Annotated in this window: 44 protein-coding genes (1 of these 44 running past the window's edge); 23 read left to right on the top strand and 21 right to left on the bottom strand. The window is 55.0% G+C overall.

The genetic code is table 11. The annotated features are described in order from the left end of the window. On the bottom strand, nt 1–596 hold the 5' end (the start) of the coding sequence (locus tag VGM48_RS07950; protein WP_331577803.1) for a hemolysin family protein. It extends 715 nt beyond the left edge of the window; only the first 596 of its 1,311 coding nucleotides appear in the window; it begins with the start codon at nt 594–596; the stop codon falls past the left edge of the window. After that, nucleotides 589–1,221 carry a phosphatase PAP2 family protein gene (locus VGM48_RS07945; protein ID WP_331577801.1) on the bottom strand — a complete coding sequence of 211 codons (633 nt, stop codon included), beginning with the start codon at nt 1,219–1,221 and terminating at the stop codon, nt 589–591. Before VGM48_RS07945 ends, VGM48_RS07950 begins: the two co-directional genes overlap by 8 nt. 138 nt (nt 1,222–1,359) lie before the next feature. Here VGM48_RS07945 and VGM48_RS07940 point away from each other — a divergent pair, with 138 nt between their 5' ends. The 4 genes from VGM48_RS07940 (at nt 1,360) to VGM48_RS07925 (ending at nt 7,510) form a co-directional block, all read left to right on the top strand. Further along, complete coding sequence (locus tag VGM48_RS07940; RefSeq protein WP_331577800.1) at nt 1,360–3,318, top strand: LTA synthase family protein; 1,959 nt, start codon at nt 1,360–1,362, stop codon at nt 3,316–3,318. An 82-nt stretch (nt 3,319–3,400) separates the two neighbouring features. Continuing rightward, complete coding sequence (gene glmM, locus VGM48_RS07935; protein WP_331577799.1) at nt 3,401–4,786, top strand: phosphoglucosamine mutase; 1,386 nt, start codon at nt 3,401–3,403, stop codon at nt 4,784–4,786. An 80-nt stretch (nt 4,787–4,866) separates the two neighbouring features. Continuing rightward, nucleotides 4,867–5,994: a cysteine desulfurase family protein gene (locus tag VGM48_RS07930; protein WP_331577797.1), complete on the top strand. Its 1,128-nt coding sequence runs from the start codon at nt 4,867–4,869 to the stop codon at nt 5,992–5,994. A 10-nt stretch (nt 5,995–6,004) separates the two neighbouring features. Continuing rightward, a complete protein-coding gene (locus tag VGM48_RS07925) occupies nt 6,005–7,510 on the top strand; it encodes a gluconokinase (RefSeq protein WP_331577795.1) in 1,506 nt (501 codons plus the stop codon). 200 nt (nt 7,511–7,710) lie between these two features. Here the strand turns inward: VGM48_RS07925 and VGM48_RS07920 are convergent, their stop codons facing one another. The 4 genes from VGM48_RS07920 to VGM48_RS07905 form a co-directional block, all read right to left on the bottom strand. Further along, nucleotides 7,711–8,691, bottom strand: coding sequence for a helix-turn-helix transcriptional regulator (locus tag VGM48_RS07920; protein ID WP_331577793.1), 981 nt, complete (start codon nt 8,689–8,691; stop codon nt 7,711–7,713). Between the two features lie 236 nt (nt 8,692–8,927). Further along, on the bottom strand, nt 8,928–9,857 hold the full coding sequence (locus tag VGM48_RS07915; protein WP_331577791.1) for a helix-turn-helix transcriptional regulator: 930 nt from the start codon (nt 9,855–9,857) through the stop codon (nt 8,928–8,930). A 193-nt stretch (nt 9,858–10,050) separates the two neighbouring features. Next, entirely contained in the window at nt 10,051–12,669 is a 2,619-nt protein-coding gene (gene mutS / locus VGM48_RS07910; protein WP_331577789.1) for a DNA mismatch repair protein MutS, read from the bottom strand. An 85-nt stretch (nt 12,670–12,754) separates the two neighbouring features. Further along, on the bottom strand, nt 12,755–14,326 hold the full coding sequence (locus VGM48_RS07905) for a M28 family metallopeptidase (RefSeq protein WP_331577787.1): 1,572 nt from the start codon (nt 14,324–14,326) through the stop codon (nt 12,755–12,757). Nucleotides 14,327–14,361: 35 nt separating this feature from the next. On the opposite strand from VGM48_RS07905, the gene VGM48_RS07900 reads away from it, so the two are divergent. From VGM48_RS07900 to def, 6 genes are all read left to right on the top strand, one after another. Next, nucleotides 14,362–14,913, top strand: coding sequence for an RNA methyltransferase (locus VGM48_RS07900; protein WP_331577785.1), 552 nt, complete (start codon nt 14,362–14,364; stop codon nt 14,911–14,913). Nucleotides 14,914–14,922: 9 nt separating this feature from the next. Continuing rightward, nucleotides 14,923–15,912 (top strand): UbiA-like polyprenyltransferase, encoded by a 990-nt coding sequence (locus tag VGM48_RS07895; protein ID WP_331577783.1) that lies wholly within the window; start codon nt 14,923–14,925, stop codon nt 15,910–15,912. Between the two features lie 35 nt (nt 15,913–15,947). Further along, a complete protein-coding gene (locus tag VGM48_RS07890; RefSeq protein WP_331577781.1) occupies nt 15,948–16,142 on the top strand; it encodes a DUF6364 family protein in 195 nt (64 codons plus the stop codon). Next, nucleotides 16,132–16,581, top strand: a complete 450-nt coding sequence (locus VGM48_RS07885; RefSeq protein ID WP_331577779.1) for a PIN domain-containing protein — start codon at nt 16,132–16,134, stop codon at nt 16,579–16,581. The genes VGM48_RS07890 and VGM48_RS07885 overlap by 11 nt, the downstream gene beginning before the upstream one ends. A gap of 65 nt (nt 16,582–16,646) precedes the next feature. Next, complete coding sequence (gene ruvX / locus VGM48_RS07880; protein ID WP_331577777.1) at nt 16,647–17,063, top strand: Holliday junction resolvase RuvX; 417 nt, start codon at nt 16,647–16,649, stop codon at nt 17,061–17,063. 19 nt (nt 17,064–17,082) lie between these two features. Continuing rightward, nucleotides 17,083–17,661, top strand: coding sequence for a peptide deformylase (def, locus tag VGM48_RS07875; protein WP_331577775.1), 579 nt, complete (start codon nt 17,083–17,085; stop codon nt 17,659–17,661). 19 nt (nt 17,662–17,680) lie between these two features. Here def and VGM48_RS07870 read toward each other — a convergent pair whose 3' ends face one another. Then, nucleotides 17,681–18,754, bottom strand: a complete 1,074-nt coding sequence (locus VGM48_RS07870) for an RluA family pseudouridine synthase (RefSeq protein WP_331577773.1) — start codon at nt 18,752–18,754, stop codon at nt 17,681–17,683. A 59-nt stretch (nt 18,755–18,813) separates the two neighbouring features. On the opposite strand from VGM48_RS07870, the gene lipB reads away from it, so the two are divergent. Next, nucleotides 18,814–19,512, top strand: coding sequence for a lipoyl(octanoyl) transferase LipB (gene lipB, locus VGM48_RS07865; RefSeq protein WP_331577771.1), 699 nt, complete (start codon nt 18,814–18,816; stop codon nt 19,510–19,512). Nucleotides 19,513–19,536: 24 nt separating this feature from the next. On the opposite strand, the gene VGM48_RS07860 is transcribed toward lipB, so the two are convergent. Next, on the bottom strand, nt 19,537–20,454 hold the full coding sequence (locus VGM48_RS07860; protein WP_331577769.1) for a hypothetical protein: 918 nt from the start codon (nt 20,452–20,454) through the stop codon (nt 19,537–19,539). Between the two features lie 56 nt (nt 20,455–20,510). After that, nucleotides 20,511–21,383 carry a 1-aminocyclopropane-1-carboxylate deaminase gene (locus VGM48_RS07855; protein WP_331577767.1) on the bottom strand — a complete coding sequence of 291 codons (873 nt, stop codon included), beginning with the start codon at nt 21,381–21,383 and terminating at the stop codon, nt 20,511–20,513. A gap of 41 nt (nt 21,384–21,424) precedes the next feature. Between VGM48_RS07855 and VGM48_RS07850 the strand changes: the two genes are divergently transcribed. Beyond that, nucleotides 21,425–22,324: a sugar phosphate nucleotidyltransferase gene (locus VGM48_RS07850; protein ID WP_331577765.1), complete on the top strand. Its 900-nt coding sequence runs from the start codon at nt 21,425–21,427 to the stop codon at nt 22,322–22,324. Nucleotides 22,325–22,395: 71 nt separating this feature from the next. Here the strand turns inward: VGM48_RS07850 and VGM48_RS07845 are convergent, their stop codons facing one another. Next, nucleotides 22,396–23,499: a serine protease gene (locus VGM48_RS07845; RefSeq protein ID WP_331577763.1), complete on the bottom strand. Its 1,104-nt coding sequence runs from the start codon at nt 23,497–23,499 to the stop codon at nt 22,396–22,398. A gap of 13 nt (nt 23,500–23,512) precedes the next feature. After that, a complete protein-coding gene (locus VGM48_RS07840; protein WP_331577761.1) occupies nt 23,513–24,079 on the bottom strand; it encodes a sigma-70 family RNA polymerase sigma factor in 567 nt (188 codons plus the stop codon). Between the two features lie 211 nt (nt 24,080–24,290). Here VGM48_RS07840 and VGM48_RS07835 point away from each other — a divergent pair, with 211 nt between their 5' ends. Next, nucleotides 24,291–24,494: a hypothetical protein gene (locus VGM48_RS07835; protein WP_331577759.1), complete on the top strand. Its 204-nt coding sequence runs from the start codon at nt 24,291–24,293 to the stop codon at nt 24,492–24,494. 118 nt (nt 24,495–24,612) lie between these two features. On the opposite strand, the gene VGM48_RS07830 is transcribed toward VGM48_RS07835, so the two are convergent. The 4 genes from VGM48_RS07830 to VGM48_RS07815 all read right to left on the bottom strand — a co-directional run bounded on the left by VGM48_RS07830 (nt 24,613) and on the right by VGM48_RS07815 (nt 27,729). Beyond that, on the bottom strand, nt 24,613–25,872 hold the full coding sequence (locus VGM48_RS07830; RefSeq protein ID WP_331577757.1) for an MFS transporter: 1,260 nt from the start codon (nt 25,870–25,872) through the stop codon (nt 24,613–24,615). 30 nt (nt 25,873–25,902) lie between these two features. Then, entirely contained in the window at nt 25,903–26,568 is a 666-nt protein-coding gene (locus VGM48_RS07825; RefSeq protein WP_331577755.1) for a FadR/GntR family transcriptional regulator, read from the bottom strand. Between the two features lie 162 nt (nt 26,569–26,730). Continuing rightward, nucleotides 26,731–27,201 (bottom strand): hypothetical protein, encoded by a 471-nt coding sequence (locus VGM48_RS07820; protein ID WP_331577753.1) that lies wholly within the window; start codon nt 27,199–27,201, stop codon nt 26,731–26,733. Between the two features lie 72 nt (nt 27,202–27,273). Continuing rightward, on the bottom strand, nt 27,274–27,729 hold the full coding sequence (locus tag VGM48_RS07815) for a hypothetical protein (protein WP_331577752.1): 456 nt from the start codon (nt 27,727–27,729) through the stop codon (nt 27,274–27,276). Nucleotides 27,730–27,830: 101 nt separating this feature from the next. Between VGM48_RS07815 and VGM48_RS07810 the strand changes: the two genes are divergently transcribed. Next, entirely contained in the window at nt 27,831–28,820 is a 990-nt protein-coding gene (locus VGM48_RS07810; RefSeq protein ID WP_331577750.1) for a type I glyceraldehyde-3-phosphate dehydrogenase, read from the top strand. Beyond that, nucleotides 28,817–30,001, top strand: coding sequence for a DUF5009 domain-containing protein (locus tag VGM48_RS07805; protein ID WP_331577748.1), 1,185 nt, complete (start codon nt 28,817–28,819; stop codon nt 29,999–30,001). Before VGM48_RS07810 ends, VGM48_RS07805 begins: the two co-directional genes overlap by 4 nt. On the opposite strand, the gene VGM48_RS07800 is transcribed toward VGM48_RS07805, so the two are convergent. From VGM48_RS07800 to VGM48_RS07775, 6 genes are all read right to left on the bottom strand, one after another. Continuing rightward, nucleotides 29,998–32,166: a glycoside hydrolase family 3 N-terminal domain-containing protein gene (locus tag VGM48_RS07800; protein ID WP_331577746.1), complete on the bottom strand. Its 2,169-nt coding sequence runs from the start codon at nt 32,164–32,166 to the stop codon at nt 29,998–30,000. The genes VGM48_RS07805 and VGM48_RS07800 overlap by 4 nt on opposite strands. A 6-nt stretch (nt 32,167–32,172) precedes the next feature. Then, a complete protein-coding gene (locus VGM48_RS07795; RefSeq protein ID WP_331577744.1) occupies nt 32,173–34,050 on the bottom strand; it encodes a M1 family metallopeptidase in 1,878 nt (625 codons plus the stop codon). A 185-nt stretch (nt 34,051–34,235) separates the two neighbouring features. After that, the gene (locus VGM48_RS07790; protein WP_331577742.1) at nt 34,236–37,064 is read right to left on the bottom strand and encodes a glycosyl hydrolase 115 family protein; all 2,829 of its coding nucleotides are present in this window, start codon (nt 37,062–37,064) and stop codon (nt 34,236–34,238) included. Nucleotides 37,065–37,074: 10 nt separating this feature from the next. Next, nucleotides 37,075–37,839, bottom strand: a complete 765-nt coding sequence (locus VGM48_RS07785) for an SDR family oxidoreductase (RefSeq protein ID WP_331577740.1) — start codon at nt 37,837–37,839, stop codon at nt 37,075–37,077. Beyond that, the gene (locus VGM48_RS07780) at nt 37,817–39,982 is read right to left on the bottom strand and encodes an alpha-glucuronidase family glycosyl hydrolase (RefSeq protein WP_331577738.1); all 2,166 of its coding nucleotides are present in this window, start codon (nt 39,980–39,982) and stop codon (nt 37,817–37,819) included. Before VGM48_RS07780 ends, VGM48_RS07785 begins: the two co-directional genes overlap by 23 nt. Further along, nucleotides 39,982–41,019, bottom strand: coding sequence for a LacI family DNA-binding transcriptional regulator (locus VGM48_RS07775; protein WP_331577736.1), 1,038 nt, complete (start codon nt 41,017–41,019; stop codon nt 39,982–39,984). The genes VGM48_RS07780 and VGM48_RS07775 overlap by 1 nt, the downstream gene beginning before the upstream one ends. A gap of 341 nt (nt 41,020–41,360) precedes the next feature. Here VGM48_RS07775 and VGM48_RS07770 point away from each other — a divergent pair, with 341 nt between their 5' ends. From VGM48_RS07770 to VGM48_RS07735, 8 genes are all read left to right on the top strand, one after another. Then, nucleotides 41,361–44,465: a TonB-dependent receptor gene (locus VGM48_RS07770; protein WP_331577734.1), complete on the top strand. Its 3,105-nt coding sequence runs from the start codon at nt 41,361–41,363 to the stop codon at nt 44,463–44,465. 12 nt (nt 44,466–44,477) lie between these two features. Beyond that, nucleotides 44,478–46,445, top strand: a complete 1,968-nt coding sequence (locus VGM48_RS07765) for a RagB/SusD family nutrient uptake outer membrane protein (RefSeq protein ID WP_331577732.1) — start codon at nt 44,478–44,480, stop codon at nt 46,443–46,445. A gap of 162 nt (nt 46,446–46,607) precedes the next feature. Further along, on the top strand, nt 46,608–48,425 hold the full coding sequence (locus VGM48_RS07760) for a sialate O-acetylesterase (RefSeq protein ID WP_331577730.1): 1,818 nt from the start codon (nt 46,608–46,610) through the stop codon (nt 48,423–48,425). Nucleotides 48,426–48,516: 91 nt separating this feature from the next. Continuing rightward, nucleotides 48,517–50,013: a DUF5597 domain-containing protein gene (locus VGM48_RS07755; protein ID WP_331577728.1), complete on the top strand. Its 1,497-nt coding sequence runs from the start codon at nt 48,517–48,519 to the stop codon at nt 50,011–50,013. 12 nt (nt 50,014–50,025) lie between these two features. Further along, a complete protein-coding gene (locus VGM48_RS07750) occupies nt 50,026–52,413 on the top strand; it encodes an endo-1,4-beta-xylanase (protein ID WP_331577726.1) in 2,388 nt (795 codons plus the stop codon). Nucleotides 52,414–52,459: 46 nt separating this feature from the next. Continuing rightward, nucleotides 52,460–53,929 (top strand): sialate O-acetylesterase, encoded by a 1,470-nt coding sequence (locus tag VGM48_RS07745; RefSeq protein WP_331577724.1) that lies wholly within the window; start codon nt 52,460–52,462, stop codon nt 53,927–53,929. 103 nt (nt 53,930–54,032) lie between these two features. Then, nucleotides 54,033–55,205, top strand: coding sequence for a mannonate dehydratase (uxuA, locus tag VGM48_RS07740; RefSeq protein WP_331577722.1), 1,173 nt, complete (start codon nt 54,033–54,035; stop codon nt 55,203–55,205). A gap of 64 nt (nt 55,206–55,269) precedes the next feature. Next, a partial coding sequence (locus tag VGM48_RS07735) for an ABC transporter permease (protein WP_331577720.1) occupies nt 55,270–57,671 on the top strand: 2,402 nt, incomplete at its 3' end.

Here is a 57,671-nt window from a genome sequence, read left to right as displayed (position 1 = left end):
TCCTGTTCCGCTTCTTCGATGGCGCCCTGTTCGGTTCCTTCGTTGATGATGGCTTTTATCTCGTCTTCGGTGACGGCGCTGTCTTCGTTCGGATGGATCTGGAAGAATTTGAAGAAGAGGTTGCTGGTCTTGTTGAGCAGCCAGACGATGGGGTGGGTGATGAGGGACAGGGTGCGGACGGGTCTTGCCACGAGGCGGGCGATCTGTTCGGCCCGGAGCAGGCCGATGCGTTTGGGGATCAGTTCCCCGAAGCAGATGGACAGCAGGGTTACGCAGACCAGGATCACGCCGGTGGAGATATTGGCGGCATAGTGCCGGAGATAGGGGATCTTTTCCAGATATGGCTGCAGATCGGCGCTGAATTTCTCGCCGGAGTAGAAGCCGGTGAGGATGGCGATGAGCGTAATACCGATTTGCGCGGTGGGAAGGAACAGCTCGGGTTTTTCGGCCAGCCGCAGTGCGGAACGGGCTTTTTCGTCACCGTTATCGGCGAGGTTCTCGAGCCGGGTCTTTCGGGCCGAAACGAGGGCGATCTCCGCCATAACGAATAACCCGTTGAGGAAGATCAGAAGCAATAAAATGATCAGCTCAAGCATGAGATGAATTATGGGATGGTAAATGGAGAGTGCCCGCCTGGAGTTTGAATACGCGGCTTGTCCCCCAGCCGATGAGTGAGCCCACGATGGCGCCGCAGACTACATCCAGCGGATAATGGACACCGACATAGACCTGGGCGTAGGAAATGAGAAAGGCCCAGACGAATACCAGGCGCCACCAGGGGCTTGTATGTTTCAAGGTGTGATAGAGGAAGACGGCCATGGCAAAGTGGTTACAGGCATGGGAAGAGGTGAAGCTCGAACTGGCCGGGCAGTAATTGGCGATAAAATGGATGGTATCCGCCCAGGCGGGGTTGGCGCAGGGGCGAAGGCGAAAGACCAGGTGATTCTTGATGAGGCCGCTGCTGATCAGATCGCTGATGATGACGGTCATGATAAAGTAGGCGGACCAGAGCCAGCCTTTCTTGCGGAAATTCAGGGTGGCGAAGACAAAAAGAAAAAGATAGAATGGATACCATAATTCCTGCTCCCGCATAAAAAGGAACCCAAAATCCAGGAAGGGGGCTGACCAGGCCTGGTTTATACGGGAAAAGAGCCAGTAGTCGCCCTGTAAGATCGTATGCAAAAAAACCAGATGATGAGGGCCCGCGTCGAGTAACATCATGGTTTAATATAAATTCATCTAATTTTACGCCCGTTTCGATATAATTCAGGCATGATAAACAGATCGGCGACAAATTTACCAAATATTCCAAAAACGGTGCGTTTGGTTTTTTCAACGGGTATTATTTTTTTATTGATCATGAGCTTGTTACGACTGGGCTTATTTCTTGCTTTTAGCAGGCAGGGCCATTCGTTTGGGGCTGTGGTTTCTTCTTTTCTTCTTGGGGTACGTTTCGACCTCCGGTATGTGGGCATCCTGGAGCTGATCCTTTTGCTGTCGGGGTGTGTGGCGGGGCCGCGGCTTTTTGAGAGCAGGGCGGGCCGCCGGTGGGTGTTGGGGTTGATGGGGTTAGCGGCATTTCTGCTTGTCTTTTTCTATTCGGTGGACTTTGCACATTACAGCTATCTCTCGCAGCGGCTTAATGCCAGTGTTCTCAATTATCTGGCGGATGCCGGTATTTCCACGACGATGGTTTGGGAGACTTACCCCGTCTTTCGCATCCTGCTGCTGCTGGTGGCGGGCACCTGGGCGATCCGGCGGATCGTGCGGCTGCTATATGAGCGAACGGGCCGGCGGGAGGAATACCCGGTGAAGAACCGGCGGGAGAAGAGAGTTCGTATCGGCATCTATGTTGTGTCCTTTCTGCTGCTTGGGCTGGCGGTCTTTGGCCGCATCGGGCAGTATCCGCTTCGATGGAGTGACGCCTTTGGGCTTGGGAGCGACTATCAGGCCAATCTTTCGCTTAATCCCTTCCAGTCTTTTTTCAGCAGTCTCAGATACCGGCATAGCGCTTATGACTCCGCGAAGGTGAGAGCGGCGGTGCCGGCGCTTGCGTCCTATTATGGTTGGGACAGCGTGGCGCCCGCGGCGGTAAAGGGGGAACTGCCGGGCGGCCTGTTCGACCGGAAAGTGGACCCACGTGCGGGAGCCCTACACTCGAAGCCCAATGTGGTCCTGGTGATCTGCGAGTCTTTTAGCGCTTATAAAAGCTCGATGTGGGGAAATCCGTTGAACACGACGCCTTTTTTTAACGAGATGTGTCAAAAGGGAGTGTTCTTCGATCATTGTTTTACCCCCAGCTATGGGACGGCCAGGGGGATATGGGCCGTTATTACGGGTATCCCGGATGTGGCCGCGGCGACGACGACTTCCAGCAGGAACCCGTCAGCCGTCGATCAGCACAGCATCATCAACGATTTTGCAGGCTATGATAAATTTTATTTTTTGGGCGGCAGCACCAGCTGGGCGAATATTCGTGGATTGCTGACCGATAATATCGGCGGCCTTCATTTGTATGAGCAGCAGGATTACAGTGCGCCGAAAGTGGATGTCTGGGGGATCAGCGACAAGAATCTCTTTCTCGAAGCCAACAAGGTGTTACGGAAGGAGCGGGAGCCTTTTTTTGCGGTGATCCAGACGTCGGATAATCACCGGCCGTATACGATCCCGGCCGAGGACCGGCAAACCTTTCGGCCGGTGACGGTTACACCCGAGGAACTCCACCGCAACGGTTTTGAGAGCAACGAAGAAATGAATGCCTTCCGGTACACCGATTTTGGTTACCGCAGTTTTATCGAAGCGGCATCGAAGGAAGGCTATTTTGACAATACGATATTTCTTTTTGTCGGGGATCATGGGATCCCCGGGGATGCCAGTGCGCTGTTGCCCCGGGCGTGGACCGATCAGCGGCTGACGGCCGAGCATGTACCCTTGCTGATCTATGCACCAAAGCTCCTGGCGCCGCGCCGGATCGGCGGGGAGTGTTCGCAGGTGGATGTGTTGCCGACGCTGGCTGGGCTTTGCGGATTGGGATATCGCAATACTACGCTGGGAAGGGATATCCTCGATTCGGCGCGTTATCGCGGGAAGGAGCTGGCCTTTATCTACGATCCCGATCAATTTTATATCGGGGTGGTCCGTGGGGATTATTTTTATCGCCGTCAACTGAAAACGGGTAAGGAAGAGATGGTTTCCGTCGTGAATAATGATCCGCCGCCCGCAGCCGTGATCCAGGGGCCGGTGAAGCAGGAGATGGCGCGTTTGTCGGACGCGATGTACGAGGCGGCGAGGTATATGTTGCTTAAGAATAAGAAATGACGAAAAAAATTGGCGGAAACCTTATTTTTGCAGACCGGTCAGCCGGGTATTTTTTTGGGCAAACCTGTAAAACAAAGTTTCTGTGGCATTGATCAAAAGTATCTCCGGAATCAGGGGAACGATCGGGGGAAAGCCGGGCGAGAATCTCTCTCCGTTGGATATTGTTAAGTTTACTGCTGCTTACGGCAGTATCATCCTGCGAGTCAATAAGGGTAAGAAGATCGTGATCGGCCGGGACGGCCGGGTCAGTGGGGAGATGGTCAGCGCGCTCGTGGTTAATACGTTGTTGGGATTAGGGTTGGATGTTTTGGATCTTGGGTTGTCCACGACGCCTACCGTGGAGCTGGCCGTGCCGGGGGAGAAGGCCGCGGGGGGGATCATCCTGACCGCCAGTCACAACCCCCAGGAATGGAATGCCCTTAAGCTGCTGAACAGCAGCGGGGAATTCATCAGTGCAGAGGAAGGGAAGGCCGTGCTGGAGAAGGCGCAGAAGGAAGATTTTGTTTTTGCTTCCGTCGATAAACTGGGAACGTATCTGCAGTCGGACAGCTGGCTGCAAAAGCATATCGATGCCGTCGTCAATTATCCGCTGGTGGATGTTGCGGCGATCCGGCAGAAGAAGTTCAGGGTCGTGGTCGACACGATCAATTCCACCGGCGCCCTGTTCATTCCGCCGCTGTTAAAGGCGCTTGGGGTAGTTGAGGTGATCCTGATCAATGAAGAGATCAATGGAAGGTTCGCGCATAACCCGGAACCGCTGCCGGAGAATCTTGCCGGGCTCAGCGCCAAGGTTCAGAAATCAAAGGCCGATCTGGGCATTGCCACGGACCCGGATGTCGACCGGCTTTGTTTTGTCAACGAGGACGGGAGCATGTTTGGTGAGGAATATACCCTTGTGGCGGTGGCCGATTATGTGTTGAGCCAGCGACCGGGGAATACCGTCAGCAATATGAGCAGTACGAAGGCGCTGAAGGAGGTTACGATCAGCCGTGGCGGGGAGTATTTTCCCTCGGCGGTGGGCGAGGTCAATGTGGTCAATACGATGAAGGCCGTCAACGCGGTGATTGGTGGAGAGGGGAATGGTGGGATCATCGTCCCCGACCTGCATTATGGCCGGGATGCGCTGATCGGCATCGGGCTTTTCCTGAGTGCGCTGGCACATTCGAAGGGCGGTGTGAAGTCCTTCCGGTCCAGGTATCCCGACTATTTCATCTCCAAGAATAAGATCGAGCTTCGGACGGGTATCGATGTGCCGGCGGTGCTGGAGAAGATCAAAACGAAGTACAAGAATCACCCTGTCAATACCGAGGATGGGCTGAAGATCGAGTTCGACAGCGACTGGGTTCATCTCCGCAGTTCGAATACGGAACCGATCATCCGCATTTATGCGGAAAGCAGCTTTGAGACGACGGCGAATAATATCGCGCTCCGGCTTATGCAGGATATCAAGGAGTTCAGCGCCCCATAGGGGGCCTTCGTCCGGGACCTGCGGGGGAGCCGCCCGCCGGGGCTGCTGTGAATTCGAAAATGGCGTACCTTGCACCCGCTATGGACAGAATCTACTTTGACAATGCCGCCACCACTTCCCTCGACCCGCAGGTGCTGGAGGCCATGATGCCCTATCTCACCGAAAAATACGGTAATCCTTCTTCCATTTATTCATATGGCAGGGAATCGAGGCTGGCGATCGAGAACGGCCGGAAGTCCGTGGCGAAGATCCTGAATGCGCATCCGGCGGAGATCTTCTTCACGTCGGGTGGGACAGAGAGTTCGAATACGGCTATTACGGCTGCCGTCCGGGACCTTGGGTGCGAGCATATCATCAGTTCGCCCCTGGAGCATCATGCGACGCTGCACACGGTGGAGCATCTGCACAAGCGTGGGGAAGCCTCGCTGGACTATGTCAGCATATTGCCTAACGGGCATATCGACCTGGAGGACCTGGAGCAGAAGCTGGCGGGGAGCACCGGGAAGACGCTGGTCACGCTGATGCATGCCAATAATGAGATCGGTAATATCCTCGACATCCAGTCGGTTGGCGAGTTGTGTAAATTATACGGCGCCATTTTCCATTCCGATACGGTTCAGACGGTGGGGCATTTCCCTTTTGACCTGCGGAACACGCCGGTGCATTTTATCACCGGGGCGGGGCATAAATTCCATGGGCCAAAAGGGATCGGGCTTTTGTATATCAATGAGAATGTGCGGATCAACCCCTATATCCACGGCGGCTCGCAGGAGCGGAATATGCGGGCGGGGACGGAGAATGTCTATGGGGTGGTTGGGTTTGCCAGGGCCCTGGAGCTCGCGACGGCCGGCTATGATGCCGACAGCTCGTATATCAAGGGGTTGAAGCTGTACATGATGGAGCAGCTGAAGAAACAGCTAAAGGGGATTGCTTTTAACGGCGATCCGGTGGGGCGGAGCCTGTATACCGTGCTTAGCGTTTCTTTTCCCAAGACCGAAAAGTCGGAGATGTTGCTTTTCAACCTCGATATTCATCATATCTGCGCTTCGGGTGGAAGCGCCTGCACCAGCGGGGCCGAGCAGGGGTCGCATGTTATCCGCGTGATCAATCATAACCCCAACCAGGTCACGGTCCGATTCTCGTTCTGCAAGCATAATACGAAAGAAGAAGTTGACGCCGTAGTCCGGCAGCTAAAGGATCTCATATAATATTTTCCTGATGAGGGTTGTTATCGGCATTGATATCGGCACCACGAACACCAAGGCGGTGTGCTTTTCGGAAAACGGGGCGGTGCTGGCCAGTGCCGGTGCGTCCTATCCTGTATATACAGATGCCGACGGGCGGCATGAGCTGGACCCTGATCACCTGTTGGAGGCGGTGGTGGCGACCTTGAAAGAGGTGGTCGCGAAAATGGTGGCTGCGGGGCTGGCCGGCCGTGGGGTGAAAGGACAGGGGCTGGCGGGGATCGGCTTTAGCTGTGCCATGCACAGCCTGATCGCCGTGGATGACGACGGGCATCCGCTGACCAGGGCTATGACCTGGGCCGATCTGCGGAGCGAATCTTATGCCCGTGCCCTGAAGGGCAGTGAGACCGGCAGCCGGATCTATGCCGTGACCGGTACGCCTATCCATGCCATGTCTCCCTTGTGTAAATTACTTTGGATGCGTGAGGAGCAGCCGGCGCTATTCAAGCGGGCGGCGCGATTTATTTCCATCAAGGAATATATCTGGCGGCGGCTTTTCGGCAAATACCGGGTGGATCATTCCCTTGCTTCGGCGACGGGGTTATTCGATATCCGGCGGAAGATATGGAATCCCGAGTCGCTTGAGTTGGTGGGCATCGATGCCGGAAGATTGTCCGAGCCGGTGCCCTGTACGTATTGGGAAGCGGGTCTGTTGCCCGGGTGGGCATCGCTTGGGTTACCGGTGGACCTTCCTTTTGTCATCGGCAGCAGCGATGGATGTCTGGCGAATCTGGGGACCGGGGCGATCGGCCGGGGGGATACGGCGCTGACGATCGGTACGAGCGGCGCCATCCGGATGACGACAACGGCTCCGGAAACGGACGCGAAAGAACGCATCTTCAGTTATGTCCTTGCGGATGGATACTATGTCTGCGGCGGCGCCACCAATAACGGGGGCAATGTCCTCCAGTGGTATGCGAACCAGGTGCTGGGGCGGAAGGGCGCCGATGCCGATGAACTGGAGCGGCTGGTTGCCGAAGCGGATCAGGTTGCCCCGGGCAGCGAGGGGCTTGTCTTTCTGCCCTACCTGCTTGGTGAACGGGCGCCGGTCTGGGATGCCCGTGCCAAGGGTGTATTCTTTGGGGTCCGATCGATCCATGAGCAGCGGCATTTTCTGCGGGCCGTGTTGGAGGGCGTCAGTCTTTCCCTCCGCCAGATCGGTGCATCGCTGGAGGAAACGATCGGGCCGATCGAACGTATCCATGCGAGCGGCGGGTTTATTCACAGTCCGGCGTGGCTGCAGCTGATTGCCGATATCTTCCAGAAAAAGGTATTGGTAACCGGTAGTGCGGATGCTTCGGCCATCGGGGCTGCACAGCTCGGGTTGTATGCGCTGGGGATCGTGCCGGCGCTCGATGTCGCCGCATCGCTGGTGAAGCCGGAGGCTGTGTATGAGCCTGATGCGGCCAGAGCGGCTGTTTACCAAAAAAATTTCAAGATTTTTACGGAACTGTATCAAAGGTTACGCGATCTGATGTAAGTGCGAAAGGCACGCGATCCGATGCCCGCGCAAGCGGAACAAAAAGGCGACCCCCCGAGATGGCGGATCGCCGTTTGCTACCCCTTGTCCTGAATGAGGAATGATTGGCTAGGATGATTGGACCAAAAACGGGCTTGTTTCGCTTCCAGGGTGATGGATCGCGGTGACGGATCACGGTAACGGATCGGTTGATGGGTTGATCAGCGACCTTTTACGAGGTCTCTGGGCAGGATCCCAAACTCTTTACGGAATGCTTTGGCGAAGTGGCTCAGATTGCTGAAGCCTATTTCGCTTCCGGCCTGTTTGATACTGCACTGGCCGGTGAGAAGGAGGTCTTTGGCCCTTTGCAGGCGGCTCTTATTATAATAATCATAAAGGGTGTGGCCGTACACCTGTTTGAAGAGATTCTTCAGTTTGCTGGTGCTCATAAATACCTCCTGCGCGAGCGACTCCAGTGAAGGGAAGCCTTCGAGTCTGCTGCTGAGGATCTGCTCCACATGTTGCATGCTTTCCAGATCGTTCTTTTTCACCGTTCGCGGCAATGCTGCCTGTTCCTGGCGAAGGAAGGAGTGGAGGAATTTTTCTATGAGGTGGATGGTCCCCGAGAGTCGGCGGATCGGCATCAGGACATCGTTCTCCTTGAGTTCGAACAGTTCTTTGAGCATTGTCCGATGGGACAGATTGATAAAAAGAGGATGGTCGTTGATGCTGTTCTCGCGGGCCTGTACCGCCAGTTTGGCGAAGATATCCTGCGGCAGGTATTGCATCGCCAGTTCATGGGAACAGAAGATGAGCAGTCTTCGTACGGTGGAGCCGGCGGCTATCCGGATGAAGGTGCTGTCGCGGGCATCGGTAAGGAAGATGTCATTGCGGAACGGACGTTTGTCGCTGACGATCTGCTGACGATGACCGACGAGGAGTTCTTTTTGCACTTCCACGAGATTGAACGAGATCACAAAGCCGGGTGCTCCGGTTTCGCGATGAAGTTCCAGATCGCTATCGAGTTTGAAGTTCATGACAGCGTAGGAGAGGTGCGAATTGATGTTGTGGGCTTGAATGGTTCCAGAGCCAAGCTGAGCGGGAATGATGAGTATCCGGTTGCTGACCGTGGTGTTAAGACGGGCGGCAAGACCGGCAAGCCAATTCTCAAAATTCTCTAGCTGAAAAGAGTACATTACCATATTCACCTGTTTTTGACACGTTTACACTTTTGGACAGCGGTCCAATATTTTTCTCTTAATGGCAATAGTCGCGGGGATAGGGGGATGGGAAAGACCAAATAGCTGCGCAAAGCCGCAAAATTACGATATAATTGGCACCGGAGCAGGCTACAAACCTCCTTTTAATAGCTGTAAAGGCTATTTAACAAAACTTTCAAGAGTCAATAAAGGTGTTATTTATTGATCCTTAAGGTTTGCTATTTATTCTTAAGAACTTCTTTGGGGAGGACGCCAAATTCTTTTTTGAAAGCTTTTGCAAAATTGCTGAGGTTGGAGAATCCGATGTTGATGCCCACCTGTTTTACGGAGAAGTCACCGGTCTTCAGCATTTCCCTGGCTTGCTCCAGGCGGCTGCGGTTGTAGAACTCGTAGAGCTTCATCCCATAGATCTGTTTGAAGCGGGTTTTGAGTTTGGTGGAACTCATCATCGCTGTTTTGGAGAGGGTTTCGATAGAGGGGAATTTATTGAGCTGGGTGTCGCTGAGTATCTGGACGATACCTTTCAGTGCGTCGAGGTCTTTTTCCTTGCCTTTTATCCAGGCTTTCCCGTCGGGCAGGGAGAAGCTTGCCTTTGTCAGAAAGGAGTTGAGGAATTTCTCGGCCAGCAGCAGGATCCTGTTGTGGAGGACGAGGCGGGTGAGCAGGGATCTGTTATCGATGGAGTAAATGTCTTCGATGATCGAGCGGTATTCGAAGGGTGTTGGCTCTTTGGCGGATGGGTTGGGGTGGGTATCGGTATAGCGGAAGAGATCGTCGAGGATGTCCTTACGAAGATGCCGGTGGAGGAATTCGGCGGGGAAGAAAAGGCCGATTCGTTTTACGGGGGTGTTCTTCGGGAACGCTGTTTCCAGTGTCCCCGAGGTGGAGCCGAGGAATGGGGCGGGGCTGAAGAGGAGACAGAGGCTCTGGGGGGTGGATTCCCGGCGGAAGAGAACGAGATCGTCCTTCAGGGTAAAGTTCATGATGACGTAGGAGAAGCCCATGGGCAGTTGGGCTGCGTGGATGGCGCCTTCACCCAGATGTGGAGGGAATTCCAAAAGGCCGCCCTTTACGGGTATATTGAGGAGATTGCTGAAATCGGAAAGCCAATGACGAAAGTCATGCAGTTGATACGAAAATCTGATCATACGAGGATCGTGAGGATTGAAAATAGCGAACGAAAAGACTCGGGCGATTTTCAGGGATGTATAACAATGAGGAGGGGATAAAGCCAAATTTATTGTGGACGGAAAGGATCGCGGCCGGTGAAGGGGTCGGACCCCGGTGGGCCGATGCGAGCCGATGCGGGCTGATGAGATGCGGGCCGATGCGGGCTGCTGCTTAGTGGAGCGTGCTTTTTATTTCCTGGAGTTTGAGGAGGGCTTCAACGGGAGTCAGCCGGTTGATATCGGTGTCTTCCAGGAGTTTGCGGATGCGGTGAAAGGTCTCGGTATGGGTGTCGAAGATCGAGAGCTGCAGCTTTGGCATGCTGACTTTTTTCAAGGATTCTTCGATCGGTGCGCCGACGGGTTTGTCTTCCAGCTGGCGGAGGACCTCTTCGGCGCGTTGCAGGAGGGACTGAGGCATGCCGGCCATCCTTGCTACGTGGATACCGAAGCTGTGTGTGCTGCCGCCCGGGGCAAGTTTCCGGAGGAAGACGACCTTGTTGCCTACTTCCTTGTTTGTAATATGGTAGTTCCGGATGCGGGGCATTTTGAGTTCCAATTCGTTAAGCTCATGGTAATGCGTGGCGAAAAGTGTTTTTGGGGTTTCTTCGGTATTGTGGAGGTATTCGGCGATACTCCAGGCGATGGAGATGCCGTCGTATGTGCTCGTACCTCGGCCGATCTCATCGAGGATGATCAGGCTTTTTGGGGAGATATTGTTGATGATGCTTGCCGTTTCGTTCATTTCCACCATAAAGGTCGATTCTCCGCCGCTAAGATTATCGGAAGCGCCGACGCGGGTAAAGATCTTATCGGTGAGTGGGATATGGGCGGCGTCACAGGGTACGAAGCTGCCCATATGGGCCATCAGGGTGATGAGTGCGGTTTGGCGGAGCAGGGCACTCTTACCGCTCATATTGGGGCCGGTGAGGATGATGATCTGTTGTGTGGCCGGGTCAAGGAGTACATCGTTGGCGATATAGGCTTCGCCGGCGGGGAGTCTTCTTTCGATGACGGGATGGCGGCTGGCCTTTAAGTCCATCTCGCGGCCTTCGTGGAGGACAGGCTTTTTATAGTTGTATTGCAGTGCGTTGGCTGCAAAGCAAAGCAGGCAATCAAATTCCGCCAGGCGTTGGCCGTTGGCCTGCATCGGGGCGATAGATGTCTGCAGGAAGGTGAGCAGCTGTTCGTAGAGGTCGCTTTCGATCGTCAGGATCTTTTCTTCGGCGCCGGTGATCGTCTCTTCGTATTCTTTTAGTTCGGGGGTGATATACCGCTCTGCGTTAGCGAGGGTTTGTTTGCGCATCCACTCGGGGGGGACGCGGTCCTTGTGGGTATTGGTGACCTCGAGGTAATAGCCGAAGACGTTGTTGAAACCGATTTTCAGGGAGGTGATACCTGAGCGTTCGGCTTCTTTTTGCTGAAGCTTGATAAGGTATTCTTTACCGTTGGTGGCGATGTCGCGGAGGCGGTCGAGTTCTTCGTTGACGCCGGCGCGGATGGTGTCGCCCTTTGTCGCTACGGCGGGGGGATTATCGGCAATGGTAGCCAGGATGCGCCGGCTTACTTCGGGGCGGGGATCGAGTTGCCGGGCGGAGTTGGGGAACCAGCCTTCGGGGAGGCCTTCTGCCAGGTCTTTTATTTGGGTAATATGATCCAGGCCGCGGGCCAGCTGGAGGACCTCGCGGGGGCCGATCCTGCGAATGGGGATCTTGCCGACGAGTCTTTCGATATCCCCGCATTGATGGATATGCTGGGTGAGGGCACTGCGCAGATCGGGGTTCTTTATGAAGAACTCCACCGTATCGAGGCGTTCGTGGATGCGGGGGGCATCTTTCAGCGGCATCTGGAGCCAGCGTTTGAGCAGGCGTGCGCCCATGGGGGAGACGGTGTTGTCGAGGACTTTGAGAAGGCTTTGGCCCTGTTCGCCGCCTGCGGGGCCGAGCAGTTCGAGATTGCGGATGGTGAACTTATCCATCCAGAGAAAGTCATCGCGGTCCAGGTGCCGGATGGTGGAAAGGTGCTGGAGATTCGGGTGTTCGGTCTCCTTGAGGTAGTGGATAAGGGCGCCGGCGGCGATGATCCCGGCGTTCATTTCCTCCACTCCATATCCTTTCAGTGAATGGGTTTGGAAATGTTTGAGCAGGATCCCGGTGGCGAAGGACGTATCGAAGAGCCAGCTTTCCATCGTATAGGTGAAGAACCTGCTGCCGAAGACCTCCTTGAAATGTTTCTGGAAGCTTCGCGGGAAGATGACTTCCGAGGGGTGGAAGGTCTGGAGCAGTTTATCGGCGTATTCTGTGTTGCCTTCGGCGAGGACGAACTCGCCTGTGGAGATATCCAGGAAGGAGAGGCCGATGGGGGCATCGGACGAGGGCCAGTTCTCGGGGAAGCTGATACCTGCGAGATAATTGTTGGTGTTGCTTTCGAGCAGTTTGTCATGGGTGGCGATGCCGGGGGTGACCAATTCGGTGACTCCTCTTTTCACGATTCCCTTTACGGATTTGGGGTCTTCCAGCTGATCGCAGACGGCGACGCGATGGCCGGCTTTTACCAGCTTGTGCAGGTAGGTGTCGAGCGAATGATGCGGGAAGCCTGCCAGCTCCGAGGAGGAGGCGGCGCCGTTGTTGCGTTTGGTGAGGGTGATGCCGAGTACTTTGGAGGCGACGATCGCGTCTTCGCCAAAGGTCTCGTAGAAGTCGCCGACGCGAAACAGCAGAATGGCATCGGGGTATCGTTGTTTGATAGCCCGGTGTTGTTGCATTAGCGGGGTGTCGGCGCTGTTTTTTGCCATGGGGGACAAATGTAAGAAAGCCCCGACAATTGGATTGCCGGGGCTTTTGTATGGGGATAAGTTGTTGATTGAGATCTTGCGTGGATCAGAATCCGCCGCGGCCGGCAGGACGCGGCTTTGGCAGTTGTTTCCTTGGCAGTTTCTCATCGCGTTGGGCCGTGTTGTAGACAAAGGCGGCGACGATGGTGGCTATCTGTTTGAGATCGTCTTCGCGCAGGTGTGCGTAGGAGTCCATATTGGTGTGGTGGGTACGCGTGCTGTATTCGATCTCGTCCTGGATGAACTGGAAGCCGGGGAGGCCAACGGCGTCGAAGGACTGGTGATCGGTGCCGCCTGTATTGCTGATGGTGACGGTGTTGGCGTCGAGATCATGGAAGGGCTGGAGCCATTGGGTGAAGATGGGGCGGCAGGCTTCGTTGCCTTGGAGGTAGATGCCGCGAACCTTGCCTGTGCCGTTGTCGATGTTGAAGTAGCCGGCGAATTTCTCATGTGCGGGTTGCAACACCATGGTGGCTGGATCGGCGAAGGTTTTCTTCACATAGCCGCGGCTTCCGAGGAGGCCTTCTTCTTCGCCGCTCCACAGGGCGATGCGGATGGTCCTGCGGGGTTGGATGCCGAGGGTTTTGAGGATACGGACCACTTCCATCATGACGGTGCAGCCGGCGGCGTTGTCGGTGGCGCCGGTGGCGCTGTGCCAGGAGTCGAGGTGGCCGCCGAGCATGACTACTTCGTCCTTGAGTTTTTTGTCGGTGCCTTTTATTTCGGCGATGACGTTGTAGCCTTTGGTGTCATCGGTCTGGAATTTTGTTTTTACGTCGGCGTCGAGGGTAACGGGCATGCCTGCCATCAGGAGGCGGACGATGGTGGTATAGTCTTCGAGGGTGATGACCATATCGAGGAAGTTGGCGGGCGCGGTAGGCTGGTAGGAGCCGCCGCCCTGTACGAAGAGGGTTCCGTCATGGCCGCGGTTGGACTGGCTGAGGATCGCTACTGCGCCTTCTTCTATCGCTTCGTTGCGAAGGGTGTTAAGAAAGGCGAGTGCGCCCCGGTTGAAGCCGGCGCGGCGGCGGCGCAGTTCTGCGGTGTCGACGGGACGCATGACCACTTTCGACATGGAATCCAGTTGGGCATCGGTGTGGCGGGTGGCGTCGGGTTTAAAGCTTTGCTGGTAGACCTCGTTGATCTCGGGGATGAGGATCTTGCCGGCCATCTGGCCTTTGTATTTTTCCAGGCCTGCGGAGTCGGTTGCGCTGATGAGGAGGACGGAGGCGGTTTTTGGTCCTTCGGTACCGCCGCACCAGGCTTTTGGATAGGCGATAAGGGGTTTGTAGTAGGGTGCGGTCATGGCGAGATAGGACTTTTGCAGTTCCCAGCCCTTGCCGAATTCGCCCCAGGGGTCGAGGGTGGCGCCGACTAGGCCCCAGGCGGTGAGCTGTTGTTTAGCCCAGTTGGCGGCTCTCATGAAGCCGGGGGAGGCTGTGAGGCGGTTGCCGCTGGCGTCGGTGAGGTGGAAGGCGATGTCCATGACGTGGGAGTGGTTCAATCCTTCTTCGCGGATCTTCTGAATGGTGGCCATGTCTACTTTCTCTTCCTGGGCCGTGGCGCCGGCTGACAGGAATAGCAGTCCTATGACCAGGAGGCGGGTTTGTTTTCTCATGAGCGATTTTTATTTAAAGGTAATTACCTTTGCGAATGCGCAAACTGGGGATGGATGAACTGAACCGGAAATCGGTGAATGCCTTCCGGGAATCGGAAAAGACGCCAATTGTGGTCGTCCTGGACAATATCCGTAGTATGCACAATGTCGGTAGTGTGTTCCGGACGGCTGATGCCTTTCTCATCCAGGCCATCTATCTTTGCGGGTATACCCCCCAGCCGCCCCACCGGGATATCCACAAGACCGCCCTGGGGGCCACGGAAACGGTGGAATGGGTCTATTTTGGTTCCGCGGCGGAGGCGGTTGGGGAGCTTAAGTCGCGGGGGTATGCGGTGTTTGCAGTGGAGCAGGCGGAGGGGAGTGTCTCTTTGCCGGAGTTTTCCGGGCGTTTTTCGGGGCCGCTTGCCGTGGTTTTTGGCAACGAGGTGAGTGGGGTGAGTGAGGAGGCGCTGGCGCTTTGCGATGGCGGGATCGAGATCCCGCAGTGGGGGATGAAGCATTCGTTGAATATATCTATCGCGGCGGGGATCGTGTTGTGGGAGCTGGTTCGGGTGCGGGCGGCGACGCCGGGCGGAGCCGACGAATAAAAAATAATTATGAGCAAGGTAAAGAGCTATTTGAGTTTGATCCGGTTTTCGCATACCATTTTTGCGATGCCGTTTGCGATGATCGGTTTTTTTCTGGGGGCTTTTCCCATTATCGTGCGGCAAAGGACCATTGCCGGCTTTCATACGCCTTCTTCCGTGCCGGGCTGGCACACGATCATCTATCCCTTTGCGTTTGCCCATGCCGAAGTGGATCTTTCGCAGGTTCCGGAGACCGGATGGCAGATCGTCTTCCGCCTGCTGCTGGTGGTATTGTGTATGATCTTTGCCCGGAGTGCGGCAATGGCCTTCAATCGCTGGCTGGACGTGGAGTTTGACGCGCGGAACCCGCGTACGGCTATCCGGGAGATACCGCGCGGGATCATCTCGAAGAGCAGTGCGCTGAGGTTCGTCATCTTCAATTGCCTTGCGTTTATCGTTTGTACCTGGTTTATTAACCTGCTTTGTTTTGCCCTGTCTTTCGTGGCGCTTGCGGTTGTGTTGGGATATAGCTATACGAAGCGTTTCACGCCGTTGTGTCATCTTATCCTGGGCCTGGGGCTTTCCCTGGCACCCATCGGCGCGTATCTGGCGCTAACGGGTCGTTTTGCCTTATTACCCGTTCTTTTTTCGTTTACCGTTATTTTCTGGGTGAGCGGATTCGATATCATTTATGCTTTGCAGGACGAGGAGTTTGATAAATCCCAGCAACTGTACTCGATGCCTTCCTGGCTGGGAAAGGCGAAGGCTCTCCGGGTGTCCGAATTCCTGCATTTCCTGAGTATGGTCTGCGTGGTATTTGCGGGCTACCATGGCCAGTTCAGCTGGCCCTATTGGGTTGGGGTGGCCATCTTTATCGGGATGCTGATCTATCAGCATGCGATCGTTCGTCCCCATGACCTCAGCCGGGTGAATCTCGCCTTTATGACTGCCAATGGCATTGCCAGCGTCGTTTTTGCGGTGTTTGTGATCGGGTCGATGTATGTATTTTTCCTCTATTGATGCGCATAATTCGATAAAGTGCGTATATTTGCGAAATGAAGGAGCGACTAAACCTAACTATTGATGGGGCGTTGCTGGATGCCATGAAGGCCTATGCCGCGAGCAAGCAAATGAGTGTTTCCGAGCTTGTGGAGAGCTATTTCCGCAGTGTGACCAAGCCGGTGCTGCGGAAGAATATTCTTGATCTGGTGGATGAGCTGGAAATTCCGGAGGTAAAGGATGGCTTTTAGGGTCTTTCTCGATGCGAGCGTCCTGCTGGACTTTACGCTTAAGCGGGAGGGCCGGGGAGCTGCCCGCCGTCTGATGGAATGGGCGGTGAACGGCCGGGTGCAGGCTTATGTGACGCCCGCGGTGATGCAGGAAACGGGCCGGAGATTGAAGGAGGTGTATGGAGCCGGGCGGGCGAAAGAACTGTTGCTGGCGATCCTGGCGGAAGTGCAGGTCATTGATACGGGGCATGCGATAGCGGTCAGCGCGCTGTTGTCGACGATGAGCGATGTTGATGATGCCCTTGCCTATTATACGGCATTACATCACAAACTGGATTATTTTATCACGCGAAATAATGAGCTTTCCTTAGCGGCTACGCCGGTGTTGCCGGTGTGTACGCCGGAGGCTTTTTTGGAGCATAATGGGCCGGAGGCCAATTGGCCGAAGGCCCGACATTAGACGGTTGGCGCCGGAGGCTATTTTATATAACAAGCCGAAAGGAGACAACATAACAATTAATGAGGATGGCGCGGATCATGGCGATAGATTATGGGCTGAAGCGAACGGGGATCGCGGTGACCGATCCTCTGCAGATCATCGCGACGGGATTGACGACCGTGGAGTCGCCTAAGCTGATCGCTTTTTTGAAGGAGTATTTCAAGACGGAGGCGGTGGAGCTGATTCTCATCGGTGAACCGAAGAACTGGGATGACAGCGATACGCATGGGACGCAGCCTGCGCGGGAGGCGATGGCGAAGTTGCGGAAGGAGTTCCCTTCGATCCCGGTAACGGCGGTGGATGAGCGGTTCACTTCGAAGCTGGCTTCGCGGGCCATGGTGGAGATGGGAATGAAGAAAAAACAACGGCAGAATAAGGCGCTGGTGGATGAGATCGCGGCCACGATCCTGTTGCAGGAGTGGTTGGGGCGCAGCGGCCAATGAAATATAAAATGTATATGATATGATTTTACCTATCGTGGCGTATGGAACGCCGATCCTGCGGGTGGTGAGCAAAGACATCACGCCTGAGTATCCCGAGTTGTCAAAACTTATCGAGGATATGTGGGAGACGATGTATTCGAGCAGTGGGGTGGGGTTGGCGGCGCCGCAGATCAACCGGGATATCCGGCTTTTTGTAGTGGATTCACAGCAGATATTCACCAACCTGGAAGAGGACGAGAAGGACAAGTATCCTGATGGTCCGGGGATCAAACAGGTTTTTATCAATGCGCATATCACCGGGTTGAATGGGGAGGAATGGGCTTATAACGAAGGGTGTTTGAGTATTCCCAAGATCAGGGAGGACATCTTTCGCAGCGAGGAGGTGACGATCGAATATGTGGACGAGAATTTCGAGTCGCATGTCTCGACTTACAATGGGATCTCGGCGCGGATCATCCTGCATGAGTACGATCATATCGAGGGGAAACTATTCATCGACTATCTCAAGCCGCTGAAGCGAAAGCTGCTAAAGGGCAAGCTTGATGACATCACCCGGGGGAAGATCAATGTCGACTATAAGATGAGCTTTCCGCGATAGCGGTGGCGTGTGGTGGCGGTCAGCGATGGAGTCCGGTGGTGGTGGTGTAGGCGCGCCATTTTCCGATCACATCCCGCATGTCGTCTGGCAGTTCGCTTTCGAAGAGCATGTCTTTGCCTGTCGCCGGATGGATGAATCCGATGGTCTTGGCGTGCAAGGCATGCCGGGGGCAGATGGCGAAGCAGTTGTCGACGAATTGGCGGTATTTGCTGAAGACGGTGCCTTTGACGATCTTATCGCCGCCATAGGTATCGTCGTTGAAGAGCGGGTGGCCGATGTGCTGCATGTGTACCCTGATCTGGTGGGTGCGGCCGGTTTCCAGAACGCATTGTACGAGGGTAACATACCCGAAACGTTCCAATACTTTATAGTGGGTGATGGCTTCTTTGCCGTGATCGCCATCCGGATAGGCGTCGAACAGCTTCCGAAAGCGAAGATGGCGGCCGACGTGTGCGACGATGGTGCCGCTTTCCTCTGCGAGATCGCCCCAGACCAGGGCCATATACTGGCGTTTGACGGTATGGTCGAAGAATTGTTTGGCGAGGCTGCGAACGGCTTTTTCGGTTTTTGCGAGCACCATCAGACCGCTGGTATTCTTGTCGATGCGGTGGACGAGGCCGAAGCGGGGCAGGTTCTGTTCGGTGAGGGTGCTGTTCTTTTGGAGGAGGTACCAGGCGACGCCGTTTATCAACGTTCCTGAATAGTTTCCGCTGGCCGGGTGGACGACGAGTCCGGGCCGTTTGTTGATGATCATCACTTCGTCATCCTCGTAGCGGATATTGAGCGGCATTTCTTCGGGGATGATCTCTTCTCCATGGGCTTCCTTATCCGAGTAGAGGACGATCTCGTCGAGGGGTTTGATCTTGTAGTTGGCGGCCACCTGTTTGTTGTTGACCAGGACCATCCCGGCTTCCAGGGCCTTCTGGACCTTGTTGCGGGTGGCGTTCTCGATCCGCCGGACGAGGAATTTGTCGATGCGTAGGGGCTCCTGTCCTTTATCGACCTTGAGATTCAGGCGTTCGTACAACTCTTCCCCCCCGTCGGCGGGTGGGCTTTCGTCGAGCTCTTTTTCTTCATCGGGACCGTGGTTCATGGAGGTGGCCATTTGCGCAAAGGTACAACCTTCGGGCCGTTTGCGTAACTTTGCACCGCATGGAAACAGTCATCTTCGAAGAGCTGGGCCGGATGGGCTATCAGGAGGCCTGGGATTACCAGGAGTCGTTACTAAAGGAGAATGTGCGTATCAAGGTGGAGGCGAGAGAACGGGGGGGTGGGATTGCGGGTACGGAACATCGCCTGTTATTCGTTGAGCATCCGCCTGTCTATACCCTTGGCAAGAGCGGGCATATCGAAAATGTTCTGCTGGACGATGCTGCGATGGAGGAAAAGGGGGCTGCTTTTTTCCGGACCAATCGTGGGGGGGATATCACTTTCCACGGGCCGGGGCAGCTGGTTGGTTATCCGATTCTCGACCTGGAGAAATTTCGTACCGATCTGGGCTGGTACCTGCGGAGTCTGGAGGAGGTGGGTATCCGTGTGCTGGCGGACTATGGTCTTGCCGGGGACCGGTCGGCGGGGGAAACGGGCATCTGGATCGAGCCGGGGATCAGGGGGCGGGAGAGAAAGATCTGCGCCATGGGGGTCCGGTGCAGCCGGTGGATCACGATGCATGGGTTTGCGCTGAATATCAACACGGATCTCTCGTGGTTTGGCAATATCGTTCCCTGCGGCATCGCGGATAAGCAGGTGACGTCGCTGGAGAAGGAACTTGGCCGGCGGGTGGATGTGGAGGAGGTGAAGGCCCGCTGGAAGAACCGGTTCGAGGAAGTGTTTGACGTGACTTTGGGTTAGCGACTGCGAAGTCGCGCGGGTTAGCTAGAATTCTTTTGGGATAAAGAATTTATTCTTCTCTTTCAGCTGATCTCCATCATACAATTCGAAGCGAAACCAGCCCGAGTGGCGGAAATTCGTTTTGTCGAGCGTGAGGCTGGGGTCTTTGATCTCGGATAGTTCGAAGAGCAGCTTGTCATTCTCATCGAAAAATTTTACGTTATAATGTCTTCTGGGTGCTTCGGGCAGACTGATATGGATGTTGCCGTATTTTCCCGTGTACACATTTTGTGAGACCCTGTATACTTCTTTGGCGACAAAGGGCTTTATGAGGAGGGTATCCCCGTCAATAAAGATGAGGGTGTCCTTTGTCTTTCGCAGCAGGGAATCGCGGAAGGATTGCACTTTTGATCCGCTCAGCTGGCCGATCAGACTGTCGCCTTTGCGGACAAATACCGTATTGGCGAGGGGCAGTTCGGGAAGGCCGTGGATCGCGGTGGGCGTTGGGATCTTTGTTTTTTCGGTTGCGGGCGAGATGACGAGTAGCCGGTTGCTCGCGGCACGGGCGACCGACTCATCGGTCTCCTCTTCTTCTTTTTGGGCTACCGGGGTGCTGCCTTCGGACTGGGAATGTGGGCGCAGCGAAGGAGTAAAAATATATTTGCCGTCGGCGAGGACGATGAACAGCCGGTAGTAGAAATTCGGATGGGGGGCGTTGTTGTCCATGGCGCCGTTTGCGGGGAGCCTGGGATCGGGAACGGTGACCAGGGTTGTAAAATTCCTAAGACTGTCGGTGGATCGTTGAATGCTGATCTGGGTGACTTCGGGGAGTTTGTTGTGCCAGCTGATGAGGATCTTGCCGGGACCCCGGGCTGTGGCCGAGAATCGGGGCAGCGTATCCTGGGCCCGGAGGAAGGTAGTCAGAAGAAGGCAGAGGAGGAACGAACCTGCGGTCTTATACATAGGTGGTATGAAATTACAAAATCCGGGCCTAAAATAGCAACCAAAAATTTCGGTCATCATTTGCCAAAGGTCAAAGCTCCGGGTGGGAGAGACCGGTTACCCTGCAGTCCTCCGCTGTGGATGATCAACAGCCGGGAATGAGTGGGAAAAAGCTCCTGGCGGATACTTTGGAGGATGGCAAAGAAGAGTTTACCGGTGTACACGATGTCCGTGGGAACGCCGGTATCGCGGTAGAATCCGTTCATGAAATCGAGGAGGGTTTGCGGGTGGCGGGCATAGCCGCCGAAATGATATTGCGGAAGGAACAGCGTGCGGGGATGAGAAAGCGGCGCGGCATCGAAGCCTTTCAGAACGGGTATCCCGACGATGGTTTGTTGCGGGGTGGAGGCTCGCCAAAGACCGAGGAAGGTGGTGCCGGTGCCGATGGCGCAGCCGATATGGGTATAGGCTGTGGTATTGGCGGTGCGGAGAATGGCTTCGCTGCCGGTGATGCCCGGGAGTCCGCCGCCGCCTTCCGGGATGATATATGCGCCGGGAAACCGGACCGACAATTCCTGTATGAATTCGGGATCCTCTTTTTGCCGGTATCGCTGCCGGGAGATGAATTCGAGCTGCATGCCGTAGCCGGCGGCCTCTTGCAGGGTGGCTGATGTGTGGGCAGGTTCTTCTCCCCGGATGAAGCCGATGGCGGTGAGCCCGTGTTGTTTTGCCGCATAGGCGGTGGCGACGAGATGATTGGACCAGGGACCGCCGAAGGTGATGATGGGTTTATTGGGGTTGGCGAGGGCGAGATGTTCTTTTAGTTTGAACCACTTGTTGCCGGAGACGATGGGGTGTAATTTGTCCAGGCGCATCACATCCACGGTCAGCTGTCGGGCGGCGGAATCCGGCCACTGCAAAGGTTCGATCGGGGATGATGGATGATTCACCGTAATGCTTTATTTTCGTGTCCAAATATAATAATAGTATAATGCAACCTACTCTTTTGATCTTAGCCGCCGGTATGGCCTCCCGCTATGGGAGTATGAAACAGATCCAGGGCTTTGGCCCGAGCGGAGAAACGATAATGGATTATTCTATCTATGACGCGATTCGCGCCGGGTTTACAAAAGTAGTGTTCATTATCCGAAAAGATTTTGCGGAAGACTTTAAGAATATCTTCGAACCGAAGCTGAAGGGCAGGATCGCGACGGACTATGTGTATCAGGACCTGCATTCTTTTACCGGTGGTTATACCGTACCGGCGGAGCGGACCAAGCCATGGGGAACGGCGCATGCGGTGCTTTGTGCGAAGGATGCGGTCAGGGAGCCGTTTGCCGTGATCAATGCGGATGATTTTTATGGCCGCGATGCTTTTGAGAAGGCGTATTCGTTTCTGACGGGGCCGGTTGATCCGAGGACCTATTGCATCATTGGTTACGAACTGGCCAAGACGCTTTCCGACAATGGTACGGTGAGTCGCGGGGTTTGCCAGGTGGATGGGCAGGACAACCTGGTCTCTATTGCCGAGCGGACGAAGATCTATGAGGAAGGGGGGAAGATCACTTATGAGGAGGGCGAGAAGAAATTCGAGGTGCCGTTCGATTCGAAGGTGTCGATGAATTTCTGGGGTTTTGATCCTTCGGTCTTTACCTACGTGGAAAAGATATTTGGTGAGTTTTTGCGGGAACAGGGGACGAATCCGAAGGCGGAGTTCTTTATCCCGATCATCGGTGATAAGTTTATCAAGGAGGGGAAGGGGAATATCAAGGTGATCCCGACGGGGGCGAAGTGGTTTGGGGTGACGTACAAGGAGGATGCGCCGGATGTGCAGGCGAGTTTGAATGGGCTGATCGATAAGGGGGAATATCCGAAGAGTTTGTGGAAATAAAAGAAAAGGCCCGCGGGGCCGATGATAGCCCTCCGGGCGACCGGCCTCCGGCCGTTCGGGGGGCCTTTTTGTTAGTTCGATTTTACGATAAAGATATAATCGCGGAGTCGTCTGATCTGGGTTTTGCGATCCATGCCTTTGAGGGAGGTGTTGACCGGGATCTTCAGGAGGCTGAGGGTGCTGTCGGTCTTTTGGAGGGTGGTGTCGGTCCGCATGGAGTCGAGTGCGTTGTAGATGTTCTTCGACCGAACGGCGAAGACCATTCCTTCCGCGTTCTGCTGGCTGGAGGTTACGATGCCGATGACTTCGCCGTCGTTATTAAGAACGGGGGTGCCGCTATTGCCGGGGTTGGCGGCGATGGTGAGCTGAAAGTTCAGCGTATCGCCCTGGAAGCCTGTTTCTGCGCTGAGATATCCTTTGCCGTACACGATCTCGGGGCGGGGATAACCCAGGGTAAACAGTTCTTCACCCAGATCGGCGCCGGTCTTGCTGATGCCGTAGGGCAATCCGTTGAAGGCATGATAGGAGGTGTCAACTATCTTGAGCAGGGCCAGGTCGGCCTGCCGGTCGAGCTGGATGATGCGGGCCTGGTATTCGCCAAGGGTGTTTTGCACTTCGACGACGGTGGCGTTCTTTACGACATGGGCGTTTGTGAGCAGGTAGCCTTTGCCGTCGACGAGGAAGCCGGTGCCGCCGCGGTTAAAAGTAGTGGTGCGGGCGGCTTCTGCAGAGTGCAGCTGGCTGGTGACTGTATTCAACTTTGCCGCCTGATCATTTAGCTGACGGCTTAAGAGATCTATCCTGGACTGGCTTACTTTTGGGGTAACGAGAGAAATGAGTCCGCTGATGAAGAGGGCGGTGATGCCGGCGATGGAGGCGGCCACAAAAACGGTGCGTTTGTATTTTTTCCAGAGGATGATCACTTTGGCCGGCGTATTGGGTTGCTCGATGGCGCCGTCGCGGCTGAGCTGTTGGTATACGTCGTTCAATTGGGTTTTCAGCTGCCGGGTCTCGCCAAATTGGGAGAAGTGCTTCAGAAAGGCAGCATGATCGACCACCATCTGGTCAACTTCCGGGTTTGTTTTGCGGATATGTTCGAAGAACAGGATCTCTTCCGGGAGCATTTCTCCCCGGAGATACCGTTCAACAGCGTCTAATAGGGCAGTGTCTTGCATGACTCACTTGTTTTTATTCTATCGAATCTTTTTTTTGTTTGAACATCTTTTTTAATCGCATCAGGCATTTGTACTTCTGGTTCTTGGCGTTGTCGGCGTTGGTATAACCAAAATCCGCGGCGATGTCCACCATCGTTTTCTTTTCCAGGTAGTAGGCCTCGAGCAAGCTTTTACAGGGTTCGCCGAGGCTCTTCAGGGACTGTTCCATGACCAGGAAGTCTTTGTTGCGCTGTACATGCCGTTCGACATCCTCTTCCACGGGTACGGTTTCTTCGAGATTCGCCACTTCTGGGGAGTATCTCTGCTGTTGGCTCAGGCGTTTAAGCCAGAGTCTGCGGCATACGGAATAGAGGTAGGTCTTCAGCTGACTATTTAATTCAAAAGAGCCGGATCTTGCTTTTTCAAAGAGTACGATCATGGCTTCCTGAAAAATATCGCGGGCGTCATCGGGGTAGCCGTTGTTGCTGAGGATCAGGGACTGCACCATATTAAAGTGCTGTTTGTAGATCGTTTCGATGGCCTTGCGGTCGTTATGTGCCAGTCCTTCGAGTAACTTTTGTTCGTTGGTCTCTGTCCTCACGCTTAAACTATATTTAATACCCAAATTATCCATTCGTAACCCAAAGGAATGGGAAAAAATTCATAAAAAGCATTTTTAGCGTTCAAAAACCACCTGATACACATTATTTAAAAGAATATATAAAAAACGTTGATTCTTGCGGGTTACTTTTTATTCCCTTGAGTATTAATCTCTCGAAACCATTCTCAATTAACGCAAAATCAAAAAATTCATGAAAAAGTTCTTTTTTGTAGCCGCTATCGCCGCTTTCGCAGCTTGTAACAACTCTGGTGCTGACGCAAAGGCATCTGCTGACTCTTCCAAAATGAGTGCTGACTCTTCCAAGATGAGCGCTGACTCCAGCAAGATGAGCGCTGATTCTTCCAAGATGAGTGCTGATACTGCTAAGAAGGCTACTGACACTACGAAGAAGTAAGTCTTTATATGGCAAGCAATCGTTAGAGGCCGTTCTGTTCGCAGAACGGCCTTGACGTTTTAGAGGGGTAGGTTTTTTTGTGACCAGAGGTGCACTTTACGCCTTCGGCGTTTGGTATCTAATGATGGGCCTTCGGCCACTGGGCCCGTGGCCCAGTCTGGGGGAGGAAGCCGGTGAGGAGGCCGAGCAGGGGCAGGAAGGAGCAGAGATGAAACACGTGGTGGATGCTGGTGCGGTCGGCGAGCCGGCCGAGGACGGCGGCGCCGATGCCGCCCATGCCGAAGGCGAGGCCAAAGAACAGTCCGGCGATGAGCCCTACCTTTCCGGGTACGAGTTCCTGTGCGTAGACGAGGATGGCGGAGAAGGCGGAGGCGAGAATGAGTCCGATAAAGACGGAAAGTACACCGGTCCAAAATAGGCTGGCGTAGGGCAGTAGCAGGGTAAAGGGGGCGACGCCGAGGATGGAGAACCAGATGACGTATTTACGGCCGATGCGATCGCCGATGGGTCCGCCGATCATCGTTCCCGCGGCTACGGCGAAGAGGAAGACAAAAAGCATGATCTGTGCGGTCTGGTCGGTGATATGGAATTTGTCGATGAGGAAGAACATATAATAGCTGCTCATGCTGGCCATATAAAAATATTTGGAGAAGATGAGCACCAGCAGGACGACCAGTGCAAAGGCCACTCTTTTCTTTGGCAGTCCGGGGTTGGGTTCGAAGATGAGGACCTTTTTGCGGCGCATGGTCAGGTTGCGGCGATACCAGGAGCCGGTGCGGAGCAGGACGCCGATGGCGATCAGGGCAAAGACGCCGAACCAGATGATATTGGATTGGCCGTAGGGGGAGACGATCCTGGCGGCCAGCAGGGGGCCGAGGGAAGCGCCGGCGTTGCCGCCCAGTTGGAAGATGGATTGGGCCAGGCCGCGTTTGCCGCCCGAGGCCAGGTAGGCCAGCCGGGAGGCTTCGGGATGGAAGATCGAGCTGCCGACACCGACGAGGGATACGGATACGAGTACGAGCGGGAAGGTGCCGGCTCTCGAGAGGAGGAGCAGTCCTGCGAGGGTGAAGCACATCCCTGCCGCGAGGGAATAGGGTTGCGGGCGTTTGTCTGTATACAAACCTACAAACGGCTGCAGGAGGGATGCGGTGAGCTGGAAGCAGAAGGTGATGAGACCGAGCTGGCTGAAGTTGAGGTTTAGTGATCGTTTCAGCAGCGGATACGTGGAGGGGATCAGGGACTGCATCGTGTCGTTGAGCAGATGTGAGAAGCTGATCGCGAGCAGGATGGAGAATATGGTCTTTTGCACGACGGCGTCGGTTTGCGCTGTTGTGTCGGCTACGGCTGATGCCGGCGACGGAGTGATTGTGTTTGCCATGTCAGTTGTATACGGCCGGATCCCATCCGGCTAGTGGGCGGCGATCTTTGCCGCGTATTGCCAGGCCTTTTTTTGGTCCTGGTCGATGATGCTTTGAAGCAGCTGTTCGTGCAGCTGCTGGGTTTCGATAAAGCTGTCTGTGGTCAGATAGGTTTGATGAAAGTGCCGGGACATTTGTTCGGCTACGGACCGGTACAGATCGGCAAGGATCCCGTTGCGTGCGGCGACTGCGGTGGCGACGTGGAATTGGATGTCGGTGCGGATGGCGCCTTCGATATCGCGGCTTTCTGCGGCGGCCTTTCTTTCCTCCAGCAGGGTCCGCATTTTTGTGATGTCTTTGCTGGTGCGGAGCAGGGCGGCTTTTTCGGCGATCTTTATTTCGAGCAACTGTCTTACCTCGTCGAGGTCGGCTGCATTTGCGCGGCGAAGGCGATGTTGCAGTGGCTCGGTGATGCCCCGTTGGGTTTCCACCATCGTGCCCGATCCCTGGCGTACGGTTACCAGGCCGGTATTGGCGAGGATGCGTACCGCTTCGCGGATGGTGCTGCGGCCAACGCCGAATTCGATCATCAGCTCCGGTTCGGACGGCAGTTTTTCACCGGGTTTGTAAACGCCCAGGGAGATCTGTTGCTGGAGCCGGCCGACGACGGCGTCGGCGAGGGAATGGCGCGGAATGGGAGTGTTTATTTTTTTCATCCTATCATCTGATGAGTTGGCAAAGATAGGATTTTGAGGCAAACGCAAAAAAACGTTTTTGCAGAGCGGGGGGTGGGGTGGCGGCGCAGGCAGGGTGATGGTTTGCGAGGAAGGTGGGATGGGGTGCCGACCGCGCAGGCAGGGAAGAGCGGGGACGCCGGTTTATTTTCTTACGCCATAGCCGTAGTCATAGTAAAGGGTGTGGAACATGCCGGATACGAAGGATTCGCCGGCGGAGAGATGTTGGTAGGCTTTGCGGATCTCGTCGATGGATTCGTATTTGTGTACGTAAGCGTCGATGCCTGTCGTGTTCGTCTTTTCGATGATGAGCGGGTCGTAGGTGCTGGAATAGATCATGACGCGAGGCTGGCCGAAACGTTTTTTCAGTTCGGTAACGGCCTGTTGCAGATTGGTGGAGTATTGTTCCTGGAAGGAGCCGGTGATGATGAGATCGAAGCTGGTGTTGGCGTAAATCTTTGCTGAGAGTGCCGTGAAGATATTCCCGGAATATTCGACCCCTGCGGCCGAATTGACAGACCGGAAGACTTCCTGGAAGGCAAGGGGGATCAGCGGTAAATCATCAATAACGAGGATTCGATCCAGAGGCTTGGCTTTGTGCTGTACAGAGGGCATGGTTAAGAGGTATGACGTGATACGGTTAAAGGTTGCCAGGGCCTGCGAATGGTGTAAAGGTAAAAAATAATCCTATCCTGGGAGGTTTTGTTTTTGACTGCCAGGAGGTTGAAGGAATTTTGGCGACCAATAGCTTTTGCCGGCTACGAGGTGTCGCCAGGCTTTTGCGATCTCGTCTGCCCCTTCGTGTTTATGTACGATGGCGTTTATCGTGGCCGATTCCAGTTTTGGGATAAAAGCGGGGTCGAAGCGATCGCTATAGAGCATGATCAGGCTGCCGGGGAATTTCTCTTTCAGTTCCGCGGCGGGGAGCAGGAGGCTGACCGGGGCGGACTCTTCGCTGGAGCCCAGCACGATCAGGAACCAGTTGCGGGATCCGAAGGAAGCGGTGGAAAGAGCGGTGAAAACGCTGCCGGTGTATTCCACCCGGATATCAGGATGAATGGACCGAAAGACCTCCTGGAGTCCGACGGAGAGGAGGGGTATCTCATCGATGATGAGAATATGGGCCGGAGATGGAATGGACATACGCAAATTTCCGATAAAATGCCCGAAGCATTGGTATGTGTTTACCTGTATATTTGTTGCCTGACGGGGCTGACACCCCATAGGAGATAAATGAAATGAAAATGCGTGTTGCCATTAATGGAATGGGCCGGATCGGGCGGTTGCTGGCCAGAAAGATCCTGCCCCTGGAAGGCATCGATCTTGTTGCCGTCAACGATATCATGGAACCGGACAACCTTGCGTATCTGCTGCGATATGATTCCGTCTATGGGACCTTGCCGCAGCGGGTGTCTTATGCCGATGGCCAACTGACCATCGGCGACAGAACGGTTGCTGCCTTTCGCCGGGAGGACCCGCGGGAGTTGCCCTGGGCGGCATTGGGTGTCGATGTGGTGCTGGAGTGTTCGGGCCGGTTCACCAAAAGTAATACGGCCGCGCTTCATCTGGAGGCCGGTGCGCGGAAGGTATTGCTCTCCACTACGGGGTCGCCGGAGATCCCGTTGCTGATCTACGGGTTCAACCAGCATGTCCTGAATGCTGACAGCACGATCATCTCGCCGGGCGGGTGCATGACCAACTGTTCTACGCATATCCTTTACCTTTTGAACCAGGTGGGCATTGAATCGGCGCAGGTGAATATCCTGCATTCCTATACATCGCGACAGGAGCTGGTGGATGCGCCACACAAGCATTATCGCCGGGGCCGTGCCGCGGCGGAGTCTATTATCCCGGTGGAGATCGATCTTGCCGATTCGCTGGAGAGACTGATGCCTGCCTTGAAGGACAGGATCGCCACGGTTTCCACGCGGGTGCCGGTGGCCAACGGGGCCATGGCCGATTTTACGGTGCAACTAAAGACGGCTGCTACGGCCAGAGAGATCAATGCGATGTTCGCCAATGCTGCGCGGCACGAATACGACGGGGTATTGGACTACACCGAGGAAGCCGTCGTGTCGCTGGATATCAAGGGGGACACGCATTCCTGTGTGGTGGACGGGACGCTTACTTCCATAGTCGGAAGGCAGTTGAAGCTGATCGTCTGGTTTGATAACGAGTATGGGTATACGAGCAGGATGGTCGACTGGCTCTTCTACTGGAAAAAACTGCTATGACACGAATAACCCGCCGCCTTGCTTCCATCGACGCCTTCCGGGCGATAACGATGATGCTGATGATCTTTGTGAACGACCTTATCCTGGACATCGGGGTCCCCGACTGGCTGGAGCATGCCCGGGAGGGTGAGGACCGGCTCGGGCTTGCGGATACTGTTTTTCCCGCCTTCCTTTTTATTGTCGGGCTTTCGATACCGCTGGCCATCAAGGCCGGGCATGAGCGGGGCGCATCGCGGGCGACGACCTTCTGGCATATCCTGCGGCGCAGCTTTGCCTTGCTGGTAATGGGTTTTTTTCTTGTCAACTATGAAGAGTTCACAAAGGGTCCCGCATTGGTGTCGGCCTTTGGGTTTTTGCTGATCATTACGATCGCCTTCTTCTTTGTATGGCTTGTCTATCCTGCGGACTGGCCCCTCTGGAGGAAATGGCTGTTCCGCGGGATCGGGATCGCGGCGCTGATCTTCATGGCCCTGATCTATAAGGGCGGGACACCGGATCACCCGATGGGGTTGAGAACGCATTGGTGGGGTATCCTCGGGCTTATCGGCTGGTGTTATCTTACCTGCGCCCTTTTGTATTTCATTATCGGCGACCGGATGCCACTACTTTCCTTCTTCTTCCTCTATTTTCTCGCGTTCTCGATCCTGGCGCATACGGGTGAATATTCGTTTCTTCAATATCTCTCGCTGGGTGGCAGCGGCGGGCTCTCGGCCTTTACGATGGGGGGTGTGGTGACTACGGTCTTCTATCAGCGGATGACGGGGAACGGGAAAGCGTCGAAGGGGCTGCTCATCCTCGCGGCCTGGGTGCCGGTGCTGATCGCTGCCGGTTTTTTGTTGAGACCATACGGCGGGATCGCCAAGTTGGGTGTTACGCCGTCCTGGATCCTTATCTGTACGGGGATCAGCGTCGGGTGCGTGGCGATACTGGGAACGATCGTCGATATAAAAGGTAAGCAGGACTGGTACAGGCTGATCCGGCCGGCGGGTACGATCACGCTTACCTGTTACCTGCTGCCCGATATCCATTTTGCTATCCTGAAGTTGCTTGGGCCGGCGGTTGAATTGCCGGAAGCTATAAGAACAGGCTGGATCGGTGTAGCCAAGTCGCTACTATTCGCATTTCTTATCGTGCTCCTGACGGGAGTATTTGAAAAGAAGAAGATCCGGCTTTCCGTTTAACGAACGGTAAACGCTGCCGTCAGCTTTTCGTCGCGGGAATGGCTGCCGAGGATGAGTTTATACGTTCCTTTATAAAGTTTCCATTTATTGGTGGGGAGATCCCATTTGCGGAGTTCGCTCATGGGTATGGCGATGGAAAGTTGTTTGCTTTCATGGGCCGGAACCGATACGCGGTGAAAGGCCTTTAACTCCTTTAGCGGCATTCTTTCTGCATTGGGATACTCGATGTAGGCCTGTACCACTTCGTCGCCGTCGCGATCGCCGGTATTGTTGACCGTGAGGGTCACCGCCAGGGTATCTTTTATCGTTTGGATCTTTTTTGGCTGCTCCTGCCAGGTGTAGGCGAATTGGGTATAGCTGAGTCCATAACCGAAGGGATATTGGACGGGCCCGTTATAGTAGCGATAGGTGCGGCCTTTGAGGCTATAGTCCTTGTAGTCGGGAAGATCGCTCAGTGCGCGATAGAAGGTAACGGGCAGATGGCCCGAAGGGGATATCTTTCCAAACACGATATCTGCCAGGGCATTGCCGCCCTGTTCGCCGGGATACCAGGCCAGGAGGATGGCGTCGGCGTAGGGGAGGATCGGGGTAAGATCGACGGCGCTGCCGGCTGTGACGACGACGATCAGCGGTTTGTCATGGATGGCTTTGCGGAGCGCCCGGATATAGGCGATGTGTGCGGCGGGCAGGCTGAGGTCGGTGCGGTCGCCGCCGTGGGGTGCGAGGAAGGCATCGCCTTCTTCTCCTTCCATAACGGGGGTGAGGCCGATGACGGCGATGGTTGCCTGGCAATTCGAGGCGGCCCAGGTGCCGCCGAAGTGGACGCTGTCCTTGTAGTCGCAGCCCTGGTCATACTCTACATGCATGGCGGGGCCTGCCGCGGCGGTCAGTCCTTCGACGAAGCTGACCATTGGCGAAGACACGCCGTGGTAGTTGCCGGAGAGAGCGTCGAAGGAGAAGGCATTTGGGCCGACGATCATCAACGAAGCGAGGGAGTCCTTGTGCAAGGGCAGGATGTTCCGGTCGTTTTTCAGCAGGACCATGCTTTCGGCCGCCAGCCGGCGGGCCTGGGCGATGTGACCTGCGTTGTGAACGCTGTCGGCGCCATAGCTGCTAAAGGGAACCGATCTCCTGTCATCAAAGAAACCCAGCTTTAGCTGCGTGCGGATCAACGGGGCGAGGGCGGAGTCAATCTGGTCGCGGGTGAGAAGGCCGGCGTTGACGGCTTTTATTGCGTCCTGTTGCAGGACGTTGGAGCAATCGAGATCGACGCCGGCTTTTATCGCGGCGGCGGCTGTCTCGACGGGGCCGGGAAGGGCTTTATGTCTTGCGAAGATATCGTCGAGCGCGCCGCAGTCCGTGACCACGTGTCCCTGGAAATGCCATTCTTCTCGAAGGATGTGGTGGAGCAGGGTGGGACCCGAGCAGCACGGTTCGCCGTTGACGCGGTTGTAGGCACACATGATCGACTCTACGCCGGAGTCGACCAGTCTTTTAAACGAATAGAGATAGGTTTCCCGGAGATCTTTCTCATCGACGATTGCGTCGAAGGTATGGCGGTTGGCTTCCGGTCCGCTATGGACGGCAAAATGTTTGGCACATGCCGAAGCCTTCAGGTAATGGGGATCGTCGCCCTGGATCCCTTTTATGAATGCCGTTCCCATGATTGCGGTGAGGAAGGGGTCTTCGCCATAGGTTTCCTGGCCGCGGCCCCAGCGGGGGTCGCGAAAGATATTGATGTTTGGGGACCAGAAGGTGAGACCCATGTATTGTTCTCTGCGGCCGAGGGCAGTCGAGAGATTATATTTGGCGCGGGCTTCGGTGGAAATGCTGCCGGCGGCTTCCCGGAGGAGTTGGTTATCGAAAGTGGCGGCCATGCCGATGGCCTGTGGGAAGATGGTGGCTTCGCCTGCGCGGGCGACCCCGTGTAGTGCTTCATTCCACCAATTGTAGGCGGGGATGGAAAGGCGGTCGACAGCCTTGCTGCGATAGCCGAGAAGCGAGACCTTTTCTTCGAGGGTGAGACGCGTGAGGAGATCGTTGACCCGTTCGGCTTTCGGACGGGAAGCGTCCCGGAAGGCCATGGGCTGCGCGGTGGAGTCGCCGGCGACGAGGATACCGCAGAATACGATTATGAAAAGGCGGGTGTTGTTGATTGAAGGCATGGTACTCTATTTAGCGGCCGTCCACTTGTTATTCGAAGCATCCGCATCGACATAGATGCCGTTGTCCACCAGGATGGAGGCCAGCTTTTTTTCCGTTCCCGGCAAGGCGACGGTCGTCTGGGATTGGTCGGCGGCCCATACGGAAGGGGTTTGATGGATCCTTTGGGTGCTGCCGTCGGTATAGGTGATCACGAGATCGAAGGGCATGGCGAATCCGCCGATGTTGCGGATATGGGCGCCGGTGTTCTCTTCCACTTTGTCGATGGCGAGGTCGAGATAATTATAGCTAAAGAACCAGTTCTTCCAAAACCAGTTGAGGTCTTTGCCGGAGGCGTCGTTGAAGGAATAAAAGAAATCCCAGGGGATGGGGTGTTTGCCATGCCAGTGATCCATATAGGCATGCAGGCATTTTTTGAACAGCTCATCGCCCAACAGATCTTTTACCGCGAGATAGGCGAGTGAGGGCTTACCGTAGGCATTGTTGCCATAGGCGTTGCCGGTCAGTGCATCGGTGGGCGTGATGATGGGCAGGTCTTCGGTGAATGCGGGATCGTAGGTGTAATAGTTTACGCGAAACTCTTTATAGAGATCTTCGGCCTTCTCTTTGCCGACGTCGGATCTGCCGATGAGCAGTTCGAAGGTGGTGGCCCAGCCCTCATCCATATATGCGAAGCGGGATTCATTGATCCCCATATAGAAAGGGAACCAGCTGTGGGCGATCTCGTGTTCGGCTACAAAGCGGGAGAAGGTGGGGTCCGGGGTGGTGTTGTCGTTTACCATCATCGGATATTCCATATCGGCGAAGCCCTGGACGATGGTCGTTTTGGGAAAGGGGTAGGCGACGCCGGGATAATTGTGGGAGAGCCAGTCGAGGGCATGACGGCCAAACTCCACCATCCGGTGAAAGTCTTTTGCCGTGTCGTTATAAGCGGATTGAACGCTTGATCGCCGGCCTGTGGCGTCGTCGACAACTACGCTGGAGGCATCCCATGCGAAGTGATTGCTGACGGCGCAGGCTACGTCGGTGATATCGGCGGCTTTCCATATCCAGGTGTTGGTCGCATTTTGCCTGGTCACTTTTCCGCCGGCGATCTCTGCGGGGGTGGCGATCGGGATGATGTTGTCGCTGGTCATGGAGCCGGCCAGTTTTTTGGCATAGGCGGGCGTCAGGACGGCATCGGGGTTTTGAAGGTCGCCGGTCGCCCAGACGATGTAATTGGCGGGTACTTTTACCTGCAGGGTATAGTCGTTGAAATCGTTGTAGAACTCCTGCATATCGGTGAAATCGATCCGGTCCCATCCGGCGTAGTCGTCATATACTGCCACGCGGGGATAGGCATAGGCGAGGAAATATGTCGTTGAGTCGATCATGCCTTCGCGGCCGCTTTCCAGGGAGATCTCGTAGTGCCAGCCGATGTTCAGCCGGATGGAGTCATGGGGCAGGAGCGGGGCGCCGAGGCGGATCTGCTTCCAGGAACCGTCCCGTGGGGAATTGCGCCAGGTGCGGGTCTGGCCGTTTTCCGCATAGCTGTCGATGGTGACGCCGGAGGTCAGGTAGTCCGGGTTTGCGGTAGCCATTCTCACGGCGCCCGGTTTGTGAATGTTTGCGGTCAGCCGGAAGACGAGGGTCTTTAGCGTATCGGGACTGTTGTTGAAATAGGTGATGGTTTCGGCGCCGCGGATGGTGCGGCCGGGTGGATTGGCGTCGAGGGTGATATCATAGCGGCCCTTGTTCTGCCAGTAGTGGTTGCCGGGGCGGCCGTCGGGGGAACGGGTACCTTTCCGGTAGGCTTCTTTTATATCTCTTGGGGTGTATAGGGACTGAGCGTAGAGGGTATAGAGGCTGAATAGGGTCAACGGGAAGAGAAGCAGGGCTCTTAACATAATACGAATTGATTTAGCGCAGGGAAGGTAGTAAATCAATCGGTAGTATGATCAAAATTTGGATAGGCGGCTTTGTTCGCCGGTGTGGGCAGCATCGCTGCCCCGACAAGCAATAGTTTTGAATGGTTAGATGGTCCTGACGCGAGGAATCTGTAATAAATATAAGAAAAAGAATTAAAAAATCCTCAATTAAGCCGGGGTGATTCGGGCGGTCCGAGATATGAGGATCTTATGCCGCCGGCGTCGATCACCAACTTTTGGAGGACGGGGCCCGGGTCGACGAAATAGATCTTCAGGAGATGGCCGCCGCGGCGGGTGAGCGTATGGGTGGAACCGGCGATCCGGATGTTATTGGCTACCATTTTATCCCATGTTCCTTTTTCTTCGTTGCCGGTGCTGAGATCGATGAGTTGGGGTTTTTCATCATCGAAGGCGATGGCATAATGGATGGGTTTCCGGTTGAATTCGAGGATCGGGGAAAACCAGGCATTTACGCGGATGGTACCGGTATCGCTGATCCACACGGAATATTCGAGATGGGGGCTGTTGCCGCCGGGAGTGATCGATCGGGCTGTGACGGGTGTAGCGCGGACCGCAGAGCCGGTGCGGCCGAGGTCGGGCAGGGTTTGCCATTTGATGGCGGCATTGCCGACGGCCCGGGAAAAGTGTTCTGCGGCAATCGAAACAAGACCTCCTGTTTCGACGAATCCCCTGAAGTCATCGGGGGGATGGATGCCGGTGTTATCGATGGGGATGGTCACTTTGACGGCGGCGCCAGCGGGTCCGGTGATGGTGAGGCTGGTCTGCCGGGTTCCGGAGGGTACCTGTGGCCAGTCGATGCTGATCCACACGCGTTGCTCGCTGGTGACCGAATGATCGCCGCGACCGATGTGAACCCAGGGATCGGCGGACGTGATGGCATAGGAGAAAGGGTGGGATGTCCGGTTAAAGATATCGAGGTAGTGGCTGACGTGATCGTAGGGATTGAAGGCAGGCAGCTGCGCTTCGGATGTGGCGTTTGGCCACCAGTCTGCCGAACCTTCTATGGCTACGCCCCAGGGCGAGCCGGTAGTGGTGGCGAGATCGATGGTCCTGGTAGCGGGCATGCCGTTATAGCGGGGTTCCTGCCAGCCGGTGTAGCCGATATGGGTCTGATCCATCATGTGTGACCATTTGCCGCTGGCGATCTTCCGGTTGTAGGTGAGGGAAAGAAGCGAGTCCTTATCGAAGAGGGATCTGGCCTGTGTCGCCAGTTCGTTTGTCAGGACTCTGCCCTGGGTTGCGTAGAAGTGGTTGCGGGCTACGGTGTAATAGAGTTCGTTCAGGTTGGCGGCGGCGAGGACGGGATAGAGGACCAGTTGAAAATAAGCGTCGCGGGATGCCGCGGGCAGCTGCTGGCCGATGGTCGCTGCTTTTTCGCCCAGGAGTTTATAGTCGATGACCACGTTTTCCGCCTCCCGATAGTTGAGCAGGCTATAGGTGTCGGGTGAAAGCAGCTCGGGTTTCCGGCGGCTGTTGAATTTCGCGTATTTGGAAAGGATATCGCCGATGGCGGCGGCGTTTGCGGCGCCGAATTGTGCGGCAGCCCATTGTTGCGTGTAAGCGGATAACTGATCGGCGGGAATGGCGTCGGGGTTCCAGGCGTAGTCGAGGAAGAACGTGATCGGGAACTCCATGGGTTTTATATCGCCGACGTTAACGATCCAGATCCTGTCGTCGCCGTATTGCCTTGTCAGATCGAGTTGCTCCCAGATGCGTGGAAGGGGGTTGGTGTTGATCCATTTGTAGTTTCGCGGTCCGCCGACGTAATCGAAGTGATAGTAGAGTCCATAGCCGCCCGCGCGGGGTTTTTCGCCGAGCGTGGGAAGTTTGCGGACATTGCCCCAGTTGTCATCACAAAGCAGGAGCGTGATATCGTCGGGAACGCGCATCCCTTTGTCGTAGTAGTCCTGGACTTCCTTGTAGAGCGCCCAGGATTGGGGTGTCGCTTCGGGGGCTTTGCCGGTGACCTTCCGGATGATATTGCGCTGGTCGCCGACGATCTTTTCGAGGAGGGCGATGTTGCTGCCTTCGGTCATGGGCATATCGCCGTCACCGCGCATGCCGACGGTGACGATACTTTCGTGGTGGTCCATGTTTTCGATGCCTTTCTCCCAGAAGCTGTCGAGTGTGGCGGCGTTCTTTGTATAGTCCCATGGGCCGGCGCCATAGCGTTTCCATTCTGTCTGGGCGCGGAGCATGGGTTCATGGTGGCTGGTTCCCATGACGATGCCATAGAGGGAAGCGAGCTTGGGATTCAGTGTATCGTCGTCGTTAAAGGCGTTGCCCCACATGGCCGGCCAGAGGTAGTTGGCTTTAAGCCGGAGGAGCAGCTGGAAAACATGTTCGTAGAAGAGATGGTTGAATCCACCGAACTTCTCGCGTGCCCAGCCGCTGAGTGCGGGCGCCTCGTCGTTGATGAAGAGGCCGCGGTATTTGACGGCGGGTCCGTCGGAGGTGACGATGCCTTTTTTGTAGAACAGTTGGTCCTTGTGTGGTACGGGTACGTCGGCCCAGTAGTTCCAGGGCGAGATGCCCAGTTGCCGGGAGAGATCGAAGACGCCATAGGCGGTACCGCGGCGGTCGCTGCCCGCGATGACCAGCGCTTCGTCGACATTGGGTGTCGGAGTGCGGAGCGTTATGCGGGTATAGGCCTCCCATTTTCCGGTTTGTTTTGCAGAAAGCCGTTTCTGCTGCAGCAGCTGACCGATGATGGCTGAATGATCCCGGCTGCCGACGATGATGAGATTGGCGATGGGGCTGGTGGGCAGCGTGGTGATGATGACCGGTTCTTCCCCGGTGAGGCGCTGGATATCGGCCTGTAGTATTTCCACCGTTTTTTTGACGAGCCAATGATCCTGGGGATCCACATAGATCGGGGTGGCTCCCCCGTCTTTCGAGACGAGGGGGAAGTCCTGGGCATTGGTCCGCAAGAAGGGAAGCGCCGAAAGGAGGAGTAGGATAGTTTGTTTCATGTACAAGACTTTAAAAACCGACGGAGTTGCCGCCGTCGATGGGCAGCACTACTCCGGTGACATATTTTGCCTGATCGGAGGCGAGGAAGAGCGCGGCGTCGCCGATGTCGGCGGGTTCGCCCAACCGGCCAAGGGGGGTCCGGGCGAAGACCTTTTGTTTTCTTTCTGCGTCGCCGTTCAGCGCCTTCGAGGACATATCGGTTGCGATAAATCCGGGGGCGATGCAATTGACGAGGATACCCATCGGGGATAGTTCGACAGCCATGGCCTTTGTCATCCCTTCGATCGCCGACTTGGAGGCGGTGTAGGCGATGACCTTGGGGATGCCATACTGCGCCGCCATGGAGCTGATATTGATGATATGGCCTTTTCCGCGGGGCAGCATTCCTTTAACCACCTCGCGGCATACGGCGAATACCGATCGGACATTGGTCAGGAGGATCCGTTCGAACTCTTCATCGGTCACGTCGGCGAACTCTTTTTTCATGTTGACGCCGGCGTTGTTTACGAGGATATCGATGGGGCCGTGTTCTGCCGTGATCCTGTGGATCAGGGCGGGGATGGCGTCCAGGTCGTTGAGGTCCTGGGTGACGGGGTGGCAAAGGGCGCCCAGTTCTGTTTTGGCCGCCGAGAGCTTAGCCTTGTCCCGGCCGATGATGATGGTACGAATCCCGGCTTCAATGAATTTTTTGGCGATGGCCAGGCCGATGCCTGAGCTGCCGCCGGTTACGATCGCGATCCGTTGGGTGTGCTTACTGATTTGTTCCTGGGGCATAGTAAATTTTATGTTGCTGGTAATATTCAAGGGAGTGATCGGGTGGTTCCGCGCCTTCGGGCAGGGGTTGACGGGAGAAGGTCTGGAAGTAGAGCAGACAGGCGTTGCGCCATTCCACGGCGTTTGCTTCCTGGATCGCGAGCCGCATGTTGACCTGCTGCCATCTTTCGGGGTCGATGTGTTGGCGGAGACCGGTCCAGCAGCGTTGTATCCACCGGACGGAGTCCACGCCGGCATAATATTTATGACAGAGTTCGGCCCAGAGGGTGCGGCCGGTGTGCATGGTATGGTTCCAGGACACGTGATGCCACCAGAGCAGCCATTTGTCGGGGCAGCTATTTGAGTCGAGCCATTGGGTGCGGGCGCCGGGGGCATACTGTTCGAGCGCATTGCTGCCGGTTATTGTGCGGTCGAAGCCGATGCCGGCCGTATCGGCCTTGTGGTAGTATACGGGATTCCAGTCGGCTCTTGCTGCATTGGCGAGCCAGGGACCCGGGCCATAGTGATGTTCGTAAGCCATGATGTGATGAAGACCCAGCGGGGTCATGTAATCTACGGCAATCTCACGGGACTCCATCATTATTTGCCGGATGCTGTCGACGACGGAGGGGTGGTTGCTAAACGTTTGCCGGATCCATTCCGTTGCGATGGCTGCGGAGTATGGGGTGTTTGCGCCACCGGTTTCCCAGGCGAGGCGGCCGAAGGCATACCAGTTGGCCTGGGCAAAGATATGTCCGCACCAGTTGCGGTCGTTGCCGATATTGGCTACACCTGCCATGCCACGAATCGTCGCGGAGACCGGAGTGGCATCGGATGGCCGTGGCGGGCGGCTGGGCGGTACGGCATTGTGGCCGGAAGCGTCGGTAGACGGGGAGGGTTGGTGCGTGTCGGAGTCGAGGCATTCTTCGAAGAGTGGCGCCAGATAGACGAGATGATTGGAGAATCCGAGGTATTCCTGGGTCAGCTGCACTTCGAGCAGGAGTGGTGTTGCGGGCATGGCGCCGAATAGCGGATGGAAGGGTTCGCGAGGTTGGAAGTCGATGGGGCCGTTTTTTACCTGTACCAGGACGTTCTGGTGAAACCTGCCGTCGAGAGGTTTGAATTCGGTATAGGCCTGCCGGGCGCGGTCTTCGGGTGTCTCGTTGCTATAGACGAAGGCGCGCCAGATGACGATACCGTTGTGGGGTTCGAGGGCTTCGGCGAGCATATTGGCGCCGTCGGCATGGGTCCGGCCATAGTTCTGCGGTCCGGGCTGGCCTTCGGAGTTGGCTTTTACGAGGAAGCCGCCGAAGTCGGGGATGCGGCGGTAGATCTCTTCGGTCTTATTGCGCCACCACTGGCGGACGGCGGGGTCGAGCGGGTCGGCAGTTTTTAGTCCACCGATATCGATCGGGCTGCTGAAGCGGACGGAGAGATAGACTCTGATGCCATAGGGGCGGAAGACATCTGCAAGGGCGGCGGTCTTTTCGAGATAGTCGGGAGTAAGGATATAGGGGCTTGCGTTTACGTTATTCAGCACCGTTCCATTGATGCCGATGGAGGCGTTAGCCCGGGCATAGTCGGTGTAGCGTTGATCTTTATATATAGGCAGGGTGAACCAGTCCCAGAGTGAAAGGCCGGCATAGCCGCGCTCAATCCTGCGGTTGAGGTTATCCCAGTGGTCGAGGATGCGATAGGGCAGGGAAGGGATGCTAGTGATGGCGAGATGATCGATCGGCTGCTGCGTTTGAAGAAGGCGGAGGAAGTGAAATACGCCATAGAGAACGCCTTTGTCGGTGGCGGCGGTGATGAGGATGGTCTTTTTCCCGGCCCGGGTGAGCGTGCGGATGATAAAACCTTCCGGGCCGAGGCGGGGCAATTCATCCGGGCTTTGGAGCCGGACGATGAGGGTGTTATTGGTTTGGGTCGGGCGGGGCGTTTCCCCGAGCAGGCCCTGAAGGCCGGTCAGCAATTCCTTTTTTGCGGTTATGAGTATCGGGCTTGTGGCGGGAAAGTCGATGGTGGTCAGCGCATGCCGGTATTGTTTCAGCAGGATGGGGTTGTCGATCCGATCGTAGCGAAGCCAAAGCCGGTAGCCATCCTCTGCTTTTATGGCGCTGCTCAGCCAAAGGATGAAGAGGCCGGAGAGGAGGATTCTTTTCATTAGGGAGTTGGTTTCCCGCCGGTGGAGGACTCGCGGATCACGAGTTCCGAGCGTAAGATGATGGTATTGGTTGAGCTGGTGCCTGAGGAGCCGCTGAGATGGGCGATCAGGTTGCGGGCGGCTACCTGGCCCATTTCGTAGCCGGGATAGTTTATCGTGGTGAGATTGGGTTCGATGACGGTGGATACGGGATCGTTGTTGAAGCCGACGAAGGCGATGTCTTCGGGGATGCGGATGCCCATTTGTTTTAGGGCGATCATGCAGCCGACGGCGCAGTTGTCGTTGGCGACGAAGACCGCGTCGGGGAGGGGTTGCATCTGGCGGATGTGGGTGGCGGCATCGGCTCCGGCTTCCTGGCTGAGGTTGCCGACGATGACATGATCTTCGCGGAAGGGGATACGCTGGTCTGCGAGGGCTTGTTTGTATCCCTGGAGACGATCGATATAAACGTTCCGTTTCTGGGTGGCGGTGATATGAACGATGCGGCGGCGGCCCAGGCTGACCAGGTGGGTCGTGGCCTCGTAAGCCGCTTTGACGTTGTTGATCTGTACGCAGATGCCATCCAGCTGGTCGGTGGTACGGTCGAAGAAGACGAGTGGGATCTTCTTCTTTATAAAGGGCTCGAAATGGGCAATGGATTCGGTATCGTAGGCCAGGGAGACCAGCAGGCCGTCCACGCGGTTGTTGAATAAGGTGACGGCATTGGCCTTTTCCTTTTCCTGCGACTCGGAGGACTGGCTGATAATCAGATTATAGCCTTCGCTTGTGGCGACGTTTTCCATGCCGGCGATGGCGGCGGACATGAAGGAACTGTTGATGCGGGGGATGATGACGCCGATGGTATTGGTGCGTTGGGTGCGGAGGTTACGGGCAAAGTTGTTGGAGCGATAGCCCATTTCCTGGGCCAGGTCGGCGATCCGCTTCTTTGTCTTCTTGCTGACGACCGGGTCGTCCTTTAAAGCGCGGCTGACCGTGGCGATGGAGATATTCAGCTTTCGGGCAAGGTCGTATATGGTGACTTCTTTCTCGCTACTCATACAATCGTTTACATGCTGTTTATATGGATAAAAATAAGATTTTTTTTGAAAAAAATTGTAATCGGTTACATTTTGTCAGATTTTTACTTATTTTAGCCTTGTCAAAGTCGTAAAAGCGGCTTAGATGCGGGCGAGCCCGTGACCAGATTTCTGCATACTTGCCATACTAAAAAAAGACGATTGATCTTATGCAGCCAAAACTACGCGCAGACAGGAAACCTTCTCTCCAGGCGGTTCCGATGGTTATCGGACGCATTTCCCACTCTTATTTGGCGTCTTCTATCATTTCCGTTGCTATCCCCGGTAATTATGCATCGATTGTAAAAAAAACCAAACTATATATGCGAAAATTCACATTACGAAACGCCGTTGTTTCGGGCATACTAATGATTGCTGTGAGCCTGTTTTCGTCATCGTCGCTGTTTGCACAGGACGTCGGCGAAGTTGTGAACGGGAAGGTGGTCGATTCAAGCGGAAATCCCGTCAGTGGAGCATCCATCTTAAATGTAAAGAGCGGAAAGGGTACTTCCGCCGACAAGGACGGTAATTTTTCCCTCAGGGCGGTGAAGGGACAGACGCTGCAAATCTCTTTTGTGGGTTACCAGTCGACAAGGGTTGTATATAAAGGACAGACCAATCTGGCTGTGACGCTTTTGCGGGAGAACGCTGTCCTTGGAGATGTGGTGGTGATCGGTTATGGTACTCAGCGGAAGGAAGCCGTCACAGGATCCGTCGCTTCCATAAGTGGGAATAATTTGCGGGAAGTACCGACTCCAAATATATCCGCTGCGTTGCAGGGGCGTCTGCCGGGGGTCGCGATCTCGCAGACCTCTTCGCAGCCGGGCGCTACCATGCAGATCCGCATCCGTGGTACGCGTTCGCTAACGGCGACAAACGATCCATTGGTCGTGCTTGACGGGCTTCCCTTTCCCGGTAACATTGCCGATATAGATATGAACAACGTTAAGAGCCTCGATGTCCTGAAAGATGCATCGGCAACGGCCATTTACGGTTCCCGCGGCGCTAATGGCGTTATTCTGATCACGACCTACAAGGGGACCTCCGGCCAGGACCCGCGAATAGCCCTTAACAGCTACTATGGCGTGAGCAAAGTCTTCTCGCCTTTTCCCATGATGAACGGTCCGCAGTTTGCCGCTCTGCGGAAAGCCGCCGGTTTGTACAAGAACCAGGATGGTTCTATCCAGTTGGGAACGGACGAATCGCTGAACACCAACACCAACTGGCAGAATTTGCTGTACCAGACGGGGAAGGTGACCAACGAAGACATCAGTGTTTCTGCCGGTACAAAAAGAGGCAGCTACAGCTATGGCGCTTCTTACTATGAGAACGACGGAGTAATTCCCACGCAGTCCTACAAGCGTTATTCGCTGCACGGCGCCGTCGATCAGCGTGTGGGTAAATACTTGCGGCTGGGCTTTACCACGAACAACAATTACAATTATACGCAGGGCTCTCAGGTGGGCTTGTACAATACCTTGTCCAATTCGCCCCTGGCCAGTCCGTATAAAGCGGATGGGTCCATAAAATATGTCGTCGCGATGCCCCTGGATCAGCAGTGGGTTAGCACTAAAAAGGTTTTGGACAGCCTGAAGGATAACTACCTCAGCCAGCAAAAAGGCTATGCCACGTACAATTCCGTTTATGGGGAATTGCAGATACCCGGTGTACCGGGGCTGGCTTACCGGGTCAATGTGGGGCTGAACCTTTACCAGATCAACAAAGGCAGTTATACTGCAGTGGGGGTCAACAGCAATAATCCTACCGCGCCTTCCACTGCTTCCAGCGGTGACTCGACGGGTACCGACTGGACCATCGAAAACCTGCTGACGTATGACCGCAGCATCGGCAAGCACCAGTTCAATGCGATGGCCTTGTATTCTACGGAGCGGACTCAGATAAGCAGCTCGAATATCAGCGGGATAGGCGTTCCCGCGGATGCGCTCCAATATTACAACATCGGTACCGCCGGCCAGGAGATCGATGTTCTACCGGCCAATCAGTATTACTCGGAGAGAGGTTTGAAGTCCTGGATGGGCCGGTTGATGTATTCTTATGACAACCGCTACCTGATCTCGGCTACCATTCGTTCGGATGGCGCCTCGGTGCTGGCGCCGGGACATCAATGGCATACGTATCCGGCCGTTTCCGCCGGATGGAACGTAGCCAATGAATCGTTTATGCGAGGTATCTCCCTCATCAATCTGCTGAAGCTGCGGGTTGGTTACGGAGAAACTTCGAACCAGGCGGTAGTGCCTTATTCCACGCTCGGGGTTTTAAGTACCAATCCTTATAATTTCGGAGCTTCCACCTATGCGACGGGGTATTATGTTTCCCAATTGCCCAATGCCTCGCTGAGTTGGGAGTATTCCAAGACCTGGAACTATGGGATAGACTTTGCCCTGCTGGACAACCGTCTGTCGGGTACTGTCGAATATTATATCACGAAGACCAATGGTCTGTTGCAGAGCGTGACGCTGCCGCCCACGTCCGGCGTAAACAGCTATGTGGCCAATGTGGGGAATACCCAGAATAAGGGGATAGAATTCTCGCTTGATGGAACCATCCTGAAGACCAATAGCGGCTGGACCTGGGATGCCGGAGTCAACATGTCTTTCAACCGGAACAAGATCACGCGTCTTAACACAGGTGTAACGGCCGACCAGACCAACTGGTGGTTCGTGGGGAAGCCCATCAATGTGATCTATGACTACAAGAAAATAGGGTTATGGAAAACATCGGCTGATAGCGCCAGTGGTCACGAGAATATTCTGCAACCTGGAGGGAATGTAGGAGAGGTCAAGGTATTGTATACAGGCCCTACCGGTTCCAATGGTACGCCCACGAGGGCGATCAGCCCGGATGACCGGCAGGTGTTGAATGCCGATCCGAATTTTATCGGGGGCTTTAATACGCGCGTTGCCTACAAAGGATTCGATCTGTCGGCCGTGGGCATCTTCCAGAGTGGCGGTATCCTGATAAGCACGGTGTATGGACCGTCAGGCTATCTCAACCTGATGAGCGGCCGGAGGAACAACATCCAGGTGGATTACTGGACTCCAACAAATATCAATGCCAAATATCCCAAGCCGGGGGGTCAGATGAGCGGAGACAACCCGCAGTATGCCTCTACGCTTGGCTATTTCAGCGGATCGTATGTGAAGGTACGTTCCATTACCCTGGGATATAATTTTGCCAAGTGGTTAAGACAATTCGGCATCCCCCAGGCAAGGCTTTATGTCACCGCACAAAATCCGTTTGTGACGCTTTCGCCATACCATCGCGAAACGGGGTTGGATCCTGAGACCAATTCTTACGGCGACCAGTATCAGGCAGTGACGACGCAGTATACGCATCGTCTGCTTGTTCAGGGGTTCAATACGCCAGCCACGCGCAGCTTTTTAGTCGGTCTTAATATAACCTTTTAAATTTCTTCAATAATGAAACGCCTATATATCAACAGTATTTTATTAGGGGCCGTCATCGGGGTATTGTTCCTTGGGGGATGCAAGAAGGTCCTGCAGGAGCAACCCCGCAGCAACTATACGCCTGATTTTTTCAACACCCAGACCGGCGTAGTAGGGGGATTGACGGAAATGTATGCCCATCTGCGATACATTTATGGGCAAGGCTATTATTATAATACCCTTGAGGTCGGTACGGATGAGTCGACTTACGGCCAGAGCGCCGATGCGAACTTTTTGGTCATGGATATGACCGGGCAGGGCGTTATCAATGCCACTACGAGCCGCGCCGATGTGATCTGGAATACCTGCTTCACCAATATCAATACGGCCAGTGGGGTTATCCAATCCGGCTCCAAGGCGGGCGTGAATGTCGCGTTGACGTCGGAGGCGAACTTCTTTCGGGCTTTCGATTATTTTTTGCTGGTGCAGACCTTTGGCGGCGTGCCATTGGACCTGGGTGCAGGCAATTTGCAATTCAATACGAAGCCGACCCCCACGTCCGTACGCAATAGCGTGCAGACCGTGTACACCCAATGTATCTTTCCGGATCTGCAGGCGGCGGTGAGCAATCTGCCGATGACGGCCCGCCTGACGGGTACTGTTACCAAACCGGTGGCCCAGCTTTTTCTGGCCAAGGCTTATCTGACCTATGCCTGGTGGCTGAAGAATCCCAATAGTATTCCTACCTTTCCGGATTCCGGTCGCACGGATCCGGCCGGGCATGACGCCAATTATTATTTCCAGCAGGCTTATACTACTGCCGTCAGTGCGATCCAGAATCCGGGGTCTTATGGTTTGCAGCCCACCTTTTACGACCTGAACGTGGGATCAAATGACCGTAACAACGAGATCATGCTTTATGCCGACCATACGCAAAACAGCCAGCAATACAATGCGGCCAGCCTTACCTATAGCAATGGCGGTGCGCCCGATAATTTCTCCTGCTGGATGCAGACCTGGAATTACCCGGTGTTGACGAGCAGCAGCACCAGCGGATCGTGGAAAAATGTGAATTCTGTCCAGCGCGCCTCGGTACAGGGTTATGGCCGGCCGTACATCCGGATGACGCCCACGATTGGCGCCGTAACCCAAACCTTCTCCGACAAGACCAATGATTCGCGTTATGATGGTACCTTTCAGACGGTGTACCGGGCGAACATCAAAGAAGCCGGAGTTGCGGGTCCGGTGTATAATGCCAACTACATGCCCGTTAATGAGGGAGACGCTGTCCTCAGCTTCCTGAATGACGAATCTGCCGGGACCATCGATTATACCAACTCGGTATATAAAAGCAGTATTGGAGCCGGTGTCCTGCCGGGCCGGGCAGATTTTGTGGTGAGCCCGCAAGGGATCAGCAGAATTGTATATCCCGGGCTTTGGAAGATCAGTGCGTACCGGACGGATAATGGAACGGGGTTGGGAAATCCGAACGCGGCAAGTACCCGGCCCTGGAATATTGCTAAATTCTCGGAGTTGTTCTTTATTGCGGCGGAGGCGGCGGTGGAGGGGGCTACCCCAACGGCGGTCACGGGCGCCTATGTCAATGACGGTACGGCCTATGGTCTGATCAATGTCCTCCGTGCCCGGGCCGGGAAGTGGAAGTTCAGCAATGCCGCCAACGCTGCCCAGGTGGCAGACCACAGTGCGGCGATGGTCGCGGCTACGCCACCGACGATCGACATCAACTATCTGCTGGCCGAACGGTCCCGCGAATATTATGGGGAAGGATACCGGTGGTATGACCTGATCCGGACGCAGCAGTGGGCCAACCTGTCCACCACGTACCAGATCTGTGGTGCTGCCTATGGGAACCATACCCCGCAAACGTTTACGCGCACCATTACGCCTAATCTTTGGTTGCGGCCTATCCCGCAGGGGCAATTGGATGCCATGCAGGTGAGCGCAGCGGTGAAAGCGGCGTATCAAAATCCGGGTTATTGAGACAAGATGTTGTAGATTAATATCATGAAATTGCGAATATTCAAGGAAAAGCGCTTTGCAGGCGCTTTTCTTCTGTTTACCTGCTTTGCGGCTTGGCTGCCGGTCCGCGCCCAGATAAGGTTGCCCCGTCTTGTGAGGGACAGTATGGTTTTACAACGGGGGATGAAAATACCTGTCTGGGGTTGGGCGGCGAAAGGGGAGCGTGTAAACCTAAGGTTCAACGGGCAAACCTATCGGTCGGTCGCCGGACGGGACGGGAGGTGGGTGCTACGGCTGCCGGCGATGAAGGCAGGTGGTCCTTATACCCTGGAGATCAGCGGGAAGAATAAAATAGTCTTGCATGACGTACTGATCGGTGATGTCTGGCTTTGTTCCGGCCAGTCCAATATGGTGCATCAGATGAAATTGCACAGCGTACGGTATCCGGATGAGATCGCCGGCGCACATTACCCTGCGATCAGACAGTTCTGGGTGCCGACCGCCACCGATCTGCAAGGTCCGAAGGATGATCTGCCGACGGGCTATTGGAAGTGCGCCAATCCTGAGGACGTGCTGGATTTTTCCGCGGTGGCTTATTTTTTCGCAAAGGACCTGTATGAGAAATATCATGTGCCGATAGGGATCATCAATGCGAGCGTAGGCGGGACGCCTATCGAGGCGTGGACAAGCGAAGCAGGTTTGAGCCGTTTGCCTGCCCTGGTAAAAACAATTGAAAAGAATAAAGACACGGCCTATATCAGCGATCCTGGCCGTAGAAGGCTGGCGGACCAGGCCAATAGGCCAAGGCTGGTGGATAAAGGGTTGGCGGGGCCTGATCCCTGGTACAGTCCTGGTTATATTCCGAAAGGATGGCGGCCGATCGGTGTTCCCGGCTTTTGGGAAGACCAGGGATTAAGGAACCTTGACGGGGTGGTTTGGTACCGGAGGGAGATCGATGTGCCGGTGTCCATGACCGGCAAGCCCGCAAAAGTCTTTTTGGGGAGGATCGTCAATGCCGATGCGCTGTACATCAATGGAAAGGAGGTGGGCAACACAACTTACGAATACCCGCAAAGGAGATATGCTCTTCCTACCGGTCTGCTGAGGCCGGGAAAGAATCTATTCGTCGTACGCGTTACCAATAGTTTCGGAAAAGGGGGCTTCGTCCCGGATAAGCCTTATTGCCTGATGGCCGGAAACGATACCATCGACCTGAAAGGGTACTGGGAATATAAGGTTGGCGAAGTCTTCGTACCTCGCCGGGAAACGGATGGAGGCTTCGGTTTCTCCGCGCAAAATGCGCCGACGGCTTTATACAATGCCATGATCGCGCCGCTTATTCCTTATGCGATCAAAGGATTTGTCTGGTATCAGGGAGAAGCCAATACCAGTCATGCTGCCGAATATGCAAAATTGCAGCCGGCGATGATCGAAGACTGGCGCAGCCAATGGAAAGAAGGAGATATCCCGTTTCTGTATGTGCAGCTTCCGGGCTTCGGCGATTATAACTATCTGCCGGCCGAAAGTGGTTGGGCAGAATTGAGGGAGGCACAGCTGCAATCCTTATCGGTGCCTAATACGGGCATGGCGGTGGCTATCGACCTCGGGGAATGGAACGACATTCACCCTGACAGGAAAAAGCCAGTAGGGGACAGGCTGGCATTGGTCGCGGAGAAGATCGCTTATGGAGAAGATGTTGTTTACTCGGGGCCCATTTTCCGGTCAGCGGAGTTTTCAAGCGGTAAGGTCACCCTCTCCTTTGCGCATACCGGCGGCGGATTGATGACTAGTGACGGAGAAGAACCACAGGAGTTTGCCGTCGCGGGCGCCGATAAGAAATTTGTTTGGGCCAGGGCGAAGATCGAAGGGGATAGAGTCGTGGTATGGAGCGATACCATAAAGGATCCGAAGTATGTGCGATATGCATGGGCGGATGATCCTGTTGAACCCAACCTGTACAATAAAGACGGTTTGCCGGCCTCGCCTTTTGAAGCACAATAACTGTTACAAAAGCATAAGAACATTGAAAACTTTATTCCTTACCGTTGCGGGTCTTTTTTGTATACTAAGACTTAGTGCGCAAACATCGTCTATGCCCAGATTGGTGAAGGCAGGCAATTCCACTCAATTGCTGGTAGACAATACACCTTATCTGATCCTGGGCGGAGAGTTAGGCAACTCAAGCGCCTCGAGCAATGAGTATATGAGACCTGTTTGGCCAAAGCTGAAGCAGATGAACCTGAATACGGTAATTGCGCCGGTTTATTGGGAGTTGATGGAACCAAACGAAGGAAAATTTGATCTTTCACTTGTAGACAGCCTGATCAAAAATGCCCGGCTAAATAACATGAAGTTGGTGTTGCTTTGGTTCGGCTCCTGGAAGAACAGTATGTCCTGTTACGTGCCGGAATGGGTAAAAACCGATATAAAAAGATTTCCCAGGGCATTGAATAAAGACGGCGTCCAGCAGGAAATATTAACCCCTTTCAATCGGGATAATCTGGAAGCTGATAAAAAGGCCTTCGTCACCCTGATGCAGCATGTCAGGCAAATTGACGGCCGGCAGAATATTGTCATAGCCGTTCAGGTGGAAAATGAAATTGGCATGCTTGGAAGTGCCCGCTCTTACGATCCCGCAGCCAATGCGGCATTCAGCCAGCCTGTTCCTGAGCAACTACTACGTTATCTGCGGAAGAATAAGAACAACGGCGACTGGGAGGATGTTTTTGGGAAAGGCGTGGCGACGGATGAGTATTTCATGGCATGGAGCTTTGCGAAATATGTAAACGAAATTGCTACCGCGGGGAAAGCCGTTTATGATCTTCCGATGTATGTAAATGCTGCTTTGAACCGGCCGGGTTGGAATCCCGGTCAATATCCGAGCGGAGGGCCGGTGCCGCATTTGAGAGATATTTGGAAGGCCGGTGCGCCCGGCATCGACCTACTGGCCCCGGATATTTATTTTCCTGATCTTCAGCATTGGTGCGATCTCTACAGCCGGTCAGGCGATGCCTTATTCATTCCCGAAATTCGTTTTGAAAAGGATGACGATGCAAAGGCTTTTTTTGTTTTCGGGCATTATAACTGTTTATCCTTTTCTCCTTTTTCAATCGAGTCGGCGGAGCATCCGGAAAGCGAACCTATCGGCAAGGCCTATTCCATTCTAAGGCAAATAAGCCCGCTGATCGTAAAATATCAACCATTAGGTAAGGTAAGTGGGTTTCTGCTTAGTAAGGATTCTTTGTCCCAATCGGTTACCGTGGGTGATTACCGGCTGATCGTAAAACACGATTATACCTTACCCTGGTCGCCGGGTTCCAGAGATGGTGCGTGGCCTTTGACCGGATGCACGATCATCGCGGTGTCTCCCGATGAATTTTATGTTGCCGGAACAGGCGTTGTAGTTACGTTTGCCTCGACCACGACAGGGAAAAGAGCAGGTCTTCTGAGGGTGGACGAAGGTGTATTCCAAAATGGTAAATGGATACCTGGCCGTCGCCTGAATGGCGACCAAAATAATCAGGGAAGGGATATAAGGATCCCGATGAATGAATATAGCATCCAGAGGGTCACGCTTTATCAATATTAAAACCTGAGATCTGTGAAAAAGATATTTTTCTGTTTGGTAGTCACGGCGTTCGTACAAAAGGGATTGACTCAGGACACCGTGATAAATGGGAATCGGTATCCGCAGCCTGTAGCGTTTACGGCGCAGCAGGACCATGATAACATGATGCGACAGCTTGGGATCACCCAATTGCGGCCGGGGCCGAGCGGTGATGTCAAGGCTCCCAACCATGCGAATTATGAGGAAGCGAAGGCTAATCCCTGTCCCCGGCTTCCCGACTTACTGACCCTGAAGAATGGAAAGAAAGTAACGACTGCCGGCATGTGGTGGAAACAGCGGCGGCCGGAGATTACGGCTGATCTTGAACGGGAAGTGTATGGCCGGATCCCTGCCCATCTTCCCCGGGTGACATGGACAGTAAAGGCTACCCACCGGGAGGTCGTGGGCATAACGCCTGTTATTGCCAAAGAGTTGGTGGGTCATGTGGACAACAGTGATTATCCGTTGACCGAAGTAGACATCAAAATGGTGCTGGTCGTGCCTGTGGATGTCCGGGGACCTGTGCCGGTGCTGATGATGTTTGGCCGTCAATCGTTCCCCGTGCCTGTCCAGCCTTCGACGGGGGAACTGTTGCGCGCCGGCTGGGGAACTGCTACGATCGAGCCGAGCAGCATACAGGCCGATAACGGGGCGGGACTAACGAGGGGCATTATCGGTTTGGTGAACAAGGGCCAGCCGCGCAAGCCCGAGGACTGGGGAGCGCTCCGCGCCTGGGCGTGGGGGGCCGCGCGCGGACTGGATTACCTGGAAACGGATTCTTTGGTGGATGCAAAGAAGGTGGGTATCGAAGGTGTATCGAGATATGGTAAGGCCGCACTGGTTACGCTGGCTTTCGAGCCGAGATTCGCGGCCGGACTGATCGGGTCTTCCGGTAAGGGCGGAGCGACATTGCTGCGGCGAAATTTTGGAGAGGCTGTGGAAAGCCTGACGGGGGGCGAATATTACTGGATGGCGGGGAACTTTATGAGATACGGGGCTTCCGAGGCAAGTTTTGGCAGTAAGACGGGTTGCGATCCTGACGTGGATTCCCACGATCTGATCGCCTTATGCGCGCCACGGCTTACCTTCATCAGCTATGGCATTCCTGAGAAGGGGGATGCGCAGTGGCTGGACCATGAAGGCAGCTATATGGCAACCGTGGCGGCGGGAACGGTGTTTAAGCTGTTAGGGGCAAAAGATCTTGGCGTTCCCAATGATTACCTGAGCGAAAAAATGCCTTCTGTGAATACGGGAATGCTGGATGGAAGGCTAGCCTGGCGACAACACGACGGCGGACATACGGATGCACCGAATTTTAAATATTTCATACCCTGGGCCAGCGGCTTTCTGAAGTATACCCCGCAGGCCGGTAATGAAGGGGTGGGGCTGAAGGATTATTACAAAGATTATTTTCCCATTGGGGTATCCGTGGCCCCAAGGGATCTAAAAGGGGACGAGGCGCGGTTGATCCTGCAGCAATTCAATAGCCTAACCCCGGAAAATGCGATGAAAATGGGGCCCATACATCCCCAGGAGAATCTTTACCATTGGGACGATGCCGACTCTATCGTCGCGTTTGCCCAGCGTCATCATTTGAAGGTGCGCGGACATAATCTATGTTGGCACAACCAGGCGCCCCGCTGGATGTTCAAAGATCCGGCGGGAAATCCAGTCAGCAAAGAAAAGCTATTGCAGCGGCTGAAGGACCATATAACGACAGTCGTCAACCGGTATAAAGGGAAGATCTACGCCTGGGACGTCGTAAATGAAGCGATCGCGGATGACAGCAGCCATTATCTGCGGCCATCGTTATGGTACCAGATATGCGGCGAGGACTTTATTGAAAAGGCATTCGAGTATGCCCATGCTGCGGACCCGTCGGCACTGCTGTTCTATAATGATTACAACACGGAGGTTCCCGCCAAGCGGGATAAGATATACCAAATGCTGAAAGGGATGCTGGCTAAAGGGGTGCCGATCGATGGTATCGGGTTACAGGCCCACTGGTCTATCAGTACCCCAACGAGGGAGGAACTGGAAAATTCCATCCGGCTTTTCTCTTCTCTGGGGTTGCAGGTCCAGATCACCGAATTGGATGTCTCCGTTTTTGCCGGACATGCGGGCGGAGAAATAGAGAGGAGTACCGATAGTCGGGCGGATTCCGGTTTTACGGCGGAAATGGAACAAAGGCAGTTGGAGCAATATAAGATGGCGTTCGAGGTTTTCCGAAAATACAGGCAGCAGTTGACGGGGATAACTTTCTGGAATATCTCGGATAGGTACAGCTGGCTGAACAACAGGGGAAGGAAGAACTATCCGTTGTTATTCGATGAGAATCTCCAGCCTAAGAAGGCTTACCGGGCTGTCGTCGATTTCAAATAAACGTTTTTGTACAAAAAGCCGATATTGCGTTCCAAATCGGTTTCGCATGAGCGCAAGACGAATCTCCGGCCGGAAGATGGCCGGTCGATGGTTGACTTTATTTTTGTTGTTGTCCGGATCGGCGGTTATCGCGCAGGTGCGGGTTCCGCGGCTGGTTAGTGATGGGATGGTCCTGCAACGGGACATGCCCCTGCGGGTTTGGGGTTTTGCTTCGCCGGGGGAGCGGGTTACGGTGAAATTTGTTGGCGAGACGGTCAGCGGCGTTACCGATGATAACGGCAAATGGGTGGTTCAGCTGTCGCCGAAGAAGGCGGGCGGTCCCTTTACGATGGACATCAACGGCATCAATCATATCTGGCTGAAGAATATCCTTGTCGGTGATGTATGGGTCCTTTCGGGGCAGACGGGGATGGCGATGCCGATGTCGACCGTGAAAGAAAAATATGCCGATCTTATCGCGCATGCCGACAACTCATCGATCCGGCAGTTCCTTGTTCCATTACGGTACGATTTCAAGGCGCCGCGTGACAACACTCCGTCCGGGGTGCACTGGGAGTCTGCCACACCGGCTTCCGTCCTTTCTTTTTCGGCCCTGGGTTATTTCTTTGCCCGGGCGATGTATGACGAATACCATGTGCCTGTCGGGCTTATCAATGTCTGCGCACCCGATGCGCCCGCGGAGGCCTGGCTTAGCAGGGATGGCCTGCGGGTCGTTCCGCAATATGCAGCTGTGGCTGCCCGTTATACCGACAGTGTCTTTAAAGAGGGCACGGGGCCTGCCGATCCGATGGCACCGGGCGGGCTTTTCAACGGGATGATCTATCCCGTGTGCAGTCAGACGGTGAGAGGGATCATCTGGTTTCAGGGTGAGGCCAATCTGGGAAAAGCGGCTGAATATACCACGCTGTTGCCTTTGCTGATCAATGACTGGCGCCGGTGGTGGGCCGAAGGCAGTCTTCCGTTCTTATATATCCAGGCCCCGGCGCATGGTCCTGCGAAGGAGGTGACGGATGAAAGTCCCTGGGCCGACCTGCGGGAGGCGCAACGGATGGCGATGAGTTTGCCCAACACGGCGATGATCGTCTCGGCCGATTGTGGAGATGTCGCGGATGTGGCGGGACAGAACCGGGAGGAGATAAGCAAGCGGCTGCTTCTATCGGCGGAGAGTATCGCTTTTGAGAAGAAGAATTTTATCTCTTCGGGGCCGTTGTTCCATTCGATGAAGGTTCGTGGCGACCGGGTGCATCTCAATTTTACCGAGGTGAATACGGGTCTTAGCGTCAAGGGCGGCGGGGAGCTGAAGGGGTTTACCGTTGCGGGTGAGGACGGGCATTTTGTTACTGCGCAGGCGAGCATCGAGGGGAAGTCGGTTGTCGTCTGGAGCGAGAAGGTGTCGCATCCGGTGGCGGTGCGGTATGGGTGGGCGGACAATCCCGCGAGTGCGAATTTGTATAACAGAGATATTCTTTTTAAAGACGGGTTGCCGGCGCCTGCATTTTCCGGCCACGTAAAGTAGAAAGAGCAGGAGCGTTGCATGGTGTGGGGCGCAAACGTTTTCGAGCCTTTATTACGCGGAAAGGATTCCGGCGTGTATCTTTGGCGACCGAAAAAGAGATAATATGAAAAGACCGTTTTTAATGGAAGAGACCATGCGATGGTATGGTCCGAACGATCCGGTAAGTTTGTGGGATATTCGTCAGGCAGGATGTACGGGGGTGGTGACGGCCCTGCATCATATTCCTGTCGGCGAGGTTTGGCCGGTGGCCGAGATCAGGACGCGTAAAACAGAGGTGGAGAATGCGGGTATGCGCTGGACGGTGATCGAGAGCCTGCCTGTTCATGAAGACATCAAAAAGCAGACCGGCGACTACCAAAAATATATCGCTAATTATCAGGAGAGCCTCCGCAATGTGGCCAGCTGCGGGCTGGAGGTAGTGACGTATAATTTCATGCCGATATTAGATTGGATGCGCACGGACATCGCGTATGCCATGCCCGATCGCAGTCTGGCCTTACGCTTTGAGAAGGCAGCTTTTATCGCCTTTGATCTCTTTTTGTTGAAGAGACCGGGTGCGGAGAAGGACTATACGGCGGCTGAAATTACGATCGCGGAGAAGCGGTTGGCTACGATGACGGCGGCAGAGAAAGAAACGCTCTATCGCAATACGCTTCTTGGATTGCCGGGTAGTGAGGAACGGTTCACGGAGGAGCAGATACTGAAAGCGTTGAAGACTTATGAGGGGATCGACGCCGTGAAGTTGAAACAGCATTTATTTTATTTTCTGCGGCAGGTAGTGCCTGTGGCGGAGGCGGAAGGGCTGAAGATGGCTATTCATCCCGATGATCCTCCCTTTCCGATACTGGGATTGCCGCGGATCGTCAGCACTGAGCGGGATGCGCGGGAACTGCTGGACTGTGCACCGTCGCCGGCCAATGGGCTTTGTTTTTGTACGGGCAGTTATGGGGTAAGGGCTGATAACGATCTGCCCGGTATGGTGCGCCGGCTGGGCGATCATATTCATTTTATCCATCTGCGGAGTACGAAGCGGGATGCGGAGGGGAATTTCTTCGAGGCCGATCATCTTGGCGGCGATGTCGATATGGTTGCCGTCATTCGTGAGCTGCTGGCGGTGCAGGAGAAGAGAAGTATCTCGTTGCCTATGCGGCCCGATCATGGGCACCAGATGCTGGATGATCTTAAGACGACGACCTACCCCGGGTACAGTGCTATCGGCCGGCTGCGTGGGCTGGCCGAGTTAAGGGGGGTGCAGGTTGCCTTGAGTCAGGGGTAAACAGGTTGCTTTGAGCCAGGGGTAGAATCGCGGTTTCTTTGTATCTTCCAGAAAACCTTGCCTCATGTTTAGAATTTTCTGGAAGACGGCGTGGAGGAATCTCGTCCGCCACCCGGTATTTGCGTTTATCAATGTCCTCGGGTTGGCCCTGGGACTTTGTTTCTGCCTTGTCATATTCCTTGTTGTCCGGTATGAATTTTCTTTCGACCGGTTTCATCCCGGCGGAGATCGGATCTACCTGGTAGGTCGCACGATCCGTGTCGGGGACAACCTTGACACGTTCAATGCCAGCCGGGTCACGCCGGCGCTGCCGGGTGCGTTGCGCTCAAGTGTCTCCGGGTTGGAAGCCGTGACCGGTTTTTTCTCGGATTGGAGTCCGCAGCTGAAGGTTCCCGATCCGGGGACCAAATCCGGTTATGCGGAGTTTGCGCCGCCGGAAACGAATTCCTGGGCGGATGCCTTGCTGGCAGGCCCCGATTATTTCTCCGTTTTTCAATATCAATGGCTGGCCGGAAATCCGGCCGTCCTGCGGAATCCCTACCAGGTGGTGCTATCGGCAAGCCGGGCGCGACTGTATTTCGGCAATATACCTTTTGGCGGGATGATGGGCAGAAAATTGATCCTCGATGATACGCTTTCTCTTTCCGTAGCGGGTGTCGTTGCGGACTGGAAAGAGCGTTCGGATCTTGTCACGAACGTATTTGTTTCTCTGTCTACGGCCGACCATACGGGTTTAAGGAATCGGTTTTCGACGAATAGCTGGTGGGGCCGGCGGGGAGCAGCCGATATCTGGACCTTTATCCGGCTATCGCCCGGGACAAACCCAGATCAGGTGCGAGGGCAGATACAGACCCTTGCCAAGGCAAATATGCCTGCCTTTGCAAAGCCGGAAATGCAACTGCTGTCTCTGGCGGATCTTCATTTTTCTGTGGGGTATAGTCATGACCCGATACGCAAGGCGCATAAACCTACGCTTTATGGGGTGAGCGCCCTTGCCGTTTTCATCCTGCTGCTGGCTGTGATCAATTTTATCAACCTGTCGACGGCGCAGTCGATCCGGCGAAGCCGGGAGGTGGGGGTGCGAAAGGTGCTGGGGGGCGGCCGTGCGGGGTTGACGCTGCAATTTTTGATCGAGACTGCGTTGGTGGTAATGTTTGCCGTAGTGCTGGCCGTTCTGCTTGTGGCGCCGGTGCTGAAGGTCTTTCATGAATTTGTGCCGGAGGGAGTGCGGTTTGCGCCGGATGTTCCTCTTGTGCTGTTCCTGCTTGCGATGATCGGGGTCACCACGCTGCTGGCGGGCTTTTATCCCGCGCGGGTGTTGTCGGGATACCGGCCGGTGATCAGCCTGCGGGGTGCCACGGAGCATCAGGGCAATTCTTCATGGACCCTGCGGCGCGGGTTGATCGTCTTTCAATTTACGATCTCGCTGGGCTTTATCGTCTGTACGCTGGTGGTGGGCAACCAGGTGAAGTATCTGCTGCATACGGATTATGGATTTAAAACAGATGCGGTGCTTACGTTGTACACCGATTGGCGGGACAGTCTCAGCAAGGTGGCTGTCTTGCAGAATAAACTGGCCGGCCTGCCGATGGTTGGGGCCGTTACGCGGGAAGGCGGTGCGCCCGTCGGATGGGGGCATAGGTTCACGGGCTGGGCTGCCCGGCCGGGAGATTCCGCGATAGCAACCGAGATGAATACCGGCGACGAATCCTTTGTCCCCTTTTATCATATGCGGATCGTTGCGGGGCGGAACCTCCGGCATACGGACAGCCTGCAGGAGATATTGATCACTGAAACGGCTGCCCGGGCTTTTGGTTTTGGGAGTCCGGAAAAGGCGCCTGGCCATTTCCTCTATATGGCCAATTATGATAGGAAGATCCCGGTGCCGATCGTGGGTGTGGTGGCCGACTATCATACGGCTTCTTTCCACGATCCTATCCGTCCCGTGATAATCGGGCATGTACCGGAGGCGGAGACCTGGTTGGGTATCCGGCTTGCCGTGGCAGGCAAGGATGCCGGGGGGATGAAGAAGGCGCTGGACGCTATCCAGGGCGTCTATAAAGGCATTTATCCCGGCCAGGAGTTCAACTATGCTTTTATGGACGAAACGATCCGGGATATGTATGCCGATGAGCAGAAGATGTCCCTGTTGGTGCGCAGCGCGATGATCGTTACGATCTTCATTTCCTGTATGGGGCTGTTTGGGGTGGCGTTGTTCTCTGTCGAGAAGCGCACCCGGGAAGTGAGTATCCGAAAGGTGCTGGGGGCCAGTGTCCGGCAGATAGTCGTTCTTTTATGCCGGGATTTTATTGGGCTTGTTCTCCTTGCGATGCTGATCGCGTCGCCTATCGCCTGGTGGGTAATGCACGGATGGCTGGATGGGTTTGTCTATCGCATTCCGCTGGGTATTCCGTTGTTTTTGGCGGCGGGGTGCTTGGGGATCGGGATCGCGTTGCTGACTATCGC

Source organism: Puia sp., assembly GCF_036500295.1.
Classification (GTDB): Bacteria; Bacteroidota; Bacteroidia; order Chitinophagales; family Chitinophagaceae; genus Puia.
This window is presented reverse-complemented; position numbering and strand designations above follow the sequence as displayed.

Coding starts and splice junctions, on each gene's coding strand:
- VGM48_RS07845 (WP_331577763.1), bottom strand. CDS start 23,499: ATGCAAGACACTGCCCTATTAGACGCTGTTGAACGGTATCTCCGGGGA.
- VGM48_RS07905 (WP_331577787.1), bottom strand. CDS start 14,326: ATGAGAAAACAAACCCGCCTCCTGGTCATAGGACTGCTATTCCTGTCA.
- lipB (WP_331577771.1), top strand. CDS start 18,814: ATGGAAACAGTCATCTTCGAAGAGCTGGGCCGGATGGGCTATCAGGAG.
- mutS (WP_331577789.1), bottom strand. CDS start 12,669: ATGGCAAAAAACAGCGCCGACACCCCGCTAATGCAACAACACCGGGCT.
- VGM48_RS07785 (WP_331577740.1), bottom strand. CDS start 37,839: ATGCCCCAGGAACAAATCAGTAAGCACACCCAACGGATCGCGATCGTA.
- VGM48_RS07915 (WP_331577791.1), bottom strand. CDS start 9,857: ATGATCAGATTTTCGTATCAACTGCATGACTTTCGTCATTGGCTTTCC.
- VGM48_RS07890 (WP_331577781.1), top strand. CDS start 15,948: ATGAAGGAGCGACTAAACCTAACTATTGATGGGGCGTTGCTGGATGCC.
- VGM48_RS07860 (WP_331577769.1), bottom strand. CDS start 20,454: ATGTATAAGACCGCAGGTTCGTTCCTCCTCTGCCTTCTTCTGACTACC.
- VGM48_RS07810 (WP_331577750.1), top strand. CDS start 27,831: ATGCGTGTTGCCATTAATGGAATGGGCCGGATCGGGCGGTTGCTGGCC.
- VGM48_RS07830 (WP_331577757.1), bottom strand. CDS start 25,872: ATGGCAAACACAATCACTCCGTCGCCGGCATCAGCCGTAGCCGACACA.
- VGM48_RS07745 (WP_331577724.1), top strand. CDS start 52,460: ATGAGCGCAAGACGAATCTCCGGCCGGAAGATGGCCGGTCGATGGTTG.
- VGM48_RS07895 (WP_331577783.1), top strand. CDS start 14,923: ATGAGCAAGGTAAAGAGCTATTTGAGTTTGATCCGGTTTTCGCATACC.
- VGM48_RS07900 (WP_331577785.1), top strand. CDS start 14,362: ATGCGCAAACTGGGGATGGATGAACTGAACCGGAAATCGGTGAATGCC.
- VGM48_RS07940 (WP_331577800.1), top strand. CDS start 1,360: ATGAGCTTGTTACGACTGGGCTTATTTCTTGCTTTTAGCAGGCAGGGC.
- VGM48_RS07775 (WP_331577736.1), bottom strand. CDS start 41,019: ATGAGTAGCGAGAAAGAAGTCACCATATACGACCTTGCCCGAAAGCTG.
- VGM48_RS07770 (WP_331577734.1), top strand. CDS start 41,361: ATGCGAAAATTCACATTACGAAACGCCGTTGTTTCGGGCATACTAATG.
- VGM48_RS07795 (WP_331577744.1), bottom strand. CDS start 34,050: ATGTTAAGAGCCCTGCTTCTCTTCCCGTTGACCCTATTCAGCCTCTAT.
- VGM48_RS07925 (WP_331577795.1), top strand. CDS start 6,005: ATGAGGGTTGTTATCGGCATTGATATCGGCACCACGAACACCAAGGCG.
- VGM48_RS07820 (WP_331577753.1), bottom strand. CDS start 27,201: ATGCCCTCTGTACAGCACAAAGCCAAGCCTCTGGATCGAATCCTCGTT.
- VGM48_RS07930 (WP_331577797.1), top strand. CDS start 4,867: ATGGACAGAATCTACTTTGACAATGCCGCCACCACTTCCCTCGACCCG.
- VGM48_RS07765 (WP_331577732.1), top strand. CDS start 44,478: ATGAAACGCCTATATATCAACAGTATTTTATTAGGGGCCGTCATCGGG.
- VGM48_RS07825 (WP_331577755.1), bottom strand. CDS start 26,568: ATGAAAAAAATAAACACTCCCATTCCGCGCCATTCCCTCGCCGACGCC.
- VGM48_RS07780 (WP_331577738.1), bottom strand. CDS start 39,982: ATGAAAAGAATCCTCCTCTCCGGCCTCTTCATCCTTTGGCTGAGCAGC.
- VGM48_RS07815 (WP_331577752.1), bottom strand. CDS start 27,729: ATGTCCATTCCATCTCCGGCCCATATTCTCATCATCGATGAGATACCC.
- VGM48_RS07920 (WP_331577793.1), bottom strand. CDS start 8,691: ATGGTAATGTACTCTTTTCAGCTAGAGAATTTTGAGAATTGGCTTGCC.
- VGM48_RS07800 (WP_331577746.1), bottom strand. CDS start 32,166: ATGCCTTCAATCAACAACACCCGCCTTTTCATAATCGTATTCTGCGGT.
- VGM48_RS07805 (WP_331577748.1), top strand. CDS start 28,817: ATGACACGAATAACCCGCCGCCTTGCTTCCATCGACGCCTTCCGGGCG.
- uxuA (WP_331577722.1), top strand. CDS start 54,033: ATGAAAAGACCGTTTTTAATGGAAGAGACCATGCGATGGTATGGTCCG.
- VGM48_RS07870 (WP_331577773.1), bottom strand. CDS start 18,754: ATGAACCACGGTCCCGATGAAGAAAAAGAGCTCGACGAAAGCCCACCC.
- VGM48_RS07755 (WP_331577728.1), top strand. CDS start 48,517: ATGCCCAGATTGGTGAAGGCAGGCAATTCCACTCAATTGCTGGTAGAC.
- VGM48_RS07835 (WP_331577759.1), top strand. CDS start 24,291: ATGAAAAAGTTCTTTTTTGTAGCCGCTATCGCCGCTTTCGCAGCTTGT.
- VGM48_RS07760 (WP_331577730.1), top strand. CDS start 46,608: ATGAAAATACCTGTCTGGGGTTGGGCGGCGAAAGGGGAGCGTGTAAAC.
- def (WP_331577775.1), top strand. CDS start 17,083: ATGATTTTACCTATCGTGGCGTATGGAACGCCGATCCTGCGGGTGGTG.
- VGM48_RS07850 (WP_331577765.1), top strand. CDS start 21,425: ATGCAACCTACTCTTTTGATCTTAGCCGCCGGTATGGCCTCCCGCTAT.
- VGM48_RS07945 (WP_331577801.1), bottom strand. CDS start 1,221: ATGATGTTACTCGACGCGGGCCCTCATCATCTGGTTTTTTTGCATACG.
- VGM48_RS07885 (WP_331577779.1), top strand. CDS start 16,132: ATGGCTTTTAGGGTCTTTCTCGATGCGAGCGTCCTGCTGGACTTTACG.
- ruvX (WP_331577777.1), top strand. CDS start 16,647: ATGGCGCGGATCATGGCGATAGATTATGGGCTGAAGCGAACGGGGATC.
- VGM48_RS07790 (WP_331577742.1), bottom strand. CDS start 37,064: ATGAAACAAACTATCCTACTCCTCCTTTCGGCGCTTCCCTTCTTGCGG.